Source organism: Paraflavitalea sp. CAU 1676 (assembly GCF_029223285.1).
In the GTDB taxonomy this organism is placed as follows: Bacteria; Bacteroidota; Bacteroidia; order Chitinophagales; family Chitinophagaceae; genus Paraflavitalea.
On the sequence record NZ_JARHUJ010000003.1, the window covers coordinates 863,788 to 917,202 of the forward strand.

Annotated in this window: 71 protein-coding genes and 2 tRNA genes (2 of these 73 cut by a window edge); 4 read left to right on the plus strand and 69 right to left on the minus strand. The window is 49.8% G+C overall.

The features are described 5' to 3' along the window. The 6 genes from P2H89_RS12515 to P2H89_RS12540 form a co-directional block, all read right to left on the minus strand. A protein-coding gene (locus P2H89_RS12515; protein ID WP_275827197.1) for a DUF2851 family protein crosses the window boundary here: on the minus strand, positions 1-515 show its 5' end (the start). Its footprint begins 754 nt before the window's first position; 515 of the gene's 1,269 nt are visible here — the first part of the coding sequence; its start codon is at positions 513-515; its stop codon lies beyond the left edge, outside the window. 105 nt (positions 516-620) lie between these two features. After that, positions 621-1,208, minus strand: coding sequence for a Maf family protein (locus tag P2H89_RS12520; RefSeq protein ID WP_275827199.1), 588 nt, complete (start codon positions 1,206-1,208; stop codon positions 621-623). Next, the gene (locus P2H89_RS12525; protein ID WP_275827200.1) at positions 1,208-2,161 is read right to left on the minus strand and encodes a geranylgeranylglycerol-phosphate geranylgeranyltransferase; all 954 of its coding nucleotides are present in this window, start codon (positions 2,159-2,161) and stop codon (positions 1,208-1,210) included. The genes P2H89_RS12520 and P2H89_RS12525 overlap by 1 nt, the downstream gene beginning before the upstream one ends. 119 nt (positions 2,162-2,280) lie before the next feature. Then, the gene (locus P2H89_RS12530) at positions 2,281-2,799 is read right to left on the minus strand and encodes an HAD hydrolase family protein (protein WP_275827201.1); all 519 of its coding nucleotides are present in this window, start codon (positions 2,797-2,799) and stop codon (positions 2,281-2,283) included. A gap of 97 nt (positions 2,800-2,896) precedes the next feature. Continuing rightward, on the minus strand, positions 2,897-5,080 hold the full coding sequence (locus P2H89_RS12535; protein ID WP_275827203.1) for a carboxy terminal-processing peptidase: 2,184 nt from the start codon (positions 5,078-5,080) through the stop codon (positions 2,897-2,899). Between the two features lie 147 nt (positions 5,081-5,227). Further along, a complete protein-coding gene (locus P2H89_RS12540; protein ID WP_275827205.1) occupies positions 5,228-6,901 on the minus strand; it encodes a serine hydrolase domain-containing protein in 1,674 nt (557 codons plus the stop codon). A gap of 269 nt (positions 6,902-7,170) precedes the next feature. On the opposite strand from P2H89_RS12540, the gene P2H89_RS12545 reads away from it, so the two are divergent. Beyond that, on the plus strand, positions 7,171-7,413 hold the full coding sequence (locus tag P2H89_RS12545; RefSeq protein WP_275827207.1) for a hypothetical protein: 243 nt from the start codon (positions 7,171-7,173) through the stop codon (positions 7,411-7,413). A gap of 48 nt (positions 7,414-7,461) precedes the next feature. On the opposite strand, the gene P2H89_RS12550 is transcribed toward P2H89_RS12545, so the two are convergent. The 24 genes from P2H89_RS12550 to P2H89_RS12665 form a co-directional block, all read right to left on the minus strand. Further along, positions 7,462-7,707, minus strand: a complete 246-nt coding sequence (locus P2H89_RS12550) for a hypothetical protein (protein ID WP_275827209.1) — start codon at positions 7,705-7,707, stop codon at positions 7,462-7,464. 34 nt (positions 7,708-7,741) lie between these two features. After that, entirely contained in the window at positions 7,742-7,996 is a 255-nt protein-coding gene (locus P2H89_RS12555) for a hypothetical protein (protein ID WP_275827210.1), read from the minus strand. Positions 7,997-8,192: 196 nt separating this feature from the next. Further along, positions 8,193-8,654, minus strand: coding sequence for a CHAP domain-containing protein (locus tag P2H89_RS12560; protein WP_275827212.1), 462 nt, complete (start codon positions 8,652-8,654; stop codon positions 8,193-8,195). Then, positions 8,651-9,052: a hypothetical protein gene (locus P2H89_RS12565; RefSeq protein WP_275827214.1), complete on the minus strand. Its 402-nt coding sequence runs from the start codon at positions 9,050-9,052 to the stop codon at positions 8,651-8,653. The genes P2H89_RS12560 and P2H89_RS12565 overlap by 4 nt, the downstream gene beginning before the upstream one ends. After that, entirely contained in the window at positions 9,049-9,507 is a 459-nt protein-coding gene (locus tag P2H89_RS12570; protein ID WP_275827216.1) for a hypothetical protein, read from the minus strand. Before P2H89_RS12570 ends, P2H89_RS12565 begins: the two co-directional genes overlap by 4 nt. A gap of 53 nt (positions 9,508-9,560) precedes the next feature. After that, complete coding sequence (locus P2H89_RS12575) at positions 9,561-10,220, minus strand: hypothetical protein (RefSeq protein ID WP_275827217.1); 660 nt, start codon at positions 10,218-10,220, stop codon at positions 9,561-9,563. After that, on the minus strand, positions 10,217-10,465 hold the full coding sequence (locus tag P2H89_RS12580) for a hypothetical protein (RefSeq protein WP_275827219.1): 249 nt from the start codon (positions 10,463-10,465) through the stop codon (positions 10,217-10,219). The genes P2H89_RS12575 and P2H89_RS12580 overlap by 4 nt, the downstream gene beginning before the upstream one ends. Then, the gene (locus tag P2H89_RS12585) at positions 10,431-10,730 is read right to left on the minus strand and encodes a hypothetical protein (protein WP_275827221.1); all 300 of its coding nucleotides are present in this window, start codon (positions 10,728-10,730) and stop codon (positions 10,431-10,433) included. The genes P2H89_RS12580 and P2H89_RS12585 overlap by 35 nt, the downstream gene beginning before the upstream one ends. Before the next feature lie 67 nt (positions 10,731-10,797). Beyond that, positions 10,798-11,637, minus strand: coding sequence for a dienelactone hydrolase family protein (locus tag P2H89_RS12590; protein WP_275827223.1), 840 nt, complete (start codon positions 11,635-11,637; stop codon positions 10,798-10,800). 3 nt (positions 11,638-11,640) lie between these two features. Beyond that, a complete protein-coding gene (locus P2H89_RS12595; RefSeq protein ID WP_275827225.1) occupies positions 11,641-12,807 on the minus strand; it encodes an SGNH/GDSL hydrolase family protein in 1,167 nt (388 codons plus the stop codon). Between the two features lie 2 nt (positions 12,808-12,809). Next, positions 12,810-13,094, minus strand: coding sequence for a hypothetical protein (locus P2H89_RS12600; protein ID WP_275827227.1), 285 nt, complete (start codon positions 13,092-13,094; stop codon positions 12,810-12,812). 11 nt (positions 13,095-13,105) lie between these two features. Further along, positions 13,106-15,943, minus strand: coding sequence for a hypothetical protein (locus P2H89_RS12605; RefSeq protein WP_275827228.1), 2,838 nt, complete (start codon positions 15,941-15,943; stop codon positions 13,106-13,108). A gap of 49 nt (positions 15,944-15,992) precedes the next feature. Beyond that, positions 15,993-17,330 (minus strand): hypothetical protein, encoded by a 1,338-nt coding sequence (locus P2H89_RS12610; RefSeq protein ID WP_275827230.1) that lies wholly within the window; start codon positions 17,328-17,330, stop codon positions 15,993-15,995. 62 nt (positions 17,331-17,392) lie between these two features. Continuing rightward, positions 17,393-18,346, minus strand: coding sequence for a hypothetical protein (locus P2H89_RS12615; protein WP_275827232.1), 954 nt, complete (start codon positions 18,344-18,346; stop codon positions 17,393-17,395). Positions 18,347-18,525: 179 nt separating this feature from the next. Beyond that, the gene (locus P2H89_RS12620; protein WP_275827234.1) at positions 18,526-20,598 is read right to left on the minus strand and encodes a hypothetical protein; all 2,073 of its coding nucleotides are present in this window, start codon (positions 20,596-20,598) and stop codon (positions 18,526-18,528) included. After that, a complete protein-coding gene (locus tag P2H89_RS12625; RefSeq protein WP_275827236.1) occupies positions 20,598-23,801 on the minus strand; it encodes a hypothetical protein in 3,204 nt (1,067 codons plus the stop codon). Before P2H89_RS12625 ends, P2H89_RS12620 begins: the two co-directional genes overlap by 1 nt. Continuing rightward, on the minus strand, positions 23,798-24,538 hold the full coding sequence (locus P2H89_RS12630; protein ID WP_275827238.1) for a hypothetical protein: 741 nt from the start codon (positions 24,536-24,538) through the stop codon (positions 23,798-23,800). The genes P2H89_RS12625 and P2H89_RS12630 overlap by 4 nt, the downstream gene beginning before the upstream one ends. Before the next feature lie 77 nt (positions 24,539-24,615). After that, positions 24,616-25,086 carry a hypothetical protein gene (locus P2H89_RS12635; protein ID WP_275827240.1) on the minus strand — a complete coding sequence of 157 codons (471 nt, stop codon included), beginning with the start codon at positions 25,084-25,086 and terminating at the stop codon, positions 24,616-24,618. Positions 25,087-25,167: 81 nt separating this feature from the next. Beyond that, positions 25,168-25,383 carry a hypothetical protein gene (locus P2H89_RS12640; RefSeq protein ID WP_275827242.1) on the minus strand — a complete coding sequence of 72 codons (216 nt, stop codon included), beginning with the start codon at positions 25,381-25,383 and terminating at the stop codon, positions 25,168-25,170. Positions 25,384-25,428: 45 nt separating this feature from the next. Further along, entirely contained in the window at positions 25,429-26,400 is a 972-nt protein-coding gene (locus P2H89_RS12645) for a hypothetical protein (RefSeq protein ID WP_275827244.1), read from the minus strand. A gap of 19 nt (positions 26,401-26,419) precedes the next feature. Then, entirely contained in the window at positions 26,420-26,995 is a 576-nt protein-coding gene (locus P2H89_RS12650) for a hypothetical protein (protein WP_275827246.1), read from the minus strand. Continuing rightward, on the minus strand, positions 26,989-28,323 hold the full coding sequence (locus tag P2H89_RS12655) for a hypothetical protein (protein WP_275827249.1): 1,335 nt from the start codon (positions 28,321-28,323) through the stop codon (positions 26,989-26,991). The genes P2H89_RS12650 and P2H89_RS12655 overlap by 7 nt, the downstream gene beginning before the upstream one ends. Then, a complete protein-coding gene (locus tag P2H89_RS12660; RefSeq protein WP_275827250.1) occupies positions 28,323-28,742 on the minus strand; it encodes a hypothetical protein in 420 nt (139 codons plus the stop codon). The genes P2H89_RS12655 and P2H89_RS12660 overlap by 1 nt, the downstream gene beginning before the upstream one ends. Positions 28,743-28,785: 43 nt before the next feature. Beyond that, entirely contained in the window at positions 28,786-29,727 is a 942-nt protein-coding gene (locus P2H89_RS12665) for a hypothetical protein (RefSeq protein ID WP_275827252.1), read from the minus strand. Between the two features lie 285 nt (positions 29,728-30,012). On the opposite strand from P2H89_RS12665, the gene P2H89_RS12670 reads away from it, so the two are divergent. After that, positions 30,013-30,213, plus strand: coding sequence for a hypothetical protein (locus P2H89_RS12670; RefSeq protein ID WP_275827254.1), 201 nt, complete (start codon positions 30,013-30,015; stop codon positions 30,211-30,213). A gap of 45 nt (positions 30,214-30,258) precedes the next feature. On the opposite strand, the gene P2H89_RS12675 is transcribed toward P2H89_RS12670, so the two are convergent. The 39 genes from P2H89_RS12675 to P2H89_RS12865 form a co-directional block, all read right to left on the minus strand. Next, positions 30,259-31,080, minus strand: a complete 822-nt coding sequence (locus P2H89_RS12675; protein WP_275827256.1) for a hypothetical protein — start codon at positions 31,078-31,080, stop codon at positions 30,259-30,261. Next, complete coding sequence (locus tag P2H89_RS12680) at positions 31,034-31,339, minus strand: hypothetical protein (RefSeq protein ID WP_275827258.1); 306 nt, start codon at positions 31,337-31,339, stop codon at positions 31,034-31,036. Before P2H89_RS12680 ends, P2H89_RS12675 begins: the two co-directional genes overlap by 47 nt. 10 nt (positions 31,340-31,349) lie before the next feature. Further along, complete coding sequence (locus P2H89_RS12685) at positions 31,350-31,604, minus strand: hypothetical protein (protein WP_275827260.1); 255 nt, start codon at positions 31,602-31,604, stop codon at positions 31,350-31,352. Between the two features lies 1 nt (position 31,605). After that, the gene (locus P2H89_RS12690; protein WP_275827262.1) at positions 31,606-32,049 is read right to left on the minus strand and encodes a hypothetical protein; all 444 of its coding nucleotides are present in this window, start codon (positions 32,047-32,049) and stop codon (positions 31,606-31,608) included. A gap of 36 nt (positions 32,050-32,085) precedes the next feature. Next, complete coding sequence (locus P2H89_RS12695; RefSeq protein ID WP_275827264.1) at positions 32,086-33,990, minus strand: hypothetical protein; 1,905 nt, start codon at positions 33,988-33,990, stop codon at positions 32,086-32,088. A gap of 41 nt (positions 33,991-34,031) precedes the next feature. Then, the gene (locus P2H89_RS12700) at positions 34,032-35,471 is read right to left on the minus strand and encodes a terminase family protein (protein ID WP_275827266.1); all 1,440 of its coding nucleotides are present in this window, start codon (positions 35,469-35,471) and stop codon (positions 34,032-34,034) included. Then, positions 35,468-36,091 (minus strand): terminase small subunit, encoded by a 624-nt coding sequence (locus P2H89_RS12705; RefSeq protein ID WP_275827268.1) that lies wholly within the window; start codon positions 36,089-36,091, stop codon positions 35,468-35,470. The genes P2H89_RS12700 and P2H89_RS12705 overlap by 4 nt, the downstream gene beginning before the upstream one ends. A gap of 139 nt (positions 36,092-36,230) precedes the next feature. Beyond that, complete coding sequence (locus P2H89_RS12710) at positions 36,231-36,950, minus strand: RNA ligase family protein (RefSeq protein WP_275827270.1); 720 nt, start codon at positions 36,948-36,950, stop codon at positions 36,231-36,233. A 17-nt stretch (positions 36,951-36,967) separates the two neighbouring features. After that, entirely contained in the window at positions 36,968-37,579 is a 612-nt protein-coding gene (locus tag P2H89_RS12715; RefSeq protein WP_275827272.1) for a hypothetical protein, read from the minus strand. A gap of 39 nt (positions 37,580-37,618) precedes the next feature. Then, positions 37,619-37,930: a hypothetical protein gene (locus tag P2H89_RS12720; RefSeq protein ID WP_275827274.1), complete on the minus strand. Its 312-nt coding sequence runs from the start codon at positions 37,928-37,930 to the stop codon at positions 37,619-37,621. A gap of 3 nt (positions 37,931-37,933) precedes the next feature. Beyond that, positions 37,934-38,158 (minus strand): hypothetical protein, encoded by a 225-nt coding sequence (locus P2H89_RS12725; RefSeq protein WP_275827276.1) that lies wholly within the window; start codon positions 38,156-38,158, stop codon positions 37,934-37,936. A gap of 2 nt (positions 38,159-38,160) precedes the next feature. Then, the gene (locus P2H89_RS12730) at positions 38,161-38,502 is read right to left on the minus strand and encodes a hypothetical protein (RefSeq protein ID WP_275827278.1); all 342 of its coding nucleotides are present in this window, start codon (positions 38,500-38,502) and stop codon (positions 38,161-38,163) included. Continuing rightward, a complete protein-coding gene (locus P2H89_RS12735) occupies positions 38,499-39,083 on the minus strand; it encodes a hypothetical protein (protein ID WP_275827280.1) in 585 nt (194 codons plus the stop codon). Before P2H89_RS12735 ends, P2H89_RS12730 begins: the two co-directional genes overlap by 4 nt. Next, complete coding sequence (locus P2H89_RS12740; RefSeq protein WP_275827282.1) at positions 39,080-39,547, minus strand: YopX family protein; 468 nt, start codon at positions 39,545-39,547, stop codon at positions 39,080-39,082. Before P2H89_RS12740 ends, P2H89_RS12735 begins: the two co-directional genes overlap by 4 nt. Then, the gene (locus P2H89_RS12745) at positions 39,544-39,960 is read right to left on the minus strand and encodes a hypothetical protein (protein ID WP_275827284.1); all 417 of its coding nucleotides are present in this window, start codon (positions 39,958-39,960) and stop codon (positions 39,544-39,546) included. The genes P2H89_RS12740 and P2H89_RS12745 overlap by 4 nt, the downstream gene beginning before the upstream one ends. After that, positions 39,957-40,220 carry a hypothetical protein gene (locus P2H89_RS12750; protein WP_275827286.1) on the minus strand — a complete coding sequence of 88 codons (264 nt, stop codon included), beginning with the start codon at positions 40,218-40,220 and terminating at the stop codon, positions 39,957-39,959. The genes P2H89_RS12745 and P2H89_RS12750 overlap by 4 nt, the downstream gene beginning before the upstream one ends. 2 nt (positions 40,221-40,222) lie before the next feature. Continuing rightward, a complete protein-coding gene (locus P2H89_RS12755) occupies positions 40,223-40,552 on the minus strand; it encodes a hypothetical protein (protein ID WP_275827288.1) in 330 nt (109 codons plus the stop codon). Further along, positions 40,552-40,755 (minus strand): hypothetical protein, encoded by a 204-nt coding sequence (locus tag P2H89_RS12760; RefSeq protein ID WP_275827290.1) that lies wholly within the window; start codon positions 40,753-40,755, stop codon positions 40,552-40,554. The genes P2H89_RS12755 and P2H89_RS12760 overlap by 1 nt, the downstream gene beginning before the upstream one ends. A 20-nt stretch (positions 40,756-40,775) precedes the next feature. After that, entirely contained in the window at positions 40,776-41,222 is a 447-nt protein-coding gene (locus P2H89_RS12765; protein WP_275827292.1) for a hypothetical protein, read from the minus strand. A gap of 14 nt (positions 41,223-41,236) precedes the next feature. Next, positions 41,237-41,461, minus strand: a complete 225-nt coding sequence (locus P2H89_RS12770; protein WP_275827294.1) for a helix-turn-helix transcriptional regulator — start codon at positions 41,459-41,461, stop codon at positions 41,237-41,239. 8 nt (positions 41,462-41,469) lie between these two features. Then, complete coding sequence (locus tag P2H89_RS12775; protein ID WP_275827296.1) at positions 41,470-42,726, minus strand: DUF4373 domain-containing protein; 1,257 nt, start codon at positions 42,724-42,726, stop codon at positions 41,470-41,472. After that, on the minus strand, positions 42,699-43,094 hold the full coding sequence (locus P2H89_RS12780) for a hypothetical protein (RefSeq protein ID WP_275827298.1): 396 nt from the start codon (positions 43,092-43,094) through the stop codon (positions 42,699-42,701). Before P2H89_RS12780 ends, P2H89_RS12775 begins: the two co-directional genes overlap by 28 nt. A 2-nt stretch (positions 43,095-43,096) precedes the next feature. Then, complete coding sequence (locus P2H89_RS12785) at positions 43,097-43,438, minus strand: hypothetical protein (RefSeq protein ID WP_275827300.1); 342 nt, start codon at positions 43,436-43,438, stop codon at positions 43,097-43,099. Then, positions 43,438-44,193: a PRTRC system ThiF family protein gene (locus tag P2H89_RS12790; protein WP_275827302.1), complete on the minus strand. Its 756-nt coding sequence runs from the start codon at positions 44,191-44,193 to the stop codon at positions 43,438-43,440. Before P2H89_RS12790 ends, P2H89_RS12785 begins: the two co-directional genes overlap by 1 nt. Then, positions 44,190-44,918, minus strand: coding sequence for a hypothetical protein (locus P2H89_RS12795; protein ID WP_275827304.1), 729 nt, complete (start codon positions 44,916-44,918; stop codon positions 44,190-44,192). Before P2H89_RS12795 ends, P2H89_RS12790 begins: the two co-directional genes overlap by 4 nt. Beyond that, positions 44,915-46,033: a hypothetical protein gene (locus P2H89_RS12800; RefSeq protein ID WP_275827307.1), complete on the minus strand. Its 1,119-nt coding sequence runs from the start codon at positions 46,031-46,033 to the stop codon at positions 44,915-44,917. The genes P2H89_RS12795 and P2H89_RS12800 overlap by 4 nt, the downstream gene beginning before the upstream one ends. 19 nt (positions 46,034-46,052) lie before the next feature. Further along, on the minus strand, positions 46,053-46,274 hold the full coding sequence (locus P2H89_RS12805) for a PRTRC system protein C (protein WP_275827309.1): 222 nt from the start codon (positions 46,272-46,274) through the stop codon (positions 46,053-46,055). Positions 46,275-46,294: 20 nt separating this feature from the next. Beyond that, positions 46,295-46,801: a hypothetical protein gene (locus tag P2H89_RS12810; protein WP_275827310.1), complete on the minus strand. Its 507-nt coding sequence runs from the start codon at positions 46,799-46,801 to the stop codon at positions 46,295-46,297. A gap of 13 nt (positions 46,802-46,814) precedes the next feature. Beyond that, complete coding sequence (locus tag P2H89_RS12815) at positions 46,815-47,888, minus strand: DNA polymerase III subunit beta (protein ID WP_275827387.1); 1,074 nt, start codon at positions 47,886-47,888, stop codon at positions 46,815-46,817. After that, complete coding sequence (locus P2H89_RS12820) at positions 47,773-48,219, minus strand: hypothetical protein (RefSeq protein WP_275827312.1); 447 nt, start codon at positions 48,217-48,219, stop codon at positions 47,773-47,775. The genes P2H89_RS12815 and P2H89_RS12820 overlap by 116 nt, the downstream gene beginning before the upstream one ends. A gap of 3 nt (positions 48,220-48,222) precedes the next feature. Next, the gene (locus P2H89_RS12825) at positions 48,223-48,633 is read right to left on the minus strand and encodes an HNH endonuclease signature motif containing protein (protein ID WP_275827314.1); all 411 of its coding nucleotides are present in this window, start codon (positions 48,631-48,633) and stop codon (positions 48,223-48,225) included. 272 nt (positions 48,634-48,905) lie between these two features. Further along, positions 48,906-49,298 carry a hypothetical protein gene (locus P2H89_RS12830; RefSeq protein WP_275827316.1) on the minus strand — a complete coding sequence of 131 codons (393 nt, stop codon included), beginning with the start codon at positions 49,296-49,298 and terminating at the stop codon, positions 48,906-48,908. A 19-nt stretch (positions 49,299-49,317) separates the two neighbouring features. Further along, on the minus strand, positions 49,318-49,527 hold the full coding sequence (locus P2H89_RS12835) for a hypothetical protein (RefSeq protein WP_275827318.1): 210 nt from the start codon (positions 49,525-49,527) through the stop codon (positions 49,318-49,320). A gap of 114 nt (positions 49,528-49,641) precedes the next feature. Further along, a tRNA-Ile gene (locus P2H89_RS12840) sits at positions 49,642-49,713 on the minus strand. A 786-nt stretch (positions 49,714-50,499) separates the two neighbouring features. Further along, positions 50,500-50,571 (minus strand) — tRNA-Met (locus P2H89_RS12845). A 324-nt stretch (positions 50,572-50,895) separates the two neighbouring features. Next, the gene (locus P2H89_RS12850) at positions 50,896-51,177 is read right to left on the minus strand and encodes a hypothetical protein (protein WP_275827320.1); all 282 of its coding nucleotides are present in this window, start codon (positions 51,175-51,177) and stop codon (positions 50,896-50,898) included. Between the two features lie 118 nt (positions 51,178-51,295). Then, entirely contained in the window at positions 51,296-51,583 is a 288-nt protein-coding gene (locus P2H89_RS12855; RefSeq protein WP_275827322.1) for a hypothetical protein, read from the minus strand. Next, positions 51,573-51,812 (minus strand): hypothetical protein, encoded by a 240-nt coding sequence (locus tag P2H89_RS12860; RefSeq protein WP_275827324.1) that lies wholly within the window; start codon positions 51,810-51,812, stop codon positions 51,573-51,575. The genes P2H89_RS12855 and P2H89_RS12860 overlap by 11 nt, the downstream gene beginning before the upstream one ends. 174 nt (positions 51,813-51,986) lie before the next feature. Next, on the minus strand, positions 51,987-52,190 hold the full coding sequence (locus P2H89_RS12865; RefSeq protein ID WP_275827326.1) for a hypothetical protein: 204 nt from the start codon (positions 52,188-52,190) through the stop codon (positions 51,987-51,989). A 115-nt stretch (positions 52,191-52,305) separates the two neighbouring features. Here P2H89_RS12865 and P2H89_RS12870 point away from each other — a divergent pair, with 115 nt between their 5' ends. Continuing rightward, entirely contained in the window at positions 52,306-52,863 is a 558-nt protein-coding gene (locus P2H89_RS12870) for a hypothetical protein (protein ID WP_275827329.1), read from the plus strand. A 274-nt stretch (positions 52,864-53,137) separates the two neighbouring features. Beyond that, positions 53,138-53,415 carry the start of a GDSL-type esterase/lipase family protein gene (locus tag P2H89_RS12875; protein WP_275827331.1) on the plus strand. It continues 403 nt past the right edge of the window, so only the first 278 of its 681 coding nucleotides appear in the window; its start codon is at positions 53,138-53,140; its stop codon lies beyond the right edge, outside the window.

Sequence of the window (53,415 nt, forward strand, 5' to 3'; positions counted from 1 at the left end):
TCCCAATGCTGTTTATTTTGTTCCAGGAACTGAAACACCGCGGCCGATTTGCGCTGTAACCTTTCTACGAGCAGGCGTTCATTCCAGGAAAGCCAGGTGAGGCTTTTGGTATCTTTGATCTGGTTACTGCAGGCGATGAACCATTGGTTGTTCATCCAATCCTCATATTGCTTCAGTAATAGCTTGGAGATTCTGTCGCGCAGGGATAATACCGGTATCAGGCTGTCGTAATCTTCGAGATCGTCTTCCCACACAACGTGGAGGATCACTTTATCATAGTTGGCATCGTGCTGATGCGCATGCTTATACCAGAAGGAGGTTTTGATGTGCAGTTCAACCGGACCTACGATGGTGGCATTGCCGATGCGTATACGCGCCGCCAGGAAATCGGGCCCCTGATTGCTGTTCAGGTTGCCGGGATGAACGATCTCAAATGGCTCACCATTGGCGAACCGGAGTTGTGCTTTATTGAAATATTGGAATTGCCAGATAAACTGGAGTAGCCTTTCGGTCATTGGATCTTACCTTTCCCGCATATACGAGATTTTCCAACCGCTGTATTGCTTCTCTCTTTTATTTTAAGGAAATGGTGGACCGGCACAGAAAGCTTGAGGAGGTCCTTAGCTGTTCAGGCCCTTCAATACCTGTACCACCCGGCTTACGGGCAGTCCCATCACGTTGTAGAAGTCGCCGTTGATGCGTTTGATGCCGGTAACACCGATCCATTCCTGGATGGCATAGGCGCCTGCCTTATCGAAGGGGCGGTATTTATCGACGTAGAAGGCTATTTCGCCCGTGGTAACGGGATGAAACCACACTTCGGTGGTATCGGCAAAGGCGGTTTCTTCCCCATCGTGCAGGATAACCACGCCCGTGATCACCAGGTGCTTTTTTCCGGAGAGGGAACTGAGTATATCGATCGCATCTTCGCGGTCTTTGGGTTTGCCAATGATCGCATTTTCGAGCACTACGACCGTATCGGCCGCTACGATGGTAGCGTTGTCTTTGTAGAGGCGGTATTCATCGCAGCGTTGCACTGCCAGCGCCTTCTCCCGGGCGATGTGCACCGGAATGGCGTCGGTAGACAGACCGGCCGGATAACTTTCATCGGTCGAGCGTACGATCACATCAAAGGGAATTTCGGCCCATTCCAGCAATTGTTTGCGGCGTGGCGACTGGGAGGCCAACACTACACGTTTAACAGCCATTATGCAAAATAGATTTTAAAGAAGACCATCGACACGATGCCTGTAAGCATTACAAACTTCACCCAATTGCTCAGCCTGTGAAACTCTTCGCTCAGTTGAGCCGTATAGAGTTTGCGTAATATGGATACCAGCGGAACAATGATCAGCAGCACACAATACAGGGCCGACCACCACCATGCAAATGTAAGCACATATGCCTGTACTATTGCTACAGCAGCCACCAATACGATGATCCAGGTGGCCACAAATACTTTGGATACGTTTACCCCCCACACGATCGGCATGGTGCGGCAGCCGTATTTTTCGTCTCCGGCCATGTCTTCGATATCCTTGATCACCTCGCGGATGAGGGAGATGATGAAGGCAAAACAGGCATATAAAAAGGTTATGCGCATGATCTTGGATGCCTGCACCATGCCCTGATAATTGGGCAGGGTGATCACCTTGTAATGAAAAAGAAAGCCGATCACCATGACGGTCCAGGCAGTCAGGAGGGATATGATAATATTACCGCTTAGCAGTTTGCGTTTAAACGTGGTAGAGTAAAACCACAGGGCGATAACACACCCCACGTTGGCCGGAGCCAGCCACCATACCCTGGTTTTCCAGGCCACGTAGGCGCTGATCAATATGCCCAGCATCGACAATACCAGGTGCCAGATGATGGCCCAGCGTCTTTTGATGATCTTTTCCACCACCATTTGGCGGGGCTTGTTGATGTGGTCGATATTGAGGTCGAAATAATCGTTGATGATATAACCGCCGGCGGCGATCAATACAGAGGCGATCACCAGCAACCCTACATGGAATACCGATACCGGCAGACCGTATTGTTCACCGGCCTGGTGAAAGACGGGAATAATGACGCAATACAGGAACAACAACTGGGTGAATGCGATGAACACCAGGTTTAATGAGCGTACCAACCGAAAGAAAGCTACCAGTAGTTTCATGAAGCGCTAAGATAATCAAGAGATTTAATGAATGCCAGCGTTTACCGGCAGCAGGCAGCCAATTTTGTCGATTGCAATGCAGCAGGGGATCGTTCTTCAGATACCGGATGGGCGTCGTATTAAACGCTGGCCGTATGTGTATGCAAATCCCAGTGGTCGTTCAATTTGAGTACTTTTTCGATGACATCGCGTACACAGCCCATTCCGCCGGGATGCAGGGATATATAGTGCGCCATGCCCCTGATCTCCGTAACAGCATCGGCCGGGGCGCAGGCAAGGCCCACCGATTGCATCACCTCCAGGTCGGGTATATCGTCGCCCATCATCAGTACTTCCGCTGCCGCCAGTCCGTGTTGCTGCATGTACGCTTCCAGGCGGGCTTTCTTGTCTTTTACCCCCATAAATATATCAACGATACCCAGTTTTTGCAAGCGGTCGGTCGCAGGATCGCTGGTGGCGCCGGAAATCACCACTACCCGGTACCGTTTCTTCACGGCCAGCTGCAATGCATAGCCGTCTTTGATATTCATGCGGCGGTACTGCCCTCCTTCCAATACATATACGGTTCCATCTGTCAATACCCCATCCATATCGAATACGAAGGTGGTAATACTTTTAAACTGATCTAGAATACTCATAATAACGGGTAGTAATAGAGAGCAAAAATAGGGAATCCTTAAAACAAGAACGCTGAATGGCGGGGCCATTCAGCGTTCTTTATACTAAAGCTATTGATTAATTTTTGCTGGGGCTATTGGTATTGTACACTACATTTTGCTGAATGATCATGTCGTTGATCACATTCACCGCTTCGCCCAGGTAAATATCCCTGCTGCGCAGCGCGGTAACCCAGTTCTTGAAACGTTCCAGCTTGCCGGTATCGTATTCGAACTTCTTCAGGTCTTCGGGCAATGCTTCCACGTCGAGCGTTTTGGCCGATTTGCTGATCGAGTCGATCTCCTTACCCATTTGTTTGGTCAGTTTCTGCTCTTCCAGGAATTTCTTCAGGCTCAGCGGTTCTACTCTGTTCTCCTGTTGTTTGGCCAGCCACTCTGCACTCGTTCTCATACGAATGAAGGCTTCATTCGTTTTGATACGCTCATCACTGGCTTTCTTGATGGGGGCCAGGTCGAGGCCGTATTTCCAACGGGTATAATCTGCTTTGGCGATCTCATCCCAGGGCAATGCATCGGGATTGTCTTTTTCGCGGTACTTGGAGTACTCTGCCAGATCGGGCAGGGCAATATCCGAAGCAACACCCCTCAATTGGGTAGAACCTCCACTGATGCGGTAGAACTTCTGCAGCGTAACCTTGACAGTACCGAGTTCGCTGTTGGGGTTGAGCATACCCAGGTTCTTATCGAGACCTATATTGCGTTGTACAGTTCCCTTTCCATAAGTAGTAGTACTGCCGATGATAACGCCACGATCATAATCCTGGATGGCAGCTGCGAAGATCTCAGAAGCAGAAGCACTGAACTCATTCACCATCACGGCCAGCGGACCATCATACAATACTGATTTATCACGATCGGGATAGATCTGCGGCTTGCCATCGCGGTCCTTCACCTGCACTACAGGGCCACCTTCGATGAAGAAGCCCACCATCTGTACTACATCGTACAGAGAACCGCCGCCATTGTTGCGGAGGTCCATGACGATGCCGTCTACTTTCTGCTCTTTCAGTTTGATGATCTCCTTGCGCACATCTTCGGCACAACGGGGACCTTTGGGATTCTCAAAATCAGCATAAAACTCGGGCAGGTAGATAAAACCGATCTTTCCCTTCACGGTGTTGATCACCGCACTGCGGGCAAAGGTTTCGTCCTGCACGATCTTATCGCGAATGAGGGTCACTGTTTTCACAGAACCATCGGCTTTTTTCAAGGTAAGGCGCACTTCCGTGCCTTGTTTACCGCGGATCACTTTTACAGCGTCTTCTACAAAGAAACCAGCCAGGTCAACAGGCTCGGCCGGACCTTGTGCTACTTTCAGTATCTGGTCGCCTACAGCGATCTGGCCCGACTTCCAGGCGGGGCTGCCCGTGATGAGGGTACCGATCTTGATGCCACCATCCGACTCGATCAGCGATGCGCCGATACCAAAGAAGGTGCCGCTCATCTGCTCATCGAAATAGCGTTTATCCACGGGTGGGAAGAAGGTAGTATGCGGATCCATCGACTCGGTGATGGTCTTTACGAATTCATTGAAACGGTCGTCGTCGGTCACTTTCAATTTCAGGCGCTCGAATGAGCGGTCCATGATCTTCAGTACGCGGTCGCGCGCCTCTTTCTCCAGTTCGGCATCGGTCTTCGCCTTGACACTGTCTTTGCCCTTGTTCTTATCACGGGCTTCGACCAGGTCGACATAACGGTCGAGCACCATGTATTTAAGGCGCTTGCGCCAGATCTCTTTGCGTTCTGCTTCATTTTTAGGGAAGTCGAGCTTTTCGGGATCCAGGTTAACCGTTTCGTCTTTATTAAATTCGAATGGTTTGCTCAGGATGTCTCTGTATACCTGCTCGGTTTCCAGCACGCGCTTTTTTACGATTTCGGATACAGCCGGCACAAATTGTACAGGCTCGCCGAGTATTTCGTTATCGATCTTCGTTTCGTATTTCTTCAGTTGCTGAATATCAGACTGCAGCAGGATGTTCTTGTTTTCGTCTACGTACCTGTTCGTCAGGAACTTTTTGAAGACCTCTTTGGAGAAGTTGTCATCGATCTTTTTGGGACTATAATGAACCTCGGAGAGCATTTCTCCCACATTACGGAGGATCTTTTCATATTTCGTAGCGGGTGGATTGCTGCCACCTCCTATTCCAAGCGACCGGAAAGCCACAAAAAGGCCGGCCCCCAGCACGATCAACACAATGGGCAGATTCTTCTTTTTTACCATATAGCGTAATACTTTAGTCATTACTACCAAAAATAACGATAATTAAGATGGGTTGTTGTGAACTAAAATGAATATTAACAATCGGTTTTGGCCCTTGTTCGCCTTTCCGGGAAGAGGGGAAAATTGGCTGCCATGAGCGGCAATCCGTCTTCCATAACCCGATGGGGCTCAATCCATCCTGCTAAAAACGAGATGACTGATGGCCCCATCATTCAAAGTGAGTGTGGTAACCCGGCCGGCGGGGTCTTTTTTCACCGTAAAATGGCGCATAGCAGGCAGGTCCGTTGCCAAATGCCCCGAACCTATCAGGGTAACTTTAGCTTCCCCCCGACGGCCGTCGATGATGACCAGTTGCTGGTCTTTCCAGGCCAGGCGGAACATCGTTTCCAGTTCGGGGCTGTAATACATGCCGAGGTAGGCTTTGGCCGTATTTTCGTTGATCTCCTGCCGCTCGATCTTTTCCAGTAACCATGGTTCGTCCAATACCGGAGAGTAAAACCGGAGGTATTGAGCGGCGGGCTTTCTTCCTGGCCCGAAAGCGAATTGGATCCTCTTGTTGCCATACAGGGAGAAAGAATCGACCCCTTCGGGCACCAAAGCATTCGGTCCTACCCGGAATTGTCCGTTTACACGGGAAAAATCGAAACGCGCGCCGTTTTCACTAAAGTAAATGCCTTCCCATTGTTTCAGTTTTCCGGTGTCTTTGATCAACAGCGCAGATGAGTCGGTTTTGACAGAGGTGGCTATCGTGGACTTCACACTGCGGTCGGGTATAAACAAGACAGCCAGTTGATCGGGTTTATTATAAATGTCGTTGTCACCTCCATTGCCAAATACTATAAAACCTGTTTTCAGTTCGGGATATACGACCTGTATGGTTCGATAACCATTGAGGCCACCGTTGTGCATAAAACGTTTCCAGCCTCTCGAGGAGTCAACACTGATGCCGAGCGCATAACTGATGACCTTACCATTGTTGAGCTTACCTCTTTCGGTGAGTTGCTCAATGTCTTTGCTGTCGCCAGCTTTAGGAGCATAAAAATTCATGACCCATTTTGTCATATCGAGCACATTGACGAAGAGCCCACCGTCACCGAGTGTGTATACGTGCTGAAGACTGTTGTTGTAGTTCCCTTTACTGTCTTTACTATACGAGGCAACCCTGCCGGGGATCGTTTCGGTGCTTTGGTCGATAAAGACAGCGCTCGACATTCCCAACGGCTGGAAGATCTGCTCATTGGTGAATGCCCTGAATGATTGACCACTGACTGCCTGTACGATCTCGGCCAACAATACATAATTGGAATTCGAATAGGCATATTTGTCGCCGGGTTCAAAATTGAGGCTGCGTTGTTTTTTGAGCAGGTTGATGGCAGCTTCCTGCGTCAACATGCCTTCGAGCGGCAGGCCGGTGATGGCGGCCATGGAGATATCATCACGGATACCGCTGGTGTGATTGAGTAAGTGGCGTACTGTTATTTTTTTACCGGGTATCTGCATCCAGGGCAGGTACTGGCGGATATCGCTGTCGAGGTTCAGTTTGCCTTGCCTGGCCAGTAAGGCGATGGCGTAGCCCGCGAATTGTTTGGAGACCGAGCACATATAATAAACGCTTTGGGGCGTATTGGCTACCTGTTGTTCAAGGTTGGCCAGGCCAAACCCTTGCGCATAGAGGACGGTGTCGCTCCTTACGATGGCCACTACACAGCCGGGCTTACCGGGATCATTCCATTTATTAAATAGTTGCTCAACCTGCCGGCGGGTTGTATCGGGAAGATGGGATTGCGCGTGGCTCGCTATGAGGCAGCCGATGCCGAAAAACAAAAGGAGGATGGGTTTCATTCTCCAAACATAGGAAATATTTCGTACGATTCAATTCTTACCTTATGGGCAATAAAAAACCCGGAACAATAAGTCCGGGAAATCTATAATATGGGTGGCCAACCGGGTTCGAACCGGCGACCCTCAGAACCACAATCTGAAGGCATGGCCCTTTGAAACTTCTAATTAATTGATTACGGCGGTATTACAGATAGATATTTTGGTTACTTTGCCTCCGGTTTCTGCCCCAAGTGACATAATGTGTGACAGGGTAAGAGGCGCTCAAATATATGCCACAACTGCATCAAATCAAATTCAATGACTCCCTCGGTCGACAGGTCGAGATATCTCCCGTCAATGGCAGCGGTGGCAACTGGCACGTCTATATCGACCACTATTATATAGGTCAGATTTTTAAGCGAAGTGGTGAGTGGGTATGCGTGCCGCACAATACGGAAGGAATACACGGGGACGACCTGCAGATCCTGGCCGACCTGGTTGCGGCTGTCATGGAAAAGGAAAAGCCCAGGTAGAAACCCAGGCCTGTAACCAAAATTGCTGCTTATGAGAATCTTCCGCCCCTATTCCGGAGCTTCGGTGATATCGAGATAATAACTTTTGTTGGGCTGCCACTTTTCATAGGCCTCCGTTCCCTTGTCAACTGTAAGCAACAACTCACCGTTGGGAGTCGCCTTCGAGAACCCGGCGTTTTCACCGGTTGTACCGTAAACTGCGCGAAAGCGGAATTGCCTGAAAGCGTAGCCGGCCCCATTGTCTGTATCGATCCGAGCCTCGCAGCGGACTTTTGCTCTTATTTTTTCACTCATTGTATAAGGTGTTCGGTGACCCCGTCCCCGGCTTTTAATGTTTTAGTATTGGCGACCAGTCCCAGTGATCAGCGCCTGCAGCCGCTTCGCTTTTATGAGGCACATCCTTCCGGGTGATCCTTTCTTCGGCATCAGGGTTTACCCAGGTAAATTCAACGTCGACCGTAAGACCTCGTGCAGCCTTAACGGTAACGTGATGTTCTTCAGTGACCGATTTGCCAGCTTCGTCTTTCCGCTGGAGGAAATAAAGGACAATCTGGTCCTTCTGTGGTTCGATTATTTTGTTCATGATCAAGTGTTTAATTCTGGTACGTCCTCTAAAGTATCCCATCGCCAGAGCTCACCCTTAGGCACCGGCACCTGGCTTTGTCCCTGGGCTGCCTTAGGTACCTCCTTCGGCTCCATGAGGGCCTCAAACCGGCGCCGGATCTCGTCGCTCATGACGTGGTTATCTTTCGGGTATTTTATCCAGCGCCTCGGCATTTTTAAAATCTTAGGTATCCGGCGATCTTGTTTCGCGGGCGCTTCCGGCGGCAGACCTCGTAACCTTCCCGGCTGCCCTCATCGTTGGTGTTGCCTTCGATGGTGTGAACGAAGTCGTTCTCCACACTCTCAACAATACCGGTATGGCCGAGGCCTTTCCCGTAGTCCATGATGAACACGTCACCAGGTTGCGGGGTGAGTACCCGATATTTGCCTTTCTTGGTTTGCCATTGAAGCATTACCCGCCCGGTTTTGAGCATGTTGATTGGAACGCCCATCTTATCGCCTGCCTGGACGTGGCACCAGTAAACGAAAGCCATGCACCAGGGATGCTTGCCGGCAGGATCCAGTCCAACCGATTGGATATATTTATCGACCTGCGGGCCCCGATTGGAGCCACGCGGCTGCTCTTCAACGCCCAGCTGGGAGACGGCCTCTTCAACTACTTTATCCTGTAAGGTCATAGAAACGTTTTAATGAGTAAGCAAATAAGCCAGCCGGCAGCGTAGACCGTCGCGATCCACTTGCCGGAAAGGTTGCCGAAGATCTTTCGCTCGATCCGGTCCATTAAAGCTTTGGGAGGATTGGCCGTTGACTGATAATACCAGGGAAGTTTACGCCTCAAGTTGAGCGGGATGTCGAAAGACAACTGCCGGTTAAAAAACGCCGACACAGAAAAAAGGGTAATTACCCCAACGTTCCAGCGCGACAACAAGCATAGCAATGCACAAAAAAGGGTAAATACCCCAAAGTTTAGGCCGTGGGCAATGGCCTTATGTTTAGTGATCCTGTAGGCGTCGTGCTTTACGTTTAGCAGGTTGAAGCCGACGAGCAGCGCGTGCATGATAAGATAGGTTATCATGGCGCGATGATTTCGCCAATGTAGATAATCGAACTCTCCAGCTTGCCTGCCCCTTTTGCAGATCGGATCATAACCGTTTCCTTCTTGATAAAATCAACCCCTCCATTAGCCTTGTGACCGAATGCCGGTATCCATGGACATATAATCAGCAGGATGCCCGCAGCAAACCAGGCGATCGGCGCCCAGTCTGAAGGGTTCTTATTCTTTCCGGGCCCAACGCCGGCTTCCAGGCAATGGCTGTAACAAATGCACCCTCCACCGACGACGCCCCCTAAAAGCACGAATACCCAGAACCAGGCAGACTCATTTTTAACCACCTCGAGCCCGCTGATTTTGTAGGTGTGCGTATACGATGAATACTCCGAAGTGGAAAACAGAAACGCAAAAAAGCCTATAAGGACCAGCAGTCCCATCAGGCCCACCACAATGATTTTGGTGTTGTCTTTCTTTGACATGTTTTTAATTTTCAGGTTATTGTAATAGGTCAGCGACATTTGTGTCGTCGACCTCATTTGCTTATCAGTAATCCTCCAATGATGAGAAGACCGCCAGCGAGCACCCGTCCAAGGTTGCGTTCGCGCTTGACTTTTTTGGTGAGCTTGGTATTCTCTGCTGCAGCGGCGTAATACTTTTCTTCAAGGCTGGTATTGGCGCTTCGGAAATCGGCAAGAAGCGATTGCTGAATAGATATGATGGTGTCCTTTAATGCCAGCTGCTCCTTGCGTACATGGTCAAGGCTATCTGCAGAGGCCTGAGTTCGGGATATTGTAAAGTCTTTTTCCTCGGCAAGTAGCTTTAGGCTATCACAGGTATTGATATACGCGGCTGTGTCCCGGTCCTGCTTTGCCCGATCAAGCTCGGCCGTCAGTCGTCTGGTCTTTTCCTTACTGACTGCCGCTTCTTTTTTGAAGTTGTCCAGCTCCTTCTGCAGGGAGCTTGCTCGCTTCTGAAGGCTATCGTTTTCCGCCATGAGGCCACCGATCACCTGATGAGCTTGCTCGTCTTTTTGTTTTAAAGAAGCCTGCTCCTGCTTTGTCTGCTTCACTTCTGCTGGCACAGTTGATTGATCCGGACCAGGGCGAACCATGAGCCATAAAAGGAGTAAGCCAACAACTACTCTAACTATGAGGAGGTAGCGACGATCGGAGATTTTGGGGTTTGGTGTCATGAGTCTGCTTTTTGTTGACCGGAGGTTTCCCGCTCTTTGAAGGACGAACCGAACCAGAAGTTCATCACCAGGGAGAAGCCGATCGTGTTTAAGGCCCCGAAGGCTGCGTTGGCTATGTCCTTATTGCCGACAGGGATTTCTTTAAGAAAAAACAGGTAGTCGAAGAGGAATACGCCCAAGACTACAATGGTAGATAGTACTACCTGGTATTTAAGCCGGCTCATCCGGCTTGCGATCTCTTTCATCGTGAACAGATTTTTGAGGTTTTAGAATATGTTTCAGCCAGGCCTTGACGCTACCATGTTGCTCCACATGCCTGAGTATGTGCCGACGGACGAACCAGGCACCAATAGCACCGATGCCGCCAAGGAGTAGGGCTTCCAATGCCTTCAGAAATTCACCCAATACCCAAGGGTCGGGCAATCGTAGAAACCAAACAGTAATACCTACACCGAAGCCGACGGCTGTTTCCAGGAGAGTGGCGTTGTTATGATCCATTGTTCGTTGCATGATAGAATCCGTTTAAAGTTGCGGTATCGGATTCGGGTTAGTAAGTCAGAGGATCGGAGGATATTTGTTATAGTGTTTCAATTCTTACCGAGTCAATACCACCATCCTTCCGGATGATCTTATGAGTTGGCTTGAACGGGACTGGTTGAGGAGTTGGATCGGGCACGATATTGCTGTTTGTCTGAGAAAGCATCCAGGTATACAGAGCATCGGTACCATATGCCGTACCCCATACGGCATGCCCACCCTTAGCATATTCAGTGTATCGAGGTTCCGGCTTTGCTGCACTTGCCTTGATGTTGGAAATTGCTTGCTGTGTTGCTTTGACAGATACGGTCTCATCATCGGCCGCGTGGAAAGCCCACACAGGGATATTGGAGGAACCAATAAATCTCCAGTCCCCGCTGATCCATGTACCGCATATGGGGATGAGCGCGGCCACCCTATTGGCATTTTCGATCGAGCTGGTTACATATTCCCAACAGGCACCGCCGCCCATACTGAGACCGGTCATGTACATTCTTTGTGGATCAACCTTGTAATTGGCGAGCGCGTAGTTGATCGCCTGGTTAATATACGCTGGTCTGAAGCCTGGCATCCACTCGTTGAGCGATAGGACAAGTTGAGGTTGAACAACCAAAAAGCCCAGCCTATCCGCCCGCGAAAGGAGGTTAGAAAAATTGTAATTGTTGACGATTTTGCTGGTCAGCTGGGCATCAGATCCATCGGCGGACACTTCACCCGCGCCATGAAGTGCAACCACCCACGGGTATACTTTGGAGCTGTCAAAATTCGCAGGTGTCCATATAACACAGGGAATTTTACCGATGAATACTTTTTTGCTGCGGATCTGCCCCTGCACCTGCAGGGAGAGAAAAGCGAGTAAGAGGAAGATAAAACGTTTCATGTCTTAGATTTTAGGTAACCAGGCATCGAGTGCCGGCTTTATACAGTTATCGAATATGGCCGCGTGGCCACGTATTGCATTGGGGTGTAGACCATCGCCGATGCCAAGGCTGTTGTCGTACCAGGTGGTTTGGCTCCTGTTGAAGGCAGTACCGCAGTTGATCACCAGAATCTTCCCTTTTGAAGTCTCATTGAGAAGTGAACCCGGATTTGCGAATGGTCCAGGTAGCGATGTTCCGGGCGTCTTGGTTCCTGGCAACGCGTTGATCATGTCGTATAGATCTTGCCGGAGAACGACGGCATTTGCTTCGTGTGTATTGTCACTGATCGGCGTACAAGACAGCAGGATGATCGGCTTCTTACGATATTTTGCCTGGTGTTTCGTGACTGTTGAAAGCACGTTAGCCTTATAAGTGTCCCTCACACCTGCATTGAATGGGTTGCTGGCGGCGTCGTTTACGCCGTAATTGTACACGAGCAGGTCGGACTGCTGAGTATTGAAGTAGCCGGCTTCCTGCCAGGCCTCCCCGGTTGCAGAAATACGTCCGCCTTCGGCTTTGTTGTTCTTTCGAACATTGATATTTTTATTGATGTAGTAGTCGCGGATCCTGGTGAAGAATATCTGAGAGTCCGTATAGTTGGTGCCGCCGTTCAAAGGCGAAAGAATGCTATCGCCACGGCCTATCATGACTTTTTCGGCCGTCCAGTTGGTATCCGCATCTAAAAGCCGGGCTCCGACGAATGTTGTTATTATGCGTCCGGTAACGGTGACTGTGGTGTCTCTGGTCCCAAGGATCAGCGTACTTCTATCATACATTTCAAATTGACCGCATCTAAGGTCCTTCCCGTCCTTTACAAAGCCACGCTGATCGATACGAACACTTTCTACGGAACGCAGACCAACGTTATTATTGGCTGTCTGGTCCAGGTTGGCAGGATTGACCGTTGACGATACTTGAAAAGCCAGCTCAACAGGAGTCGAAATATTACTACTCGCAAGAATCTCTGGAATGTATAGGTACTTTCCGATAGGAATGGGAACGGTTGTGAATGTAGCGTTGCCGACTGCTGTATTCGAGTAATTGAGCTCAAACTGGAAAGGAAATGGTTTGCCTTCCTGGAGCCACCGCTGGAGGGTGAAATTGCCAAAATCTTCAACCTTGACACCCATGGTTATAGAGTTTCGTCGTTTACTAATTCGTATGGGATGGCGATAATGCCCTTCCCAGGTATTCGCATCAACAACACATCGTCTTCGAACTTGTATTTGTCGTCCACCTTCACAAAAGCCGAAACGGTCATATTCGGGAACTGAGCAACACGAGCGTCGAACTGTTCAGCGGTGTCCAACTCTGCGGGGATACCAGAAAGCAACAAAGCGGTAAGCGGCTCCATGATTGGGCCGTAGTTGTTGTAATACTTCTGGAGCTGCTCTAAGTATTCATCGCTGGTTGGCATTCTCAAATAGTTTAAGGTTGATCAATCAGTTTGGCCCACAGCTTAACCCTCGCACCACTGGAAAAAGCAGTGCAGGTAATCTCCCAGGTGTACCCTGCTGAGGAAAGAGTAAAGAGGACTTTGTCTATGGTGCTGCCTTTAATTGTAGTGGCCCATTCATCCGGAGAGGTACCGAGAGTATATCCGTTAAATGCCGCATTTGTGACGGATGTAGCAGACATTAAAAAGGCTGAGGCATCGATGGATTGTGTACCTGTTATTGTACGCAGGTGCCCCCGCAAGTCAGTGCCATCCTTATAGGCCACACTCACCCGAATATTCTGGAGATCGATGCTTACGGAGTCGCCTGGGCTGGAAACTGCCCCTTCAGCGTAGGTGATGCCAAGGGTAGGTGACGGGCTGCCGCCTGCATTTGCTCTGACCCAATCACGGGAAGCCATAGCCTTCCATGCTGAGCCATCGTAGTATTCGAAGGCCGTGCTGTCAGTATTCCAACGCAGATATCCTGCAGCACCGGTCGGACGTTGTGCAGTCGTTCCCCCGTTGATTCGAACAGCATCGGTACCACCTATATCTAGGGTCACAAGTGGATTGTTGTTTACGATGCCGATTAAGCCCGCTGCAGTCGAACCTTGCCCGCTGGTATTTCGACCCCAGATTGCGTTGTTGACGTTCATGAAGTTGCTGACTGTGGGGTCAGGCATACCGGCATTGTAACCTGCAAGAAAATTCTTGCCGCCTGAGATATTTTGGCCAAATCCAGAGCCAGCTCCGAAAAAGGTATTGTTATCGGCCCTATTACCCTGGCCTGCTGCGTAACCAAACGCCGTGGAGCTGTTAAACGGGTAGCTAACGTTGCCATTAAGGGCTGATAAGCCAACGGCAGTATTCCCAGTTCCCGCGCCAAACTGATTGGCACCAGAACCGATTGCAATGTTTAGTCCGGTGGTAGTATAAGCGTTTGTGAAAGAACCTATACTTATGTTACTTCCTGTTGTGCAATTAAGGCAAGCAGATGGTCCAATTGCGATATTGTTGTTGGCAGAGGTGAGGTTAAGGCCGGCGCCCTCCATTGCAAGGTAATTCCCCCCACCCGTGAGCGTTGGGTTTCCCCCTCCTGCAAGACGAAAGTTCTGCAAAACAGCATCATAGTTAGTTAGCAGGATGCTTCCCTGATACAATCCATAAGCTTTGGAACTGGGGATTGTTATTTTCCCTGCAAAAAGAATGTTGTCATTGCTTTTCAAATGGACATCTTCCGCGTAAGGTACCTGCTTGCTAATACCATTCGATGTCGCGTACAACCATTGATCCCAGGTCAGTACCCCGTCCGGCAGATTGGCCAAGATTGGGTCGAATTGATCCCGCATCTCATAGAAGTAATGCAGGTGGCCGAGGTTGTTTGGGTGCACTCCATCAATGTCCATGTCTGTCGCCTCGACAAAGTAGTTGTTGATCTTGAATACTGCGAACGGGTAACCCGCCGGCAAGGTTGCAACCATGCTATCTACCTTCGAGTTGCTGGCGATGTAATACGACTGTATCGCGATGAGGTGGAAAACACCGAGAGGCGGTTTAGTAGACGCTGGCGCGAGCGTAGTGAAGTAATCTGCAAACATCCGCTGGCCAGTGTTCGACTTATTGACTAGCTTTAGTTTATGTGATCCATTCGATAACCCATGAATCAAAACAGGGTAACAAAAAACTGAGTCTGTGTGATTCGGATTTGCGAAGACGACAGCCCCGTCGGTCTGGTTGTTCGCGTTGTAGGTTGCGTGTAGAACGCCATCGATGTATGCATCAAAGGACGCATAATTTGAAACGATCCCATCACTGCCCATCATACCAACCCCAACAGATGTACCTGTAAAGGAATATACAATCGAATCGTTTAACGTGCTGGTGTAAGCAGCGTTTGCCGATTTGCCTGCATGGTTTGTAGCATTAACCCCCGTTGTCCAGGTGCCGTACCTCGTAACTCCTGTGCCGCCGGCATCAACATATACAGAGGCAAAGTGATTAAGAAACGCCGCCTTGTAAGCGTTGACGTTTTTTGCATACGTCTTAACATTTGTTCCAGTAGCCCGCAAGTCATTGTACCCGACATTGATAATCTGGAACTTATCGTTTGAAAGCCCAACGGTTGCATGGAAGTTTTTGATATTGTAAAAGCAACCAGTTCCACTTAGCGCCTGCTGGTCTATAGGCAACCCCATATAGTTCGCGAACAGGTAAGCAAAGCCGGAATCGGTTCTTGGCGTTGCATAGCTGCCGAATGTGAACGAATCCCCACGAACCCCCAGGCCTGTAGGAAGGTAAGTGAAGAATTGCCGTGCCAGCTTAATAGAGTCTCCTCGCCAAAGCTTTGAAAAAAGGGAGTCCGAAGCGATTCGACCCGATGAGGGATTGATAACGACCTTGTTTGTTCCTCCAAACGTGCCACCAGGTACTTTGTATTGAAGACTGAAATCCGTCCCGCCAGGGGCAGCTCCCCCACCAGTACCGCCGACGATCGTAAAGGTATCCTTTCCGAAAGTGTAGGTCGAATCGTTGAGCTTGTTTAGGCCCCAGTCCACCCATTTGGTGGATAGCTTAAGATAAAACCTGCCATTCTTATATGCAACGTCGCCGCTGTCGACGGTAGAGAAAGTATCCAGCGGAATATAAAGATGTTGACGGAAGGCTCCGGCCTTATAGTTGTAGTAAGTGTCGTTTCTAATCAACTCAACTCGTGTCTGCGAGGAGGCAGATAAACTGAAGATAAGGGCCGCCACAGTGAGTAGTAGGTGGAAGGACTTACCCTTCAAACCTTTCGACTGTTTTGGCCCTTCCTGCAAGGGCTTATTCATAAATCAAATGTCGTTTTAATTTTCAATTCTTTCAAAATATTTCGAAACATCATATTAGCATCAACGGTATTAACCCAGTGTTGCGCATAACTGTTTCACCTGTAGGATTGTGGAAGCCGGTTTGACTTAGGCTACTTATCCCTTCGTCGGAATTTGATGTTGGCACCAAGCTCTGAATATCGAGCACTCCGCCTCCATCTCGTGGTAAGCTGTGGCTGTGACGGCCTACATAGTGATGCTGATAGCCTCCTGGCGTTTGATTAACACGAGAACTATCAGAGCCCGACTTCAAGAAGCGCACGCCTTGATTGTTCAAGTCTGGCACTTTCACCATGTTGTTCACCAGATCCCGCGCAAAAAACCCATGATTCACATACACGGCTTCATCATTGATGGTCGCGAGGTAGTCAAATTGCCCTTCCAGATTTCCGTATGGGACGATCTGGTCGCCAGGCAGGTCGTTGACTATGTCTGCCAGCCTTAATTGAACACTAAGATCATACTCGGTACCATCAAGGCGAATGGAGTTCGGCAGTACTTTCCGCGCCATAACTATCAAACCCAACTGATCCCAATGCCCTTTACCTGGCTCAACAAATAGGTAAGCTGTGCCGCTGATCGTCTTTTTTGTGCAGCGGATCCAGTCGCCAATGCCGAGCTTGATATTGTTGTAGTTGCCACCAAGGAAGCGAGCTGTTTCGCCTGCCTGTAACTGCAGGACTACATTTATCGAATTGCCCCCGTCGTGCACAAGGGTAAACCCTTTATTCTCAGGAATGCTCGCCAAGGCTGGCGCGGTAAGGATCAGTTTATTTGATGCTCCACGGCCATAAATATTCATGTTCCAGTGCGCCGCGCTCAGGGTGGTATCGGCCGTTACGATCACTACATCCCCGTATTTTTGAGAGCCGCCACCTGTGTCCGATTGTATATACGAGATCTCAACTGCCCAAACAGTATCAGCCCAGTTCTTGATCTGAACCCCTCCGATTGAGTCAACGCCGAACTCGATTTCACCATCCACATTGATTGACCACTCGCTTTTATCCTGGCGCAGGTAGCGATTACCCTGTTGGAAGATGCCTGTAATGTTCTTACCCTGAAAATATGGGTCGCTAATCTTTATAGTGTCGGCAGCTGGATCATAAGTATCTGAACCACCTACGCGATAGAACCTGCGTTCCAGGAGAATTTGATTGGTCACCGCATCAACCCAGAAATCGTGACGCAGGTTTCCAAGGGTAGTTCCGTCGGCGCTCTCATGGATCTTGGTTATATAGACCCCTGGTTCCAGGTCGCTGAACTGGAAGTTTCGGGGCGCAGTGTGATCGGTGCTGTCCAGTATCCGGTCAACTTCAGCTCCCGGCGCCGTTGTCTTGTAGATCACGGCTATTAACTTGTTTAAGATGGACGGAGCCGGAGATATTTGAAATGAAACCTTTCCCATTATTAGAGACTTTGAATTTGAATGATGTTAGTGCTTGCGCTGCCCGTCATTGTGCCGAAGCCCTTGCCCTCGATGTTGTAAACCACGGTTAGAGCGCCATCTATGTTTCCGTCGACTTCAAATCGCTTTTTTGCGCTGGCCTTCGCCGGCCGAACATCGAGAGACCATCCGGCCAGCGGGTACTCCTCCTCAGTGATCGCCTCAAGCTCTGCGCCTTCACTCGCAACGAACTGTTTGCCGTCAATCAGGACTGTGCTGCAGTTGAATATCTCGTTGATGCGTTCGATCACCCATTGAGGCAAACCGAAGCTATCGCCCAGCAGGAGCTTCCAGACACTGAAAGAGCGGGCCGATAATTGCGTAATGTTGTTGGGCTGGTCGATGAATACCGTGCGGTTGCTGCCTGGCTTATATTTCTCCGGAGGAAATCCGCCCTGAACTCTGAAATTCATTTTAATGCCGGTCTCCCAGACCACTTCTAAGTCGTTCTCATCATGCCAGTACTCAAGGAGGATAGATCCTTCATGCTTCTCCTTCAAGTGGAACCATTCACTCACATAGGTTTTCAGCACCGGATCGCCGGCACGCAACCGGTACCGGAAATACCCCTCCTCGTATGTATTCAGGCCGAGGTTAACCTGCAGAGCTTTTTGTCCAGTTCCCTCAATAGAGCTGGGGATATGGTTAAAAACAAACGATGCCCCGGATACGGGATCATCATTGCAGTCGTATAGCTGGAGGTTGTGCGGCGCGTAGTTGGAGAGGATCTGCAGGGGAATATTGTCGTTTTTCTGCCAGATTGCGCGGTAGCACTGCTTCGAGTAAAAGTCGGGAATGGTGTCTTCATACAAGAAGTCCTCGAAGTACTTGGTATTGTACTTCGCTGGTTGCGTAAGATCCTCCTCTACGAACTTTAGAGGGGAGCAAATTGCGATATCAAGGATGTTTTGAGCCACGTTTCAATGCTTTTGTGGCGATCCGAAGGACACGCCAGTGATAGTATTTCATTACAAGCCGGCAAAGCGGGGGACATCGTTCTACCCAAGTCCCATTTATCAATTCAAGTTGACGGCGGATCTGCTTAAATTGGCAATCGAGATATTCCCGATCGAGGAACCCTTTCATTTCTTCAATTTTACCTGCCATAGGTTATAAGCTTTGTAAGGTCAGTCTGCGGCGAGCAGAGTAATGTTGTTTCCTGGGCTGGGCGGTTAGCCGGCTGAATGCCTACTTCCATAGGAAAGCCGTAAAACGTCGCCCCGTCATAGTCGAGCGATATCGTTCCATCCGGGCCTTCATCCATCACTTTCGTGGTATTATTAGGCATTGGTCCTTCCGCTCGAATATCCAACGGGATGAAGAGCGGCGGCGCCAAGCTACCTATGACGACATTGGCCTTCTCGCTAATCGTAACTCCTCCCTTTACCGTAACTACATCCGCGTTCTTGTCGTTGGTTTGGAATACAAGCTGCCCACCTTCCAACCAATAGAAATATCCGCGGAGTTCATTGCCATGGTTGTACAGGCAGCGTTTGGGGGAAATCGGTAAATTGAAAGCCGTATCCCCACTGATCAAGCCGTTAAGACTGTCGTACGTCTCCCGGTAAAGTTTATGATAGGTCGCCGGCTCACCGTCGGCGCCTGTCGTGGCATCCTTTTCCACGTATAGAAAAAAACTCCGCTTGTCGCTCGCATCGTCGGTCGTATCCTGGCCATCCAGCCGGATCCGCAGCTTTTCAATTTCATACATCGATGCGATAACCTTGGAGACCAGCGTGAGCTCCTTTTTAACTCGAGTAACTGGAGAGGTGTAGACCTGCGTTACATTAAACTCGTCCCGGCCATTCACTTCCTTGGTGTCAACATCCGGATATCCAATCTTCAAAACATTGTATTGGTAGTCTTTCGAAGGCTTGACCTTCATCTTTCGGACGGTTCCTAAATGCAGCAGGATGTTCGACTGATAAGCCGCTTCCTTCTTTTCCACCCAAAGCTTTTGATCGCGAATACCGGATGAAAGATTGCACGGTACGTTGTAGGAATCGAAGAAGTCGGCCCATGATATTCTTAGTTTAGGGGAATCGATGCCTCGGATACCATCGCCTGATGTGAGGAGTAAATTGTTCCAGTCATTGGAGAGGTAATTGCTTTCAAAAGTGTATCCTCCACCAGTCAGCTTATCCAGCAGCTTTTGACCTACATAGGCCGGCCGAAGCCCTTTGATAAAGGTCGTTGTGTATCGATAATTGAAGTTTGCAGTAAAAATTGTCTCAACGTATTCCACTTCTCGTTGATTAACCGTCCCGGGGTTTCCTCCACAGGTCACACTTATGATCAGTTCCTCATCCTCGTTCAATGGGTAGTCGGCATAATTGAAGTTGAAAGAATAAACCACTCCGGGGGTTGGAGGGTTAACTGTGTCGGTAGTAAGGGTAACCAAAGAATTATCCTGCAGCCTTTTGATCAACCGGACCTGCAGCAGCAAAACAAATGAATTCACCTTCAACTTTAATGGGCCCGACCAATTGAACTGCTGACCATTGGTATCTGATCGGACAAAGTAGCTGTTGGTATCTCCAGGTGATTGGGAGCTCCCGATTATGCCCACGTCCGTAAGTTCACCATTCACATACCGTATAGGTGCAAAGTGGCCAGCTGCGGCAGTGCCTTGAAGTTTGACGTCGGTAACAATCCACTTACGTGATCCTTTCAGTCTCAGACCGTCCATTTTCACGGTGACCGCCTCCGGAACATTCAGATCGAGCTCGTATTCGGTATTCTCGTTCGCATTAACCAGCTTGCTCAGATCACCCTCCATGATGTTCGTCTCGACATAGTTGTCCTCGTCCTCAGTCTGGGTAAGATCCAGCTCGCCCCGGTAGAAGAATCGATGAACCCAACCACCGTTAAAGGATTTGTCGAGCCAATGAGAGACGTAATAGAGCTTTGTTTCTGTGCCCTTCCTGTATAACTGGTCACGGATGATCAAAGCCGCGTCCTTCACCCATTTGAGGGGATTGGTGTAAGTTCGAAACAACCCGCTGTAGCGAATATTCCTTTTGTATTTTATAGACTTTTCCTGCCAGCCATCGGGGCCTACTGGTATCGGTGTGGGTGTGCTCACAGCCTCGACCATTCCGTTATTGACCCGGAATGATTTGCCCGTCTCGTCGGTGATGAAATCCAAAAAGTCCTTCGGCTGTGCCATTAGAAATTGTTATTTATATAGTCCGCGGTATTGAACCCTTTCGTAACCTGGTGCTTAAATCCCTCCTCTGTAACAATGGTCTTATGCTCCGGTCTGCTGAGGTACGCAGCCTTTAGGCCCTGTATCTGCCTGGCCATCGATTTGATCAGCGCACTGTTGTCATTATGGACCGGGAGAGGTTGAAGGATAGGAACATCCTTTGGCGCCTTTGCAGCAATCATTTTATTGAAGTCCTCGATGCTGGGAGCGATCCCATACCCTTTCGGAATAAAAGTCAGTGTATCGGTCGCAGGGGTCACGAGCGCTTTAGTTAAGTCCTGGGAATACATAACCTCACGCCGACCGCCGTCACCTACAATACCCCAGGTGGCCTCTCCCCCATCGCGGCCAGTCCTGAACTTTGGAACAGGTGTAGCGATCGCTGCAGCCAGTTGGGTGGCGCCGATGGCACCAATAAGCGAAGCCGAGGCAATATTGGCTGGTGTCCATGGCTTTGCCCCGAGTGCCGCTATCACAGCAGCAGCTGTATCAGCTACAATCCGCGCAATAGTTGCAGCTTTCTCGAATCGAGCGCGCTCTATATCAAGCTCTCGTTGGCGGCGCTCCAGTGCTTCACGTTGTACCTGCGCGCGGATATTTATGGATTCGATAGCAGCAGCCTTCTCTTCCTCGTTAGTAATCGTTTGATCGACCAGCTCGATGTCCTTTTCCTTCTTTTTATCGAGGGCATCAATCTCGACCTGGATATCGTTTTTCCGCTTGGTAACACTGGCATCGAGAATAGCGCCAATGGCTGAAAATATCTGTTGCGACGCCTCCCCTGCCTTATTAATCTTCGCGATCAGTTCATCAAGTTCTTTTTGGGCGTCCTTGGTGCTGAGTTTTATCTCAGGAATTTTCGTGATTTTGTCCAAGGCCTGCGCCATCTTGGAAAGCTCCGGCGCGACAACATCAACGATCCCTTCCACGGTCGAGGCTACAATCTTTCTTCTGCGCTTTTCCGCCTCTGCAGTCAGTTCAGTAAGTTTATCCTGAAAGTCCCGATCTGCGAGGATTCGATCTTTATTTGCATCGTCTTCAGCCTGCTTTCTTTTCTCACGGTTGTCGGCTGCTGCGGCCAGCTGCAGGTCGAGGTTCGCTTGAATTGATTTGAGTTGCGCAGCTAAGTCTGCAGAGAGCGCCTTCTTTCCTTCCCGTAAAAACTCGCCTTCGAAAATCTTTCTCTCTTCGAATGACTTTTTAATCTGATCGAGCCGGCGTTGGGCAGCATCCCTTTCGAGCTCTGACAGGTTCGATATGGCATTTTGGCTGGTCTCGAACATATCCTGCAGATGCTTCTCGACGTCTTCAAAGCCTTTACCATTCACGTCACCGCCCAGGTTGTTCAGCTGCTTTCTTGTATCCAGGATGAACTTTGTCACAATGGAACCGGTCTGGCCAGCTTCTTTGTTCAGCTCTTCGATATCCGCTGTCAGCTCTTTTATCACCGGATCCTGCGCTTGCAGGTTTGCAGGCAGACTCGCCAGCTGCTTTCTACGGGCGGCCAGCTTCTCTTCTTTATCGAGGATATCGAGTAGTCGTTTTTGCTCGTTCTCCTGGAGAATTGCTTCGGCAGCTTTGACCTTAGCGGAAAGCACCAGGGCCTCGGTATATTTCGCATAGGCAGTCGGCAGCTTTTCAATGAGATCTTTTTCGGTTTTGATCCCGCCGAAGTATGTGGGGGAAATCTCGTTCAGCTCCGCGATGATCTCCTTCTTGCGCTCTTTGGAGGTAACTTCGCTATTGACCTCCTCTACCAGCAGGCCAACAGCCACCTTCTCTTTTACATAACCGTCTACCGCCTGCTTATTGATCTCATTCATCAACTTTTGCTGAGCAGACAATTGACTAAAGAGGTCCTTTAATTTGTTGAAGTTTGCAACCAAGTAACCGGCAGCGATCACCAGGGCCCCAATACCCAAGGTCGTGAACAATGCTTTGAGGCGGGCCCCAGCTGCAGCGGTGCTATCCATTGCAATCGCGACTTGACCTTGAACAAAGGCGTAGGCCTTATTTGCGGCAGTTCCTTTGGTAGTAAGCTCGTTGGCTATGCCGCGAACGCCATTGGCGACATTCTCGATCGCTACGAGGTTCTTTGTGGCTTCGGCCGCGTCTTCCTCACTTGCCCCCATTGCCACAGCAGCACCTGCAGCGGCCTGGAATGTCGAGGCTACAAATGATACAGAGGAAGCGAACAGGTCGAATGCTCTGGTATCGCTGGACAATGCCTTTATCTCCGCGCGGGTGTCGCCGATCTGGTCGGTGAGCTCAGCCAGTCGCTGCTTCAATTCTTTTATGACTTCGGGGCTACCGGTACCGCTGGATTCAAGTTTGATAAGTTCTTTCTGAAAAAAGCGCACTTCCTGAATGGCGTCGCCCATATTGGCAACCTTTTCGAATCGGGGATTGTCCGTGACCTTTCGAAGATCTTCGAAATCTTTGCGCGCCTGAACGGCCGCTGGATGGCTGGCGCCTAACGCCTTGGTCACCTCCTGAGCCTTTACGCGATATTTTTCGAGTGCATCGACAATGATCTTAGCAGAGCCTGCGTAGTTGCCGACGTTTCTCTGGAACCGCTTGGTGCCGAATTCGAGTTCCTTAACTTGATCGCTAAGGCCATTTACCACGGTCTCCAGCCTTTTCCCCTGGGAAGATTCGCGCTCCTGAGGGGAAAGCTTATCATAAACGGCGGTAAGCCTGATCAGGGCAGCCCTTCGTTGTTCGAGCGAGCCTTTTACATTGGACTCCTCACGCACCTGGTTCTTTAGCTCCTGGTTGCGCTTCCGGATCAGTTCGTTGTTTGCAGCTACTTCCTTGGCTTCCTGTGTTTCTAGGTAGAGGAGCTTTTCTTTGGACTTCGCCAGTGCGTCTGTGGCACCTTTGCCCTCTTTTTGCTTTTTGGCCAGGTTATCATATTTAGAAGAGAGATCATCGATCGATTTTTTAAGCTTCTCGTTTTCGACCCTCAATGCCTGGAGTTGGGCCTGCATTTCCTTTGAACCGGTATTCAGACCCTTAAGTGACGTGTTACCACCGAGATCGATCTTCGTGCCTTTTACCTTGTCCATTAATGCAATCAGAGATTCGAGGTTCTTGGTGAAGAACTTCGTATCCTCGGCAATGGCCTCACGGTCGATATACTGGTTTATGAGTTCGGAGTTCATCGCATTTTCTGATTTTCATTGCGGTTTTTGATCTCTTCGTTATAATCTACAAGCCGGCGCAGGCGATCGCAGTAATCGAATACCGACATGTTCTCAGACAGCTGATAGCCAGCAAAATCGCTCAGCGTGATAAGGTGCTTAGCGAAGTACTCCCGCGTGTATGGCTGCCCAGTGCTTTGCTTTTTGATCTTTTCTTCGATCGCCTGGTACTCGATCACCTTTAGATCCAGGTTGATTTTGATACTCCTTGATCGGTTCCAGCACTTATCGAGCAGGGTGGAATATTCTTCGGGGTTGTCGGGGTCAAACTTGTAATTGCCTTTTAGTATGCTGTTTAGGGTATCTGCGAAATATGGGTGATACAGCCTTTTCATTTGGTATACTGATACTTCTGCGAGAAGGAGATCAGCCTGCAGCGTTTCGATTTGAGTACGAAGTTTTATTTCAGCCTTCTGCTCATTACTCCCGATTGCGTCTATGTATTCGATTTCAATATCCTGCCAGGCCTGGGCAATCCGTTCTGTAGATACCGGACCCTCGATCACGATCGCCTGCAGGTTGCCGTCCACCTTGGCGGAAATGAACTTACTCAGCGGCAGGTCAACTATACTTTGATAGCACCGTCCGGACGACGGGGCCGAGGCCTCGCTGGTAGACCGAGAAAGCTTCTCCGATTTTCCATTCTCCGTTTTCTTTGTAAACGGCAACCGAAACCTGGTCTTTTTTCTTGAGCTCATCTGCGGCTTTTAAAGCGTTTTCGAAAGCGATGTCCTGACCTTGTTGCGATGCAGAACATCCTGGGCATCCTTCCATCTTATTCCATTTTGAGCCTGGTGGCTATTTCCATGTACCGCTTCCAGAGAGGCCGGAGAACGTTTTCAATAAAGTGCTTCCGGCTGGCTGGATTGAGGCCATCGAGCTTATGATGATACTTGCGATCGATCTCATCTGCTTCTTCGAATGTGGAGTCGTAGACGATCTTGTCCCCCATTACCTTTACCGTTCGCGTTGAATGGTAAAACCCGTTGATATACAGGTTCGGGGCTTCCGGCGGCCGTATAGCGCTGAAAGGTGAAATCTTCCGCTTGTATTCCATGTACCCCACGGCTTCCTCGACTGTATCGAAGTAGGGATCTTCGAGGTAGGTAGGGCGTATCATCTTTCCCTCGTTGTCGAGACCGTTTAAGAGCTGATCCAGGTTATAGTCACGGATATCGTTGGTAGTTTGCTTTACAGCTTCCACCGCTATCAGGTCCGTTTGAACCCCCTCGATTCTATTTAGCATTCCCTGGATTGTCATAAAAAGTAAGGCGGCGATTTAGTCACCGCCTTACAGCACACTCGAAACGAAAGAAAAGAAGCACCACTATGAAGGCAACTGATCCGTAGGCTGCTCAGTTTCTTTTTTTGAAGGCTTCACGGCCTCTTTGCAGAGTTTGTGAGCTTCCTTCAATTGATCTTTTGATAAGCCATGATGGCTTTCATGCTTGACAAAGTCAGTTTCGGACAGTCCTGCAGCCCAGTCGGCATTGAGCGTAATTGGTCCTTCAGGACCTTCGATGGTTACTTTATTGGTTTTCATAAATGAAATATGAAAGTGATCGAATAATGTTTACTGCTATACGGCTTACTTGATTACCACAACCGGCAGCAGTTCGAACCCTGTTATACCTGCAGCATAAAGAGTAGCAACCGTTGGCGGTACGAGCCTGATCTTCGCCCCTGAACCTAAGGCCGTAAATGCGGTACTGTCGAACGTCACGGTAAAGCAACCGAGCGTATTGTCAGCAGCAACTGACGTGATCGTAAGCGCAGTACCATAACCTGTGCCGGTGCCTGCGGTGAAAGTCATCGCAGCTATCGCGGCGCCGATCTCTGCCCATGGGTTTAAGTCCTGGCCAATCTTTGCCGTGGGGATCTTAAGGCCGATCTTGTACACGTTTGCCGCGTGGGCCTGTACATCGTATAGCGAGGTATTCTTAAGAGGAACCAAGTCAGAAATAGCCAGGTTGTTGAACTCGGCATAGGCAGACCGTTTCTTGAATGCTTCAACGTCGTTAAAAGCAATAGTGATCTGGACAACACCGGAAGTAGCGTCAGTACCGTTTTCAAAGCCGCCGCCCAGTATACCGATAGTCGCCATCTCACCTTTTAAATTGCCAGTGGTTTTGTTTTTGTTGGCCCAGAACTGACTGGCATCATCATATGTATAAAGGGGTACCTTTTTACCATGATAAGTGAGCAACGCCTGGTAAGTAGAATGGCCAACTTCGACGCTGTAGGTGTAGCCATACTTTCCATTCCCGAGGTATCTGATCGGTCCGAATGCTAGGCTACCAGTAGTGGGCGCCTCGCTGTTATCGTCCACTTGAAGGATCTCAGGAAAAGGAAACAGTTTGCCGGCCACACCGGTATTCAGGTTAATGGCTGCGAGGATAGCTGCAGTGAATGTTGCTTCATCCCATTTGCCGTTTACGAGATACTCAGCGGGCGTAAATTCCTTGGAACCCGCCAGGAACATCCTGGGCCTGGCCCTTTTTCCTTCGCAGTCAATGACTGGCACGTTATCACCAACTGTTACACAGAGATTGGTAGACATTTTATTAACGTTTAAAGAGTTAGCAAATATTTTTATGGTACATCAAATCGAAATTGAGCCTGAAGCAGTGCCTTGGGTGCATATCGACGGCGACCATGCGATTTTCACGCCGGCTTCCTGGATACTCTCTCAGGACATTGTCTACACCAGTATCGAGACCGGTATAGGTGAACCCATGGAGAACATTCCCAACCAGACTCAGCAGATCCTTGTGGACCTCTTCGTCGGCCCGGTGTGCGATCGTAGGCTTTACCTTGGCGAGATCCAGGAAGTAGACCAGGTGAACCGATGCGAGTTCCTTTGTGCCTTCATGGCGTATTGAGTTCGCCACTCCGAAAAAAGAAACCACCGTCATGTTATCGTCCCAGTAGGTCTCCTCGTAGTCAACCCCGCCGGTAATAGAATCGCCTTTGTAGTTCTCGGCGATGTAACCGTACTTTTGGTCGCGATTCCGGTAACACCTGCCATAAGCCATGTACTTAGGGCCATTCGTTTCGTCTATGTTCCAAAGAGCTATAAGCTTGTTATGAATGAACGTCTGCATCTTCTGGATGGGGACGTCTATTCCAACGGGCTTTGTTTTCAGTTTTAACATAGGTTGACGTTCATGGGCTTTTGCCGTGGAAAGAAAGAGTCGCGCATCCGCTTGAACTCGGCTTCGATCTTTTGGGCAAGGCCCTTTATCCTGGGTGAATCCTGAATCGGTACGGCACCTAACAGTTCGAGCTGTAGCCCAAATCTGTCAAGCTGGTCCTTCAGGATCCTTTCAGTTGCGTTGCTGCGTACTGCGTAAAGGATCTGCTCGATCACGATATAGGCATTGGTCAGGCCGATAACTTCGTCGAACAGGTGAGCCTTCTTAACGATCACATTGGTGAAGTCGCGGAAAACAGACATCTCCAGGTTGATACCATACGGCTCTACGGTGTAGCTCCGCTGGTCCCGGTTGAAGTCATACTCGCCGGCATTCTTCTTCATGTAAACCGGTTCAGCTGAATAGCATAGTGGCTGACCTGCGCGGCATACCTGCTCCCTGATCGCCTTGGCTGGTCCGAGATCATCCTGGAAGTAACCCAGGTAGAATCGTCCGCCTTTGGTAGTTGCGCCGTAATAGCTCAGCACCAGGTCAGCGAAATTGACCACAGTCGCCTCATAGGCCACTGCAGCAACTTCAACCACGCGGATCGGGCTTTTCTTCCCGTCCTTGAAGAGGTAGAGGTTGAAGGTGACGTCCTGATCAAAGAGCAACGTCGCCGCCTCCACTTGCACCGAAATGTTGTTCGCGGGCGCGAGGTTGATTTCATACCCAACAAACTGCCCGGTATTGGTGACAGGCGTATCGTTCTGACCTATACGATTGAACAGTAAGAGCTCCTGCAGATACTCAGGCTTTTGAAACACTGCGTTTAAGCAGCGCAGGACGCAGGACCTTTGCAGGTTGGTCAGGTGCTGATTGAGGTTGGCATCGTTGGCGCCGATCTCCTCCATTGTTTGCCTCACATTGGCCACCGTTACGATGTTGTGAAACTCCTGGAAGTATCGACCGCTTTTGCTCTCCTGGTTCGTTGGATTGACAACAGGAGCACCTGCAACCAGTGATTGGCTCCACCCTACCCTTCCGAAAAGAGCGGGGATTACCCGAGCCTTATCGAACCCGTTGGTATATCCACTACTGCCGGGAAGTGTTGAAACAAATCCTGAATAGTGGATGTAAAAACGCTCGCCTGCGAGGAACGTGCTGCCTTCCAGTTGAAACCCTCCAGAACCTTTTGGGGACCACAGGTCATAGTTCCAGGTACCGTAGCCGACTTTCTCGACGTAGATCTCCTGGCCAGCAAGCCATGGCACATTCACTGCAGATGAGCCCGCAATGGGGTCATACAGCTGGCCACGGCCTACTACTATGTCAACTGGTTTTGGCATTACTGCAGAGGGGGCTTAAGTAAATACCACACTTTTACCTGGGCATTCATCGTACCCGACCCGGTACTTAGCACCCGTAATCGTGACCACGTGACCCCTCCCGTAATCTGGAATGCAGTTGACTGGGTGGCTACGTCGGTATTCGTGTAGGCGCTTCCTATATCAACCCAGTTCGTCCCGTTAAGGGTGCCCTGGAGTTTAGTGGTGCCGGCTACCGTACCGTTAATTTTGGTGATCACGACCTGGGCGTTGGCCAGGCTATAGTTGCCGGTAACAGGGAACTCCTTGCTCACTGTGCCGGCATTGGCGATCGTGTCGCCAGCCACTAAGGGCATGGCGACTGAGTTCTGTGCTGAGGCAGTAAAACCCATACTGGACAACAGCAGAGCCGCTCCTAAAAAAGCAATACTCTTTTTCATATCTGTTTGAGAGATTGAAACCTTGTTAAAAAATTGGGTTGACTTACGAAGCTTGAGCGAACTCGATGATCACAGAATCCGTTCTGCTGGTGGTGTAGACGAGCGGCGCCTTGTTGTACGAGCTATCCAGAGACAACTCGAATTCCAGCGTTACGTCCTGCGCACTTCCGTTAGTACCGGATGTATCGCTCCTTTGAGCATAGCCATGCAAGGCGAAAGTGAAGCCCAGGTACGTGAACGTTCCAAAGCCTCCGTTGTAGGTGTTATAATCACCCCAACCCCTGATGTTCAAAGGAGGAACCCAGTTGAATGCGCAAGCTCCACCTTGAGGCATCGCCATTACGATACCTGACGCATAGTTCGCGTCTTCGAGCTCTACACTTTCAACGATGTTGGTGCCAGGGAACTGGAATGCCAGGTTTGTGGCGTTGTTTCCGCCTTGGGCTGCTTGGTTGTCAAACGCGATTTGCATGTTGCTATCAGCGATCACGTCAACCAGTCCGCTGAAATAATTCTGCTTGAATACAGACTTCAACCGCTGCAGGAACGAAGTGGCCTTCGCTGCTTCGATCTCTACCGCGTCATTAGCCGCGTTGAAGCTTGCTCCCTTAAGTGTAGGCTGTTGAGTGGCACGCTGTGCGCGTAAGAAGGCGATTGCTTCGGTCTCCTTGTCTTCGAGGATGTTCATGCAACACTGCTCCAGCTTATTTGCTAGAACGGTATTGAAATCTAACACTGAGCGATCCAGCAGCTTCAGACTGATGGTGGTTTTATCGCTTTTGGAGGTCCAGGCGAGGGTGACCTTCGCGCTGTCATCAATCGTTCCTGTGTGGTTGTGAGTACGACCGTTGCCGGAAGCCCTTTTCGTACGAGTGAGTAAGTGCGCCTCGATGGGGCGATCTTCTCTCGTCCGAAGGATTTGAGCATCTTCCACCAGGAATTGCTCGTTGTTAGTAAGGAGATTGAAAGCGGGGGCGGGCTTCATACGCATTTCAGGGTTCGCGTATCGGTCCGCTAACATAGTTTGAGCAACCACGAGGTTACTCGTATCAAAGTTTGCCATTGATTTGAGGCTGTGTAGAAAGTGGGACCTCAATACCCTGAGGAAAATACCTTGGAGACGTACCTTGCTCCGGAGAACACCTTAGCCCGCGTACCTTGGGGCTGGTGTAAAATTGAGAAGAAGAAATGAATCAGCAAAATTTATTTTCAAAAACTTCTGAAAGTTCGTGCAGCAACTTTGCTTCATATCTTCAGCAAAACCTATTTTATGAGCGAGTACAAAGCCGAGAGCCAGTATCAAGTATTCCAATTGACAGATTCAAATCTTTCTTCTGCCGGCAGGCGGATTTACGGGCTAATCGATACCCATGCCAAATTCGATGACTTCGGCGATGCAGAACAGTGGATCCAAGCCAACGGAGAGCGGCAGGTAGACTATACTATACTGGAAATCTATAGAAAGAAATAACCGCCCGTGGACACGAGCGGTTGATAGGAGGCATGACAGGTGATGCTATTCGTTTGCTTTGAAGTCTTTGTCTTTCATTGCTTCGGAAGCTGCGGACATAAACTCCTGACCATTCAGGCTTTTACCCTGATCAGTAAATTGCTTTTTTAGCTCGGTCATGTTGGTCGCCTTGGTAGTGGAATGCTTGTCCTTTCCTTCTCGGCCACCCGGATCCGGCGCAGGAATACCAATTTTCTTTTCATTCATAAAGGCTTTCACGACGTCACCAACCGGAACAGCATTACCCAGCTTATCGGTCTGCAGCTGACCACCTTTATACGGCTTCATTGTCCCATTTTCGCGTTTAAACTCGTACCCGTTACTCTTCATTAAGGCGATTACCTCATCCTGCGAAAGGGCTGGACCTTTGTCACCAGGTGCCGGAATATGCTTGTACAGTTCGCCATTGATGTGGACGGCTTCTACTTCGGTCTCCTTGGTCGCCAGCTTCGTTTCCAGGTCAGTCACTGTGCTCGTGAGGGTAGCGATCTTGGTTTCATATTCCTTAACCTTTGCGTCCGGAGCTTTGCCCTCGTCGGCGATTACCTTGGTTTTGTATGCTCCAAGCAGGCCATCAATCGTTTTTCCGGTGAAATCGAGGCTGTGCTTTGTTTTGGCTTCCTTAATCTCCATCTCGACACCTGCTTCTTTGCCGCGGGTGTATTCGTTGTTCTTGAGCGTGGTCACCTCGGCTTCGGTGAAGGCCTGGAGCTTATCATCGATGGTCAGGTCGACCTCTTTTTCATCCTTAATAGCAGTTTCAAGATCAGCCTCCTTGATCTTAAGAATTGTCGCGATCTGGGCCAGCGTGTGCTTCTTCAGTGCCATTTGTATTTTCGTTTTGTGCGTTAGTAAATGGGTTACGTGTCGTCAGCAGTATCGGATGATAGAGCTTTCCGAACGTCCGTTGTGTATTATATATCCGACGGGTCGCCACAATTTCCGCCACCTCCTCATCGGAAAGTTCAAAGCAGGCCGTCATGGGGGTACTGGGATCACTACGATCGAGGAAGACCGGCGGCGGTCTATACTCTGGTTGATCCTTGCCAAGTATCAGGTTGGCTTCGGGAAATTCAATTGGCTGCATGCAGTTTCGGTTAATCGGTCCGTAATATGCCAAACTTCCCGGTGTTGGACTTGGTCATCTTCGAGTATGCCTCAAGCATCGCCTCAAACTGTGACTCCTCCAACGCAAGCAGGAAACTTTGGCCTGATTTGGTTACGACAACTACCCCATTATAAAAGCCCGGGTAGTAGTAGGCTATTTCGGTTGGTAGGCATTTGCCCATGACCACCTTCTCCTTTTTCTCGGAATTGGCGAGACACATGGGCACCTCAAGGAATGGCTGCATACTATTCCTCCGACTTGAGGTACATAACGGGATTAGTTGCCTCAGGACCAGACGCAGCACTGTTTAAGGCCTCCGCCTCCTTTTCAGAGATCTTCACGTTTTTGCGTACCAGCTTCAGCTTTTCGAGCTTTCCATTAACCCGCTCCATACGCCACTCTTCGTAACCTGTGGTCGCTTCGCTTTCCTCCTTGGCAACCTCTTTCTTCTTCGGTGCTGGCTTCTCTTTGCTAGGATTCTGCACCTTACTACCCTCGCCGCTTTTATCCGATTCTGGGTTGAACAGAGTGTCGAGTATTTCAGCGATCTCGTCAGGTGTGTAGGACTTTTCATCCATGCCTAGCTGCAGCGAAAGATCTTCGCGGAGAATACCCTGCTCTTTGAGGGGCTGGTACTTCTCGATTGCGCTTTTTTTGCGCAGGTGGTTCATTTTCTTTCCTTGTGACATTGTTAACTATTTATGTTAAAAAATGAGTGAACGTAGTTACACTATCGGGTCAGGTTGTTGTTGAGGGCCACCTGGTGCAGGCAGCTGCTTTTTTGCAACGATCTTCGGGGCCACCTCGGGCTTAACACCAAACACGAACACTGCTGCATTTTCCTTGGCCTCCGGATCCATGTTCGGGTCAGCCATCCATGCCTGCAATGCCTGAGTACCGCCGACACCGAGCTTCACTGCCAGGGGCGTATCGTCCTTCAGTCCTACCCCTTCCTCGACTTTTTTGATGGTATATGTTGTCAGGTCGCTTTTAAGCTCTTCAACCGTGTGGACCAGAATAAAGGCCATGGTTCTCGAAGTGCGCCAATCCAGGTAATAGGCCTTCCTTACGCGTTCGAATGGCGGGATCGGCCATGTCTCAAGCTCCTCATTTGTATTATGGATATAGGGCTCCACGTCCTTGAGTTTAATCAAAACGTTTAGCTTGACCTCGTCATTGTAATACTTCGCCTCATAGTACTCGACCAGTAAATCGTTCAGCACTTCCTGACTTACATTTTTCTCACGCGACTCACTGTATTTGGTCCAGATCACGTCAGGTCCTTCGATCAAATAGCGCCGGCCGTAGTTGACTGAACTGCCTTTATACGTAGGCATCGACATGTTAAGGCGGATGGTGAAGTCCAGTATCATCCTGTGGCGACGCTCTGCCATGTCGCTGAATGGATGAAGGCGATCGGCCTGCGGCTTCAGTTCGTCCATAATCTCGGTCGCAGTCTTCGCCGCGCCGTCTCCATTGATGGCCATGCCCTGGGATCTTACCCTTGACATCGTGCCCCATATGGTCACGTTCATCACATCCTCGAGCAGCTGCAGGTCTGAAGTCGCGATCTCGTAGTAATCCTTTGAGGGGGTAATATAGCCAGCGACGTCGGGAGTTACCTTCACATCTTCCTCGCCACCTGTCTTTTTGGGATAAGGCAAAAGTTTCACATCCGACACCTTAGTCATGGCAGACTTGCCGGTCCCCTTACAGGTCGGGCACTTATCCTCACCCTTCCAGCCGGTTCCGGAACATTCCCCGCAGTCGTCCGCGTACTCATAGTACTTCGGAAAGCCATGCATGATGTCGTGCGTGATCTTGATGCTGCCCTTCATGCAGAAGTGCTCGGCAAGTTCCACCGCTTTGTCATAGGGAGAAAGAAAGCCTACGGCAAACTGCGGATCGACTATATCGCTATTTACCAAGGCTGGTACCTCGCCAAAGAAATTCGGGATGGTGAATTTGTCCAGGATCCGCACTCGATCCTTGTCTGTGCGCTTAACGATGTAATCGTTCGCATCATCTACCAGGCGGTAGATCTGCTCGTCTTCCTTCAGACCCATTTCGCGCTTCTCTGCAGCGGTGACATTGAACACCACATAATCAAGCTTTTGCCCTTTCGGCAGATAATCGTAAATGCAGGTAATCGATTTATAGGTAGGGTAAACGAATGAACGGCCTTGGGTTCTTGCCTGCAGGGCGTTCTGCACCGACATCATCTCCACGAATACCAGGCCATACGGATCGTCTACAACGTGCGGGCGCCAGAACATCTCAACCCATTTGCGGATACTGTAGCCGTCCCGAACGTCCATGGCCAATGCAGCTGCGCGCTGATTGAGTTCGTCGGGAAGGTTAAAGTAGATCGATCCACCTCGTGCCGAAAACACTTTGTCGACGGGTCGATCTATACGGGCAAACAGGTCCTTGTTTGACCTGGTGTACTTTACCCGAAGCTTGTGCAATGCCTCCTTTTCATACCCCTCGATTGTTGATAGATGCACCTCAAGGCCTTCGCCATACACGTGCCGCCGCATTGTCTTATTGTATGCTTTGCCCTTATTGACGAGGTCCTTATTGGGGTTCCCTACAATAATGTCCTGAATCTGTTGCTGATTGAGTATCATTTTTTTAAACTGCCGATACTGACATCGGAAAGATTAAAAGGTTAAGCTGCTGTTGAGCCCTTGCGAGGCCTGTAAACTTCGAAATACATGCCCATGATCAACATGTCCATGTAGTCGGGCGATCTGCCCAGTAATTCCTTCATATCCTTTTTCTGCAGGATCTTCTTCGGGGCTTCATCCTTGTCGACATCGATCCGCTTTAGTACGCCCAACTCCTCGATAATCTTTTGCTTTTGTTCCTCGGTACATATCACCCTTATTTCCCGGTTGTTGATCTTAGCAGCCAAGGTGAAGGCACATTCGCTTTTAAGGTTGCCGTAGTCCTTGATGTTGATTGCCCGGCTGCCACCGTGAAACTCTTTGATACCAACCAGGTAACTCTCCAGGTAAGCACCGAGGCCGTCACTGTCGACCACCGTCTTGCTGTGTGGCGTTGCCCTGGCCACCATCACCTTCTTCAGGTCGGTCTCAATCTCCTTCCCCTTGGCCAGCGGTTTGTCAACCGGTATCGTCACTACCATGCCCGTCCAGGCGCCAATGATGAAGCGATCGCGGCCATGCATGGCTAAGTCGGCGCTGATCCGCTTCTCCCCTTTCGCGATCACGTGCGCGTTTGTGAACATGTCGCATATCGCATCAAACTCACACAACGCAGCAGGATCGTCGTCGTAGTCCCAGTTACCGAACAGCAGGCGCTCCTTCTTTACCTTATCATTTAGCGACTGCAGTTGCTCCAGGTAAGTGCTTTCGTTGGCCGGGTTGTCCTGAACAAAGGCCTGAATGAACATCCGTTTCGCGGACAGGGTCTTACGCTTCCATGGGGTGTAGAACTCGTAATAAAGCCAGTTCTTCTTCGGGTTGCAGGTGATGAAGAGTAAAGGCCTCAGTCCATACTTATCGTTAAGGTGCCGGCCTATACGGCTCTTCAGGACGTCGTACGCACCAAAGTTCACCTCACCAGCTTCTTCGATCCATCCTTGCGTATACTCAAAGGACCCGAAGCGCTCGTACATTTTATCCGTAGGCAAAAACCGTAACGCAATGAAGTCAATTCGGCTGCCGTTGGAAAACTCCAGATAGTGGTCCTTTTCCCGATACTCAACCCAGTCAACATCTTCTGGAGGGCTGCCCTTGGCACCTGCGACGTAGTGTACACCATAGGTCTTAAATACCTTCTGGAAGGTCGAGAGCGTCGCGTTTCGCAGATCCGTGAGCTTATCCCGGCCGACAAAGTACCTGGTGCCTGGATAAAGCAGCGCCATGAACGTGAAGTACGTGGCACCCGTCCAACTCTTCGCACCACCTGCCGCGCCTCCATACAGTATCTCCCGAACATCGCCTGAAAGGAGAGCTTTGAAGGCCTCCTGCTGCTTCACGTTGTTACCCCGCTCCGTGATCGTTATAAAGTCAAAGTCACCCCGTTTAAAGAGCTCCTTATTTAGTTCAATCAACGGTATGTTAAGCAGGTCGAGGCCATTCATCCGGCCGATTTTTGCTTCATAGCCTGCAAGGCCTTCAAATCCGTATCACTCAAAGAACTTAAGTTGATATTGTTCACTGGTGCCGGCGCCGGCTTCTTTATTCCAAAGTGGTCAGCCAACAGGCCCAATGCCTGCAACTTCGACCAGAGCTTCACCTTCGTAGTTGATGTACCAACCATCTTCGGGCCCTTCGGAGCCTTTGGTCCTGCAGGAACAGGTGGTGCCGCGCCGTCTTCGTCTCCTTCCTCCAGATCAATGTCGTCGTCCCCCATGCTTACATCCTCATCAACTTCAATGTGTGATATAACGGCGGCAGTATCGTCGTCAAGCTCGGTTATTGGCTTCAGCCGGCCCTCTTCATCGAACAGCCGGCGCGGATCCGAGTAAGCCACACGCGCGATCTCCAGGAGCGTCCGCTCCATGCTGATATCGAGCTTTGCGGCTACCTTTTCCTTTTTCTTAGACAGGTAAGCCTGAATATTGACTTTTGTTAACAAACGAGAAGCGATGGAAGCGGCGGTCTTTTTGGAATAGCCGGCAGCAACTGCCGCACGGGAAGCGTTGAAGTCAACGAGGTACTCGTTGCAAAAGTGTATTTGCTGATCTGATAGTGAAGTCACGCTGGAAACTATTTATGTTTCAAAGCTTGTTCAAAGGTAGGGAGTTAGTTCACAACTTTCAGTTTTTTGTGAAACATTATTCTTATCGGTTATGTATGAGCACAAAAAAGCCCGGCGTTAATCCGGGCCAAAACTTCATTTAAAAATAGACGTTGTATATCGGCTTATCGGTGCCGTTCTTTTCCGGTAGATAATTTCCATCCTGTTTGAAGTGGTGCACGAACTTGGTAAGGAAATCGACCTTCCCGCGGCGCTCCACTCTCCAGATGGCACCTTCGACAGGATCAAGCGCACCATGACCGGAAACCTTTATCGCTTCACAGGCCGCTTCTATTGAATATGCCGGCCCGTAGCTGAGCAATTTTGGAACCGTGAAGTCGAACCCTTTTACCCTGCTCTCAAATTCCATATACGGCAACCGCACCTTGTTCTTGAAGACGTCGAACGGAACAAACGGTTCATGCGGCAGATCGTACCTGGTGCCATGAGCCTGAACGAGCCACTCTCCGCAAATCCGCTCATTATCACCCAATAACCGGTCGAATCGTTCGATGTTGGCCTTTACCCACTGCGAAAACATAATATGCTGCTCATATGGCGAGCTTAGAGCCGGATATCCCGCGCGCGTTAATGCTTGAATGGCCCCGTCCTTTACACGCGCCACACAAACATTGCTGCCGTCGAGCTTCTCCTGGACGATCACGACATCATGCCGATCGCGGGTCTTTTCAGTTGCTATGCGTGCCTGCCCATGCTCGCAGTGGTGATCACCGGAGCCAAGCCGGCTGCCAGGCAGGTGAGGTATCGATCCATATGCCTTATATCCCAAAGGCTTCTCAAACTTGACCTTTTCGTTCATGGTGCTAATTTAAAGGTTTAGTTAATCGGTCGCTTTGGCTCCCACCTGATTAGTAGCTCGACCTTACCGTCGTACCGGTACCGGTCGGCGTCGATCTCGCGCACCGTTTTGATCTCGATGTCGACGTTCTCCTCCAGCAGGATCGTAAACCAGCCCTCCCCTAGTTTCTCGATGTGGTGCGACCTGGTGCGCAGGCCTGCCTCATTTAAAGCCTTAAGAAGGGGTACAGCTGCTTTATTGGCCACGAACTCGCCATCGCCGAAATTGACGATTTCATAGTCCTCTGTGAGCTCGTGGTGGTGGTTGCAGTACTTATACTGATCGGAAGGGGCTGGCTCCGACTTCACTGGGATAGTAGACGATTGCGGGTTACCTGAAATGCCCACAGTTATCGAATCGGGGTTGTACACTGCTACCACCTTAGGGCCTGCATCGAAATCATGGCGATAATACCACTTGTTGGTCCCGCGGTCGTTCGTGATCAGGACCTGTTCGTCGCGGCCCTCGTCCTTAAAATCGATCACTGAGTAGGGTTTACCAACTGTAAGGGACGGCGCTGGGCCCGATCGCTGCTTTCTCCGGTATACCACAAAAACAGTCTCTTTTCCATCTGTATTTACTGTATCCATAGTGGTTATATTAGTCGCTGAATTGACTGGTTTGTTACGTTAATTATCCTCCGGATCGATGGCCTCATACCGGTCGAAGTACTCCTCGTTACTCTCGTAGGGGTCGGTGTCTTCGTCCCAGTTGTCTGCCTGTTCGATCTCATCCCAGCAGTCGTCGCAGTAGCCAGGATGCACAAAGTCGAAATTGGCCGTGCCTGAGCAATACAGCCCACAGGAGAGGCAAAAGCTGCCATCTTCCTTCAGGCAATCTGGGCAAAGTGTCGTCGTCGAGTCATCGAAGTACGTGCAGGTCATCAGACCTTCACTGCGTTTGCCGCAGTTGTCGCAGGTACCTGGTTTATTGAGGCACATTGCTTACCGATTTAGTCGTTGTTCAGCCTCGGGCTTGTGTTTCCTGATCAGCTTGAATAGCGGTTCAAAATGCTCTGGCAGGATGCTTATACAACCATTCTCGCCCTGGTCGAGGCATATGGATCCATTGTAGTATTCGACACGAATGGGCCGTTCGCAGCGCTGATCTCCACCGAAAGGGTCGCCCTGCTCATAGGTGAAATTTGGGACAGTTAAAAGCTGTTTCATTGTTATACATTTTGGGTTGATATTTTGGACATATTTTCGGGCGGATTATTGGGCTGCTTTTCCTGAAAGATGTGAACGGTGACCGGACCGTCACGCATGTTGCCGGTTATTGCTCCGTGTACCGTCAATTCGTCGGCGCGGGTGAAATTCTTCCACTTTTGGGGCAGATCATAGTTGCCATATTCCCCCTTAACCACAGGCGTCGGATCCATGGCGCTGGTAGATCCGTAATCGTATCCATTTTGCTTCAACCAAGCCTGCGCGGCGTACATGCTTTTAAATGTGCCAGGAACAAGAAACTCTTTCGAAATGGCCACGATGCGGCCCTTTATTTTGTTGCTCATGCAGATACCTCCTCATCCAGCTCGGCTGGTTTACCGGCATATTCAATTTGATCATTCCAACAAATTATTTGGCCGTGAAACTCCATTTCCTTGGCTTTTGGATGGATGGCGAACCAGGCTATGAAGTCTTCGATCAATAGGCCGTCGTTGGAGGCGACGGGAGCAATAACCTTATTGTCGGTATGAAAGGGGCCAATATTCCACCCCGCAACAAATAGATGACCTTCCAAAATCACAAACTCCCAAACCTTCTTCACATCCACCTGCGCGAACTCTATCTGCTTACTTGCATAAGGCCTTCCGGACCATACACGAAGGCTGACCTGGTCACCTACCTTGAATCGGGTACCTGTTCGGATAGTATGGCCTTTGCTCAATTCTGATTTGTACTCCCTGAATGTATCTTCATAATACATAGGATGAGAATCAGGGACTAATTGCCGCATTATTTCACAAATCTTGCTTCTTTGATATAACCTTTGGGCGTATAGGTTTAACAACACTTTCTCTACGAATTCAGTCGGTTGGCCTGCTTTCGGATGTCCAGTCGGGTATTGCCGGGAAAATGTGAGTACTTTCATTGTTTTATTAATTCAGGTTGATCGTAAATGTTACCGAGTACACGGAGCGAGTCGTAGTAATCGCCGTCCTTGCGGTCAACGCTTGAGCCGTGGATGTTCCACATTTGGTTATTCTGCCATGCGGGATATAGATAAAATCGAGGCGTACTCTCTCCGCTCCATTTGATAACGAAGGTTGCCCTGCTACCCTGGCTGAAGGCTTCCACAACATCACCCTCGAATAGCTTCACCTCCAGATCGACCTTGTGCTGGGTTGTTCCAATGAAGCCCTTCACACCGATATACTGACCGACAGTTTTCGGATCGATCTCGTAGGCCCGGCATTCCAACTTATGGTCACTCGTGCCAGGTGTCCAGCTCGTAGCCAGGTCGATGTAATTAAGGATGTAGTCGCCGTCGATCAGCGAGCCCATCACCCATTCGCCGTTGTCCTTGCGCTTTGCGCGATAGATATGTTGCCTCATGCTTCCAACCTTTTATTGACCTCTTCGGCCGTAATCACCTTCTTTTCCAGCAGGTAAATGAGCATCGTTGCCCGGACCTGTGCTTCGGTCTGACCTGAGAAATATTTCTTAGCGACTACCGGCTTTTCGTGGGCCCATGTCGTGTGGATGCCCGCCAACCAAGTGATGTCTGTACAATACTTCGTTGAATCGACAAAACACTCCTCGTCTTTGTACTGGAACTTGCCGGGTAGCATTGCGCCAAGTTCTGCGACGGTGAAAGAACTTGCTGGATCAACGGGGTCCCAGTTATTGTAATCGTCGGGTTTGAGCTCACCGGTTTTTGACCAAAGGAAATAACCACATTGCATTACCCCCAGTTCCTTCAGGCGCTTTGCCTGCTCCAGGGTACAGACTTGGTTTTCTATTTTCATGCTTCTGACTTGTATTTTAAATCGTTACGGTATCTGAAATAAATTCGTTGACCTTTGTAGTTGCCATCTACCCAAATTGGCTCATTGCGGCGCTCTACGAGATCCCACTCGTACAGGTGAGAGAATAAGGCGTACATGTCGCCGGTCGGCATAAACCACTCTCCTTCCGGCTGGGTTGACAATTGTTCATGGTAGTGATCGGCGTCAAGTCCGGGGCGATCCTCTTCCATCTTCTTTAATACGGCTTTTAGCTTGCTCATCGTTAGAACAGTTTTCTTTGAATGTCTTTGTTGTAGCCGGCGCCCTGGCAAGCCATACCAACATGGTTATGGGAAAAGGTTAGGATCGGATTTACGTTGCAGGGTAGACCGACCAGTGTGCACCAGTCGCGGTCTTTATGCTTGCAGCCGACGCAGGCGCCAAGGTTGTCCTTTGCCCACCAGTCAACTCCTTCTTGCTCCCCGTCCTTGATCAAAAGATCTTTCCACACCTCCCAGCGCTTGCGCCGTTCCTCTACCGGTATTTCGCTCCCATCTCTTCCAAATAGTTGAAACCACCGTATTTGCTTTGTCACTGTTATCACCTGGCTCATTACTTCTTCTTTGGTGATTGCTTATCGTTGGGAACGTATTTGCTGACCGTGTCCTCCCATGAGGGGTTACTGTACTTCGCTGGTGGTCGCTTGAAGGAGGTTTTCTGCCGGCCTTCGTAAGGGCGCTTCCCGTTACTCCCACGGTTATTGTAGTTTGGCCGCCACCCTTCGGCGCGCGATCGTGAGTTTAGACTTGTACTCATTTTGCGTTCAGTTTTGATTTTTAGAAATTGAATACCAGCATGGCGGCGTCGCGGCCGTGCTCATCGGCGCTACCCTTCCAGTTCGTCATCTTCCGGAATAGGCCTGCGGTAAGCTTCGTCTTGTTGTTCTTCGGTGCTACCGGTTCGAAGGGAATATTGTTGTCTTCCAGGAAAGCCTCCCAGATCGTGGCGTCACGCTTTACACTACCCACACCCTGCAGTACTTCCCGATCGGCATTCCCGAACCAGGTGCGCAGGCGGGCATCTTCAAACCTGATCATCACCTCGTTCTCGTGAACCTCGTGCAGCATCTTCACACAGTCCATTGCCCGGTGTATCGGCATCGTCTCGACGGTGACCAATTTCTTTTCTTTCCGGTTCCATAGGGCTATGCCTGTATGGGTACCTGTATCGATGCCTATGATCCAGGTGTACTTGCTTTTCGAAGGGATTGTCTTTCGCTTCATCGTTTAGGGTTTGATCAGTGACGAATGTCTTCAGTGAGTAGCCGGTAGATGTCGGTAAAGCCCAACAGGTTGACCAGCGGTACGAGGATCGTCATCTTCGGGTAGTTCGTTCCCGCTTCCCAGTGCCTTAAACGATCCTCCTGGATGCCCAGCTCTTCGGCCAGTTCCTTCTGACTCTTGCCCTGCTTTGTTCGCAGGTGAACCAGGTTATTAGCGAAAAAAAGTCGGTTTGCTTTCATGGTTTGAATTATCGGGTTGGTACTGTTTGAAGTTTATTGGTTTTCATGATCCCGAAGGCCTCCCATACGGCCAGGCATTTCAGCGCAGGTATGTCGGCTTTTCGCTCGTCAGTGTTTTTGCCTTCGGTGTAGGCCTGCAGCAGGCGCAGCTCGTTGCCTTGGTTGCTTCCGTTCAATTGGCGCTTTCGTTTCTCGACCATGCTCTCGTAGTATCCCTTGTCCATGATCCCGCGGCCGACCAGCTGCTCGTAGTGATCCGCTGTTACTACTTTCAGCTGCAGGCCTCCCTCCAGGTACCGGTCGTACAGGTACTGGATGTCCGTCTGTTCGGCCTTCTTGGATTCTTTCGCGCGCGCCGTCTGGTTTTGGATCACTTTGTCGAACTGCGTTTCGAGATTCTTCAGCAGGAAATGTTCTTTCAGCCACGGATCCGCATATGCACCATCGAGGAAGTAGCGCAGGCGCTGCGGCGCCGTGGTTTCGCTCCACTCCTTCCCTGCTTTCTCTGCACGCTTTTTCAGCATGCCAATGAGGCGCTTGAAGATCTTCGGGTCATCCCGTACGAAGCTGGGCTCCACACCAAACTTTTCTTTCCCGAAGTCAAACCACACCTTCACGAGCTGATCCCAATACGGCTCGGTCTCCTCGGCTTTGTCTTTTGCCCCTTTCCTACCCTCCTTTCCTGCACGCGACGGCTTTGCCGGCGCACCTCCGGTAGGACTCTGTTCTAATCTCATCTCCTCTACTCTACTCTCTTCTTCTCTACTCTGTGTATTCTTCGGCTGATTTTCGGAATTGTTCGGCTGATCTATTCCTTTCTTCGGCTGAACTATCACTAAATTCAGCGGAACATCATCTGAGAATGATAACAGCAGGTAATTTTCGTGTATGGAGACCCTCGTACCGGCCGACCTGCGTTCAGCTGTCGCCTTGACGAATGTGTCCTGCATCATATCACTGGTAAGTACTCCGAACATCTCATATACGACCTGGTTGAACAGATCACGCCTGAGGCACCCGTCAATAACTTCCTTTACCTTGGTTACCTTCTTCTTACAGAATTCCGATGCAAACAATTCCAGCTCTTCCTTATCGTTACAATCAAAATAGTATCCCCACTTCTCGTACGCATAGTCCAGCAAACAACTCCAGATGTAATACCCATCACTATCAAACTCGTTATATAGCAGCCTGACCTTCTTGTTACGTATGTGGCCGCTGTTCATCCTGTAAAAGCTTATCCCTTGTTTAGCGGTCCGTCCCATAGGTTGATTTGTTCGTGTCTGCGTTTTAACTCCTCAATTGAATAGCCCAGCTGGTTAAGCAGGATCTTCACTGCGTGGTCAACCTGGTGCTCGGCAACCTTGGCCTTCGGTAGCTTACCCCGCTGGCCAGCCCAGTACTCCTTCTGCAGGGTGCGCATGGTATCTACCAGGTAGATTAAGCGCTCCATGTGCTTTCGGGTCATCTCCTGGTTGTACAGCATCTGCTTCCATACCCAGCTGCCGACCTGCGTGGCTTTCTTCTGCGTCAGCGCAGGATCGCCGTTAAAGGCACTCAGCTGCTCATGAATCGCCAAAACCAGTTGCTCCCAGGTGATTGCTACTTGCTCCTTTTTTGCCTGCCCAGACATGGTTAAAGTTTGATACAGAACTTTTTTCTCAGGGCCTCGATGTCAGCACCCGGCTTGTCGTATACGATCGTTTTATGATTGAGCCGATACGAAACCATCCCGGTAAGATCAACCTTGCGGGTCTCATACTTCTTGGTGCTGGCCCTACCAAATGTTAACTGGCGCGGCGCCGAGGCCACCTTAACCTCCTTCTTTGGAGAGTTGATCTTTACCTTCCTCGGCCCCTCTTTTCCTCGAGGTTCAGAGTATACCGCCTTCATCATTTTTGCTACGACATCGGGCGGAAGTTTATTCTTCGCAGGCCTGGCATTCTTGCCAGTGGCCATTGCAGCTACTTTAGACATCACTTTATTTTTATCGGGTTTACAATCATGGTGGCCAGGTTGAGGTAGCAGCCGTGAACTGTTATCATACCTTCCCGAAACAGCTTCCAAAGAAGGTTGGCGCCCAGCTGGGCAAGTGTGCTGTTGATGAACAGATCCTGTCTGTTGATAGACTGCGCTACGGAGCAGCTGGGGCCCTCATCTTCCTTTTTCACTTTCTTGAGCTCAGGGAATTGCTTAATGACCGTTGGCAGGATCCGTGCAGTCTTGTGTTCACTTTTTGGCTGCTTACAATATGACAGGGTACCCAAAACAGCCTGGCCGGTAGTTTGCCCATTGCCCATATCCAACCAGTAGTATTGAACATTCATGGGTTCGGCGAGCTTTGGGAACTTCATGTTACCCGCGATCGTAACCCTCCCGGCGGCTGTGTCGATACAGGTGATCAATATGTTGGCCGGTGCGTCGGTGTACTGTTCAGGTCTGGCCTCCCAGTTTGTTCCGAAAAACCGATTGACCCTGGTCACAAGGACAGTTGCTTTATTCAGGCCCAAATCCGCCGGCGAGAACAGCTGGCGACCAATGTTTGCCATGGTCACTTCATCAGCGTCCCACGCGTACACGTGTAACCCAGGGTGGCTAAGCGCGATCAGCGTCTCGTTCATTCGCGCCAGACAGGTGAGCACCTGCGAACCGGTACCGCCAAGGCCAACGAGATTGACGGTGATCTTATGCTGCGGGTTAAGCAGGTACGGTGCTGTATAATGTACTTTCATAACAGGTTTGCGAGTTTGAGGTGCTTCTTTCCTGCCATGTAGGGCAGCAGCTCCTGATTATCGAATGCGTTATTCGTACCGATGAGGCCCTTCCAGATCAGGTTGAGGTTCGTACGTGTCGGGTTTTGCGCATGAGCGAGGTGCGTGAATTCACTCTTCCAGAACATCGCTTCCCAGTACTCCATTTCAGCCTGATAGGTGCGCGTAGTGGGTTTCTTCACTTTAGCCGAACCGAGGCACACATCGCCATCACTACTTACATTGTGGTACGGTGCGTTGTACAATTCTGTGGTCAGAGCTGGGCGTTCATCGGATGTCAGCGCGTACACGTAAAGACCTTTTCGTTTCACCTGGTAGAGCATGGCTGGCACCATGGCCTCACCTGACGGAATATGCAGCCCATCCACGAAAAACAAGTGTCGTTTCTCTGCAGGCCTGAACCAGGTCATATCGTAGTACCCACCCGGCCGGACATCGAAATGGATCATATTGGCAGGGATGATGCCCCCGATCTGTACGCGGTTCTGCCTTTCATCGAAAAACACGTCGACAAGGCCCTGAATGGTCTCCTGCTTTAAAGGTTTGCCCTCCAAGAGCTGACCTTTATCGTTGAAAGCATGACTTTCGAGGTATGCGTCGTGCCATTCGTCCATTCCATTGGTGTACACCACAATTGCGAGTGACGGCCGGTAAGTCTTCATCAGTGTTTCCGTCAATTGATTCATTTCTTAAAGGTTTCAGTGAGCTCCCAAGCGCGGGAAAAGAATTGCGATAACTCGTCTGGCCACGTGGCCTTTTTCCTCAAGGCATCAAAGTCGTAATCCTTTGTATTGGTGAAAATGTTCAGGGCTGCTACCGGATCCTGTGTGCCTTCCTGGGCCATGCCGTCAAGCATATACTCGCAATGAGCCGTAACCTTGTCGTTTAGGTCCCAGGCAACGTTTAGTTGTAGGTCCAAATCCAGGTAGGGATGATCCACTTCGCCGGCGGGGATGTAGGTAAATTCGTGGACGCTGTGTCCTCGAGTAAGCAGCTGGGCTCCCTGGTATATGAGGTTGGCTATCGGATTTCCAGCCTTATATCGTCGCGCCCTCTTTAATAGTTCCGCGGGCTTCATCACTGGTGCGCGCTTGATCCGCTGCAGGTAATCGTGAATGTATCCCTTCTCGTACAGGTGAATGCATTCTAATGCCTCAGCCCGCCCCTTTTCATCATCTTCGGCCAAATAATCATCCATCGATTCAGCTGCATAACCAAGTTCGCCGCTGTCCCACAATCCAACCCCCGCAGACTGTGAAAACGTCCTGATGAAAGACAGGTACAGGTCGTGCAAAGGCTTGTTGCACTTTGCCAGCTTCAGCAGAACCGGGCCCACTTCGAGGCAATGCCACATCCGTTGAAAATCGCAGAACTGATAAACCACGATGAAAAAGACTCCCTTTGAATGCTCGATGTTGAACTCGAAATCTGCCGGTATCAAAGCTCGCAGGCCTCGTAATGCCATGGTAAGCGCGGTAGCAGGGGAAAGGCCCGCCGCCAATGGATCAAGGGAAAGCTTTTCCTTTTTGATTTTGGCCAACATGTTCCTGTAAATCGTCCAGATCTCGTCGCACATATCGTTGACCTCGTCCTCTTCAACGGTCGCGTTCGACTGGTTACAGAAAACATAGATGCCGGACTTAGTCTCAAGCTTTACGCTATGAATGGAATCTGCGATGGTGGCGGCAGCCGTCGCTCCTTCTGCTCCTCGTTGGCATACAACCTTCGATCCCGGCTTTCGGCCTGTAACAGCCTTCCGATATTTGTGTGCAGCTCTTTTGTGTTCCATTTTCGCCGGCATGACTTCTTAAGATCTTTTTTCATCCTTTGGTTCCTACTGTGGTTTTGAACGTGTATACAGCCTTATTGCCGTCGGGCACCGGGCCGGAGATCGTGGAGGTGGTCAGTTCCGGATAGCTGCCAGAATGGAACTGCAAAACCTCTTCGATCGTCATATCGGGGTTGGGATCAGGCAGGATGATTTCCTTGCCATCCTTCTTCATCTTGAAAGCCCTTTTGAGGCTGGTCACTTGTAAAGCCATTGTATTTGGAATTTTAAAGTTTACGCTTCGGTTTGCTCATCATCGCCAGTCTCTTCGGCCGCGTCTTCAGCCAGGTTTGCGGCCTCGAGTTCTGCGTCGACTTCCTGGTCTGTTTTATCGTCGTCAGCCGGCTGGTCGAACATTGATACCTCGCGCGGGGCCGCAGGCTTTGGCTTTGCTGGCTTTTCCTTCTTCTCTGGCTTTTGGGCTGCCTGCTTGGCCTTGCCTTTATCCTTGCCCTTTTTGGCAGCTGCAGGGCTTTCCTTTTTAGCCGGCTGCTCCTTCTTTTCCGAAGATTCAGTGGGTAGATCCTGAACGGACAGACCTGCCTGCGGTTCAGGCTTTTTTGTGATCGCCTGCAGGAAACCGTCTGCAAGCTCTTCAGGAGTACCGGTGAGGATCTTCGGAGTGAGGCCGGTGCGTGCACCTGGGCGCACGTCGATCGTAAGCTTGTCATCCTTCCGGACGATCCGGAGGGTCAGGTCGGCATCATCGCCGAGGTTGTGTATTTGGTGAAAGAAACTCATAGTTGATGTGGTTTTAATCGATGAGTAAAGGCATTATCAGTCCGAGGTAATTCGAATCCTCCTGAGAGCTCAATAGAACCGCTCTGCGGGGCGAATCGATGTGCAGGGCTACACGATCATACTCCACCTGAGAAAGTAGCGTAATGAGCCTCTTTGGGTTTAAGGAGAAGAGTTTAGTGTCGCCAGAGTACACCCCTGCCACAACACTTTCGACTTCGCGCTCGAGGTCCATGTCGTTCGCCGTGATCTTCATGCGATCAGGATTCGGGTGCAGCAGGCAACTCTTTGAATTGCCCAGCAGGACCTTTTCCAGCGAGGTGATCAACTCGTTACGGTTGACCTCCAAATTGGCCTCGTGGTTGGGAATAGCTACCCTGTAATCTGGAAACTTGCTTTCCTGTCTGGTGATGATCACGGTCAGGTTCTCGGCCTTGAAAGCTGCGTGCTTCTTTTGCCAGTACAGTTCCGTGTCGCCGGCGCCATCCAAGGCTGCAGCCAGTTTTTGTGAAACCAAAACCTGGTCTTTAGGGATCGCAGGATCACAAACCACTTCGTAACGGTAAAGGATTTGCGCGTCGGTGGCCACGATCGTGATCTTGCCATCTTCGATATCGAGGCAGGAGTAAGTCATTGAAGGGCGCAGGTCGTCGTGACTGCAGGCCTGCATCGATGCAATCACCCGCTTCATGGTTTCCGGGCTGAGCTTGACGCTGTTCTTTTTAGGGATGTTCGGGAGCTTCGGGAAATCGGCAACCGGTTCCAGGCTCTTCAAGTCGTACACATCCTCGCCTGCTACTATCCGCGCACGCTTCTCCGCGGGATGCTCGATCGTGATCGGCATATGACCAGTGAGAGCGACAACCTTCTTCAGGAAGTCGAATGGTAATAGGATTTCAAAGGGCCCTTCTTCGGATTCGCAGGGACATTTGTAGATGATAGTGAGCTCCAGGTCGGTGGTGACCAGCTCGACCTCATTTCCACTCACCCGGCACAGCAAGTTGGAAGTTGCAGGGATGACAGGCTTTGCCGGTACCGCCTGACCCAGTTTCTTCAGCGCAGGTTTTAAGTGCTCCTGGCTGATGATCATTTTTTTCATGCTTAAGCTTTTTGTAACGTTTGTAAATCCAGGTGTTGCCATGTTGTTGGCGGATGATCGAGAGGTTCAGCGTGATTCGGCCTTTCCGGTCTTCTTTGAACAGGTAGCGCAGATCCTTTACTTGGGTGGTCTCCTGCTGCTGCTCGCCGAACAGCTCGGCCTGCGCCCTTAATGGCTGGAAAAATCTGATTGGGTAGTAAGCGACGACTTCGGCTCGGTCGTTGTAGACCTTGAAGACCTCGTCCCCTTCCAGGTTCTTGCTGTACCGCATGTAGCGGCCGGTAAGCAGGTGATCGAAGCAAGCGCGTACATACTGGTTCATGGCCTAAACAACTGCTTCCTCCGGAGCGTAGGTGGTGCGATCCTTCTTTGTCACCTGCAGGCGGCTGATCGATAGGCAAAGTGCCTTGGCCTCCACCGGGTGTGTCTCGATCCAGTGGTGACACTCAGGGCAGACAGCCAGGAAATTGTCCACGTCGGTCAGGTCGTCACCGATCCGGCCGGCCATATGGTGAATATGCTCAGCCTTGCCGGAACATCCACATACGTTAGCCTGGCAGTCAGGATTAGCCTGCAGGAACCTCTTGCGCAGACCTGTGTATTGGCGTTCCTGCTTTGCCCGTTTCTTCGAAGCGCGACGGATTGGGGTACGTACCGGCATTTCCTTCTTTGCCCGGCGGCATTCACCTTGGCAGGTAGCGTGATTACAATTCCGGCTTGCGAGTACTGTTGCCATGATCAAAACAGTGTTTGTATAGATGAAGATTTTACAGTCTTTCCGTGAGATCGAGGTTTTACTGTGGCCAGCTGGGGTGCAGTGTTCGTTGAGTCAATTTCGGTGAGCGCTTCGGTCAGCTTCTCGGTCGGTACGGAAAACCGTATTCCGTCTTTCCCTTCTACGATCTGAACGTTGCCGCGATCGCTGATCCGTGTTACCGGATCGCCCGCTGCGCCGTACTGCCGGCCGCCGAAATTGCTGTATATGTTACACTGCAGGTAAGGCATGACTTAGTAGGGGTAATCAGGTCCTTCGTATCCGGTTTCATCATCGTCGTCTTCGGCTGCCGGCGTTGCGATCGGTGCACATGAAGAAGTAAGAAGAGCCTTTTTAAGGGGTTCGTTCTTATCGAGCATTGCTCGCACGTCCCAAATCTGGACCGGCGTGGCCGTAAAGCTTTCAGCCAGTTCCTTCGCGGTCTTTTCATCGACAGGTGTCACGCTATAGATTGCAGACGTACCATAGAAGCGAGAAAAAGCAGGTTGCTTGCTAGTTTCGGGGATATCCACGCGAAGCATTGCGCCGCCGAAAACTGTTTGCTCTGAGCACAGGCCTGCGAGCTTTACGTGGCCCATGAGTTCGACCAGTGCCCAGGACTCAAAAGCGGTAGTTTCTTTATTCATTGGTTATTGATTAAGAAGGTTATTCCGGGATGTAGGTCTTTGTGGTGTTGATCACATCAGCGCTATCCTTACTCTTGCCATCGCGAATGAAAAAGCCGTCACGAATCAACTCTTTATAGTCAGCCTCTTGCATCACTATTTGCACGCACCGACCACCGGTATACATGTTGCACCTGGCAAAACCGTCTTTGATGTTTTTCACATCGATCTGAACATAGTTGTCTGGCATGTATGCTCCCATTTTGCAAGCTTTTAATTGTTTTTATGGCAAGGGAAAAAGAGCCCGGCCGTGAGGCAGAGAGCTGCCGCCGGGGAGATTGCTTGCCATATGAAAAAAGTAATGTGGAGAAAGAGGGATTCGAACCGACGACCTTCACCGTATCAGGGTGCTGCTCTACCTCTGAGCTACTTCTCCAGAACCGGCGTATCACACGCTTCATTGCCGGTACACAAAACCATTGAGCTACTTCTATCTTCTACCCATCATCCCCAGCAAGGCGCCCAACGGGCTGCACATCATGCTAGTCCATTGCTCCGTCTTAACTCCAGCCATGTACATCAAATAAAAGGCTTCATTCATGCTTTTCGCCAACCTCGCGAGCGATACTGGTATTGAAGTGTTATCCGCCTCTTTATTCTCAGTGAATTGTTTTAGACAATCACTCATAAGCGGCCTCAACTCCTCAGCCCGTTCGGTGGTTAGGCCAAAAACTTCAGGAATATTTGTTCCTTCCGGATTCAGCTCTAAACTGAATTGGGGGGGGGATATTTACCTCTTTTTCCATCTGAATTTCTGTTGTCATGTATGATTGATTTAATGATGACAGTCAAAAGAACCGGCCCCATATTTCACTACATCCTTTTGCCGGTTCTGCGTTGAACAACTCGAAAAAACCAAGAGCTATTTCATAACCTTATGTTTTCGTCACACTCTCCAGTCTTTCCTCTGGGCCGGGAGGTTATGTTTGCCGGCTCCCTGGTGAGTGATCAATACCTCCGAAAGATTAATCAAGGGAGCCACGCGCAGGTGGCGAGCCTGCTCGCTTTGTCGTCAACAGGACTCCTTTGATCAGGTGGTTGCGGCGGGAATCGAACCCGTTTATTTACCTCATCGGCTTATCGCATCCAACGCGCTCCGCTACCAATTACCTGTGCCCCAGGTGCACCCAAAACACAGGCGTTCATCTGTAAATAAAGAGTGTTGCGAGGGAGGGACTTGAACCCCCGACCTCTGGGTTATGAGCCCAGCGAGCTACCTCTGCTCTACCTCGCGGTGTGCCGACATCCGCTCTTTAAAAGATGCCGGCCAATTCGAGAAATGTTCCCACTTTGTCAAGGTGGATGATGATGTAAAGAACTGTCCCGGTGATGACTGCCCACCGTCAGGCAAAGAGTTTTAAAAATGGGGCGGCAACCCTATAACCGCCCCTACAGTGACCCCATTAAACCACGGCGCCCATGCGCCTATTTCTTCAGTGCCTTAACCGATCGCGAACTCACTCGTCGTCTCTTTGCAGTGGCCACTCCTCGGGAGCGATCACTATCGAAGCCACGATCATAAGCGCGATGTATTCGAGAAAAAGGCGCAAATACTTTTTCATAGATTCACTCTTTTATAGTTCAGGGCGCTATTGAGGCGGCCGAATAATCCGTTCAGTGTAGTGCCGTCAATCTTGTTTACATAGTAGTCGTAGAAGTCGTCAACGGAATCTTCAGCCTTGCCCAGCTCCTTGTGATTCTGGCACTTCCCAATGCGTTCCAGCAAGTCGTCGTAAGCGTCTTCACACTCCTCCATGATAGTTGTCTTTCCCTTCGAAAAAGCCTTCCACAGTGAGACTATGCCCAAGATCAAAAAGAGGAAGATGATGATGTAGTACATTGGTTGCCTTGTTTAAGGGTTATGCGTAACAGGTTAAGGGTAAGTGCGAGTACGATTGCTGAGAAACAGAACAGAATTATCATACGGTTAGGATTTACGAGGGCTGCGTGACCAATTTTTATAAGTTCATGGCTGTTAGCCGTCGGTCCTGCCGCTTGAGATCGAATTCTTCCCAGAACGACTTCGCGTTGTTCTCGGCGGCAGCTTCAGCCAGGCGCATGAGCTCTGCAGTATTGTTCAACTCCTTCAGTAAGGCCGGCTCGATCTCGACCTTATCCAGGTGCACGGAGATCTTCTTGTTACCGAACGTGCGGAACGTGTGGTACCTGACCAGGATCGACTGTACATGCTTAAACTTGAATGTGTACAGCGAAGCGTCTACCGGCATGATGAACTTACTTTCCATTGGCTTTTGCTTTATTTTGGCTTCTCAATAATCTCGCTTTCCGCTTGCCGAGCACCTCCGCCTTAAACTTCAAATCATCGAGGCCCTGTTGGACGGCTGGTGTAGAAACACCGGCCAAAATCTTCGTTCGTTGATTGCGGCAAAAAGTTGCGATCTCCTCCGCCTTCTCTCTTGTCTTCTCGGCGTAGGCCTCTAATTCGATTAAGTCGTTTATAGACAGGTTAAGCATTTTACTTGCGGTTTGGGTCCATTATCCTGGCACAGGCGGCCAGAGCTTGATCAGCGGTCATATTAAAAAGTTTTAAGCTCTCTGTAACATTTATCAAACCTCACCGACTGATTGCATAATTCGATTTTCGGTGCTTTCTTTGCGTATATCAGTAACCTACTCTCAGTCCATAGTTCAAAATCCCAAAGCCAGTTTGATCTTGGCAATAGTCTCAGGAGAACCAGAGCCGGTAAGCATGACCCTTTCTAACACATTACGGTCAATGCCGATCGAAGTCGCGCAGGCTACCGACGTGCCGAACCTTGCCCGGTAAGTTTGTAAGGCCTTAAATTCCTGTTCAGCCAGCGCCTCGCTCTTTTTCTTTGTTACTGTTTCCATGTATCTTTGATTGCTTTGCATAGCAAATATAGTATTGCTTTTTGCAATAATCACAATAAAAGTATTGCTTTTTGCAACATTTAGATAACATTCAATAAACAAGCCATTCTGTTAAATGGAATTGAAAGAACAGATCGAAGTGCTTTTAGTAAATCTCAAAAAAGAGGGTTGGGAGCGTTCTGCAATTGAGAAGGAGCTTAACTACTCAGAGAATTATATAGACCAGGTTTTAGCCAAAGGTGGCAATTTAAGATTCTTGGGTGCCCTCGAAAAGTTCTCGAAAGATGTATTGCAAAAAGCAACACCACAACATAGGGAGAACTCCTCACTAAATCCCTCAGAAACAATACTGGAGGGCCCGACAAACGCGACCCTCCAGGACTACATAGACATTTTACAGCAAAATGATAAGTTTTTCAAGGATACTTTCGCATCTTTTGCGTCGAACTTGTCTAACCTAACAGCTAATTTAACTGCACTTGTGACAATGGTTTCGGCAGGTCACCGAATTGAATCGGCGTATCACGATGTGATGCTTCAATCCCTCGCTCGGCTTGAGAAGAGACCTGAAAATTCCCTGATCGAAGTCGCGCACAATAACGATGCTGTAGAGCAAGATCGAGAACTAGATAGGGGCATGAAGAAAGATAAGAGCAAGTTAAACAAGGCGTAGCCAGACCGTTACCGTTTAGCATGGTACAATGGTTTTGAGGTATGAGAATAGGATTAAGGGATACTGGATCTTAGTGGTTGACGCCTTATAATAGTTCGAGTAGTGCCAATAAATTTAGTAATTACCTTTCGAATAAATGCTGTGATCGGTTGCTTTTAATAAAATTTTTAATAGGAAACACCTAGACCATACCAACTTCAGGGTATTGGACGTTTCACACAAAAAAACCACATTCGTAAACTATTGTAGACTTGCTTTCCAAACACCCCTCTCAATGAAAAGACTTACTTACTTATCATTGGCCCTAAACGCAGCTTTTATTTTGTTCTTTGCTGGCAAACGTATTTATTATTCGAGCACTGGCCAGCCTAAAGAAAGCAATCAATCATTCGCTTCTAAATGGAATTCTGGCCGAGTGGACGCATTTAAGTCGTCGAAAATTGATACCACTGATATCGTTTTTGTTGGCACCAGCATTACTGAAGGATTTTTAGTTTCCGAGGTATTTGGACCTAAAGTGAAAAATAGAGGAATTACCCTAAATACTAGCGC

Excerpts from the sequence above, each read along its gene's own strand:
- P2H89_RS12630 (WP_275827238.1), bottom strand. The coding sequence starts at position 24,538 with ATGAGCTCAAGAAAAAAGACCAGGTTTCGGTTGCCGTTTACAAAGAAA.
- P2H89_RS12730 (WP_275827278.1), bottom strand. The coding sequence starts at position 38,502 with ATGAGCAACAAAATAAAGGGCCGCATCGTGGCCATTTCGAAAGAGTTT.
- P2H89_RS12590 (WP_275827223.1), bottom strand. The coding sequence starts at position 11,637 with ATGAAACGTTTTATCTTCCTCTTACTCGCTTTTCTCTCCCTGCAGGTG.
- P2H89_RS12550 (WP_275827209.1), bottom strand. The coding sequence starts at position 7,707 with ATGAGTGAAAAAATAAGAGCAAAAGTCCGCTGCGAGGCTCGGATCGAT.
- P2H89_RS12795 (WP_275827304.1), bottom strand. The coding sequence starts at position 44,918 with ATGAATCAATTGACGGAAACACTGATGAAGACTTACCGGCCGTCACTC.
- P2H89_RS12600 (WP_275827227.1), bottom strand. The coding sequence starts at position 13,094 with ATGCCAACCAGCGATGAATACTTAGAGCAGCTCCAGAAGTATTACAAC.
- P2H89_RS12545 (WP_275827207.1), top strand. The coding sequence starts at position 7,171 with ATGCCACAACTGCATCAAATCAAATTCAATGACTCCCTCGGTCGACAG.
- P2H89_RS12725 (WP_275827276.1), bottom strand. The coding sequence starts at position 38,158 with ATGAAACAGCTTTTAACTGTCCCAAATTTCACCTATGAGCAGGGCGAC.
- P2H89_RS12540 (WP_275827205.1), bottom strand. The coding sequence starts at position 6,901 with ATGAAACCCATCCTCCTTTTGTTTTTCGGCATCGGCTGCCTCATAGCG.
- P2H89_RS12555 (WP_275827210.1), bottom strand. The coding sequence starts at position 7,996 with ATGAACAAAATAATCGAACCACAGAAGGACCAGATTGTCCTTTATTTC.
- P2H89_RS12775 (WP_275827296.1), bottom strand. The coding sequence starts at position 42,726 with ATGGGACGGACCGCTAAACAAGGGATAAGCTTTTACAGGATGAACAGC.
- P2H89_RS12565 (WP_275827214.1), bottom strand. The coding sequence starts at position 9,052 with ATGATAACCTATCTTATCATGCACGCGCTGCTCGTCGGCTTCAACCTG.
- P2H89_RS12820 (WP_275827312.1), bottom strand. The coding sequence starts at position 48,219 with ATGAACCAGTATGTACGCGCTTGCTTCGATCACCTGCTTACCGGCCGC.
- P2H89_RS12695 (WP_275827264.1), bottom strand. The coding sequence starts at position 33,990 with ATGATACTCAATCAGCAACAGATTCAGGACATTATTGTAGGGAACCCC.
- P2H89_RS12720 (WP_275827274.1), bottom strand. The coding sequence starts at position 37,930 with ATGTGCCTCAATAAACCAGGTACCTGCGACAACTGCGGCAAACGCAGT.
- P2H89_RS12620 (WP_275827234.1), bottom strand. The coding sequence starts at position 20,598 with ATGGCACAGCCGAAGGACTTTTTGGATTTCATCACCGACGAGACGGGC.
- P2H89_RS12670 (WP_275827254.1), top strand. The coding sequence starts at position 30,013 with ATGAGCGAGTACAAAGCCGAGAGCCAGTATCAAGTATTCCAATTGACA.
- P2H89_RS12640 (WP_275827242.1), bottom strand. The coding sequence starts at position 25,383 with ATGAAAACCAATAAAGTAACCATCGAAGGTCCTGAAGGACCAATTACG.
- P2H89_RS12750 (WP_275827286.1), bottom strand. The coding sequence starts at position 40,220 with ATGAGCAAGCTAAAAGCCGTATTAAAGAAGATGGAAGAGGATCGCCCC.
- P2H89_RS12740 (WP_275827282.1), bottom strand. The coding sequence starts at position 39,547 with ATGAGGCAACATATCTATCGCGCAAAGCGCAAGGACAACGGCGAATGG.
- P2H89_RS12825 (WP_275827314.1), bottom strand. The coding sequence starts at position 48,633 with ATGGCAACAGTACTCGCAAGCCGGAATTGTAATCACGCTACCTGCCAA.
- P2H89_RS12860 (WP_275827324.1), bottom strand. The coding sequence starts at position 51,812 with ATGCTTAACCTGTCTATAAACGACTTAATCGAATTAGAGGCCTACGCC.
- P2H89_RS12575 (WP_275827217.1), bottom strand. The coding sequence starts at position 10,220 with ATGACACCAAACCCCAAAATCTCCGATCGTCGCTACCTCCTCATAGTT.
- P2H89_RS12780 (WP_275827298.1), bottom strand. The coding sequence starts at position 43,094 with ATGTCTGGGCAGGCAAAAAAGGAGCAAGTAGCAATCACCTGGGAGCAA.
- P2H89_RS12760 (WP_275827290.1), bottom strand. The coding sequence starts at position 40,755 with ATGAGTACAAGTCTAAACTCACGATCGCGCGCCGAAGGGTGGCGGCCA.
- P2H89_RS12855 (WP_275827322.1), bottom strand. The coding sequence starts at position 51,583 with ATGGAAAGTAAGTTCATCATGCCGGTAGACGCTTCGCTGTACACATTC.
- P2H89_RS12665 (WP_275827252.1), bottom strand. The coding sequence starts at position 29,727 with ATGAAGCCCGCCCCCGCTTTCAATCTCCTTACTAACAACGAGCAATTC.
- P2H89_RS12635 (WP_275827240.1), bottom strand. The coding sequence starts at position 25,086 with ATGCTAAATAGAATCGAGGGGGTTCAAACGGACCTGATAGCGGTGGAA.
- P2H89_RS12530 (WP_275827201.1), bottom strand. The coding sequence starts at position 2,799 with ATGAGTATTCTAGATCAGTTTAAAAGTATTACCACCTTCGTATTCGAT.
- P2H89_RS12595 (WP_275827225.1), bottom strand. The coding sequence starts at position 12,807 with ATGGGTGTCAAGGTTGAAGATTTTGGCAATTTCACCCTCCAGCGGTGG.
- P2H89_RS12785 (WP_275827300.1), bottom strand. The coding sequence starts at position 43,438 with ATGTCTAAAGTAGCTGCAATGGCCACTGGCAAGAATGCCAGGCCTGCG.
- P2H89_RS12770 (WP_275827294.1), bottom strand. The coding sequence starts at position 41,461 with ATGAAAGCAAACCGACTTTTTTTCGCTAATAACCTGGTTCACCTGCGA.
- P2H89_RS12650 (WP_275827246.1), bottom strand. The coding sequence starts at position 26,995 with ATGTTAAAACTGAAAACAAAGCCCGTTGGAATAGACGTCCCCATCCAG.
- P2H89_RS12800 (WP_275827307.1), bottom strand. The coding sequence starts at position 46,033 with ATGCCGGCGAAAATGGAACACAAAAGAGCTGCACACAAATATCGGAAG.
- P2H89_RS12560 (WP_275827212.1), bottom strand. The coding sequence starts at position 8,654 with ATGACCTTACAGGATAAAGTAGTTGAAGAGGCCGTCTCCCAGCTGGGC.
- P2H89_RS12735 (WP_275827280.1), bottom strand. The coding sequence starts at position 39,083 with ATGAAAGTACTCACATTTTCCCGGCAATACCCGACTGGACATCCGAAA.
- P2H89_RS12865 (WP_275827326.1), bottom strand. The coding sequence starts at position 52,190 with ATGGAAACAGTAACAAAGAAAAAGAGCGAGGCGCTGGCTGAACAGGAA.
- P2H89_RS12585 (WP_275827221.1), bottom strand. The coding sequence starts at position 10,730 with ATGCAACGAACAATGGATCATAACAACGCCACTCTCCTGGAAACAGCC.
- P2H89_RS12625 (WP_275827236.1), bottom strand. The coding sequence starts at position 23,801 with ATGAACTCCGAACTCATAAACCAGTATATCGACCGTGAGGCCATTGCC.
- P2H89_RS12755 (WP_275827288.1), bottom strand. The coding sequence starts at position 40,552 with ATGAGCCAGGTGATAACAGTGACAAAGCAAATACGGTGGTTTCAACTA.
- P2H89_RS12850 (WP_275827320.1), bottom strand. The coding sequence starts at position 51,177 with ATGTACTACATCATCATCTTCCTCTTTTTGATCTTGGGCATAGTCTCA.
- P2H89_RS12710 (WP_275827270.1), bottom strand. The coding sequence starts at position 36,950 with ATGAACGAAAAGGTCAAGTTTGAGAAGCCTTTGGGATATAAGGCATAT.
- P2H89_RS12690 (WP_275827262.1), bottom strand. The coding sequence starts at position 32,049 with ATGTCACAAGGAAAGAAAATGAACCACCTGCGCAAAAAAAGCGCAATC.
- P2H89_RS12790 (WP_275827302.1), bottom strand. The coding sequence starts at position 44,193 with ATGAAAGTACATTATACAGCACCGTACCTGCTTAACCCGCAGCATAAG.
- P2H89_RS12830 (WP_275827316.1), bottom strand. The coding sequence starts at position 49,298 with ATGAATAAAGAAACTACCGCTTTTGAGTCCTGGGCACTGGTCGAACTC.
- P2H89_RS12685 (WP_275827260.1), bottom strand. The coding sequence starts at position 31,604 with ATGCAGCCATTCCTTGAGGTGCCCATGTGTCTCGCCAATTCCGAGAAA.
- P2H89_RS12675 (WP_275827256.1), bottom strand. The coding sequence starts at position 31,080 with ATGGCACTGAAGAAGCACACGCTGGCCCAGATCGCGACAATTCTTAAG.
- P2H89_RS12520 (WP_275827199.1), bottom strand. The coding sequence starts at position 1,208 with ATGGCTGTTAAACGTGTAGTGTTGGCCTCCCAGTCGCCACGCCGCAAA.
- P2H89_RS12715 (WP_275827272.1), bottom strand. The coding sequence starts at position 37,579 with ATGGATACAGTAAATACAGATGGAAAAGAGACTGTTTTTGTGGTATAC.
- P2H89_RS12535 (WP_275827203.1), bottom strand. The coding sequence starts at position 5,080 with ATGACTAAAGTATTACGCTATATGGTAAAAAAGAAGAATCTGCCCATT.
- P2H89_RS12745 (WP_275827284.1), bottom strand. The coding sequence starts at position 39,960 with ATGAAAATAGAAAACCAAGTCTGTACCCTGGAGCAGGCAAAGCGCCTG.
- P2H89_RS12645 (WP_275827244.1), bottom strand. The coding sequence starts at position 26,400 with ATGTCTACCAATCTCTGTGTAACAGTTGGTGATAACGTGCCAGTCATT.
- P2H89_RS12570 (WP_275827216.1), bottom strand. The coding sequence starts at position 9,507 with ATGTCAAAGAAAGACAACACCAAAATCATTGTGGTGGGCCTGATGGGA.
- P2H89_RS12655 (WP_275827249.1), bottom strand. The coding sequence starts at position 28,323 with ATGCCAAAACCAGTTGACATAGTAGTAGGCCGTGGCCAGCTGTATGAC.
- P2H89_RS12700 (WP_275827266.1), bottom strand. The coding sequence starts at position 35,471 with ATGAATGGCCTCGACCTGCTTAACATACCGTTGATTGAACTAAATAAG.
- P2H89_RS12580 (WP_275827219.1), bottom strand. The coding sequence starts at position 10,465 with ATGAAAGAGATCGCAAGCCGGATGAGCCGGCTTAAATACCAGGTAGTA.
- P2H89_RS12870 (WP_275827329.1), top strand. The coding sequence starts at position 52,306 with ATGGAATTGAAAGAACAGATCGAAGTGCTTTTAGTAAATCTCAAAAAA.
- P2H89_RS12805 (WP_275827309.1), bottom strand. The coding sequence starts at position 46,274 with ATGGCTTTACAAGTGACCAGCCTCAAAAGGGCTTTCAAGATGAAGAAG.
- P2H89_RS12525 (WP_275827200.1), bottom strand. The coding sequence starts at position 2,161 with ATGAAACTACTGGTAGCTTTCTTTCGGTTGGTACGCTCATTAAACCTG.
- P2H89_RS12660 (WP_275827250.1), bottom strand. The coding sequence starts at position 28,742 with ATGAAAAAGAGTATTGCTTTTTTAGGAGCGGCTCTGCTGTTGTCCAGT.
- P2H89_RS12810 (WP_275827310.1), bottom strand. The coding sequence starts at position 46,801 with ATGAGTTTCTTTCACCAAATACACAACCTCGGCGATGATGCCGACCTG.
- P2H89_RS12815 (WP_275827387.1), bottom strand. The coding sequence starts at position 47,888 with ATGATCATCAGCCAGGAGCACTTAAAACCTGCGCTGAAGAAACTGGGT.
- P2H89_RS12835 (WP_275827318.1), bottom strand. The coding sequence starts at position 49,527 with ATGCCAGACAACTATGTTCAGATCGATGTGAAAAACATCAAAGACGGT.
- P2H89_RS12605 (WP_275827228.1), bottom strand. The coding sequence starts at position 15,943 with ATGAATAAGCCCTTGCAGGAAGGGCCAAAACAGTCGAAAGGTTTGAAG.
- P2H89_RS12765 (WP_275827292.1), bottom strand. The coding sequence starts at position 41,222 with ATGAAGCGAAAGACAATCCCTTCGAAAAGCAAGTACACCTGGATCATA.
- P2H89_RS12680 (WP_275827258.1), bottom strand. The coding sequence starts at position 31,339 with ATGCAGCCAATTGAATTTCCCGAAGCCAACCTGATACTTGGCAAGGAT.